Origin of the sequence: Pseudonocardia bannensis (assembly GCF_012911875.1) — a bacterium.
Taxonomy (GTDB): domain Bacteria; phylum Actinomycetota; class Actinomycetes; order Mycobacteriales; family Pseudonocardiaceae; genus Pseudonocardia; species Pseudonocardia bannensis.
Genome location: NZ_JAAXKZ010000009.1, coordinates 1 through 57,671, shown reverse-complemented (window position 1 = coordinate 57,671; position 57,671 = coordinate 1). Strand labels below are relative to the sequence as shown.

The 57,671-nt window shown below is 73.4% G+C and carries 50 protein-coding genes and 1 pseudogene; 16 read left to right on the top strand and 35 right to left on the bottom strand.

Annotated elements, in window-relative coordinates; all coding sequences use genetic code 11:
- The first annotated feature begins 127 nt into the window (after positions 1–127).
- Complete coding sequence (gene secD, locus HF519_RS04455; RefSeq protein WP_169410340.1) at positions 128–2,458, top strand: protein translocase subunit SecD; 2,331 nt, start codon at positions 128–130, stop codon at positions 2,456–2,458.
- Positions 2,459–2,551: 93 nt separating this feature from the next.
- On the opposite strand, the gene HF519_RS04450 is transcribed toward secD, so the two are convergent.
- Genes HF519_RS04450 through HF519_RS04435 form a run of 4 tightly spaced genes read right to left on the bottom strand, consistent with a single transcriptional unit; the run spans position 2,552 to position 7,303 of the window.
- Positions 2,552–3,628, bottom strand: coding sequence for a class I SAM-dependent methyltransferase (locus HF519_RS04450; RefSeq protein ID WP_169410339.1), 1,077 nt, complete (start codon positions 3,626–3,628; stop codon positions 2,552–2,554).
- Positions 3,628–5,196, bottom strand: coding sequence for an acetolactate synthase large subunit (locus HF519_RS04445; protein WP_169410338.1), 1,569 nt, complete (start codon positions 5,194–5,196; stop codon positions 3,628–3,630). The genes HF519_RS04450 and HF519_RS04445 overlap by 1 nt, the downstream gene beginning before the upstream one ends.
- A 50-nt stretch (positions 5,197–5,246) precedes the next feature.
- Positions 5,247–6,725, bottom strand: coding sequence for an FAD-binding oxidoreductase (locus HF519_RS04440; RefSeq protein WP_169410337.1), 1,479 nt, complete (start codon positions 6,723–6,725; stop codon positions 5,247–5,249).
- A 56-nt stretch (positions 6,726–6,781) separates the two neighbouring features.
- The gene (locus HF519_RS04435) at positions 6,782–7,303 is read right to left on the bottom strand and encodes an OsmC family protein (protein ID WP_169410336.1); all 522 of its coding nucleotides are present in this window, start codon (positions 7,301–7,303) and stop codon (positions 6,782–6,784) included.
- A 90-nt stretch (positions 7,304–7,393) separates the two neighbouring features.
- On the opposite strand from HF519_RS04435, the gene clsA reads away from it, so the two are divergent.
- From clsA to HF519_RS33500, 4 genes and pseudogenes are all read left to right on the top strand, one after another.
- Positions 7,394–8,035 (top strand): cardiolipin synthase ClsA, encoded by a 642-nt coding sequence (gene clsA, locus HF519_RS04430; RefSeq protein ID WP_312859894.1) that lies wholly within the window; start codon positions 7,394–7,396, stop codon positions 8,033–8,035.
- Between the two features lie 21 nt (positions 8,036–8,056).
- Entirely contained in the window at positions 8,057–8,446 is a 390-nt protein-coding gene (gene gcvH / locus HF519_RS04425; RefSeq protein WP_169410335.1) for a glycine cleavage system protein GcvH, read from the top strand.
- A 77-nt stretch (positions 8,447–8,523) separates the two neighbouring features.
- Positions 8,524–8,979 (top strand): glycogen accumulation regulator GarA, encoded by a 456-nt coding sequence (gene garA, locus HF519_RS04420; RefSeq protein ID WP_169410334.1) that lies wholly within the window; start codon positions 8,524–8,526, stop codon positions 8,977–8,979.
- Positions 8,980–9,163: 184 nt separating this feature from the next.
- Positions 9,164–9,343, top strand: a pseudogene (locus HF519_RS33500) (bifunctional nuclease family protein); the annotation flags it as partial.
- Between the two features lie 209 nt (positions 9,344–9,552).
- Here the strand turns inward: HF519_RS33500 and HF519_RS33495 are convergent.
- The 3 genes from HF519_RS33495 to HF519_RS04400 all read right to left on the bottom strand — a co-directional run bounded on the left by HF519_RS33495 (position 9,553) and on the right by HF519_RS04400 (position 11,731).
- Positions 9,553–9,798, bottom strand: coding sequence for a hypothetical protein (locus HF519_RS33495; protein WP_169410333.1), 246 nt, complete (start codon positions 9,796–9,798; stop codon positions 9,553–9,555).
- 1,116 nt (positions 9,799–10,914) lie between these two features.
- Positions 10,915–11,400 carry a bacterioferritin gene (bfr, locus tag HF519_RS04405; protein WP_169410332.1) on the bottom strand — a complete coding sequence of 162 codons (486 nt, stop codon included), beginning with the start codon at positions 11,398–11,400 and terminating at the stop codon, positions 10,915–10,917.
- A gap of 133 nt (positions 11,401–11,533) precedes the next feature.
- Entirely contained in the window at positions 11,534–11,731 is a 198-nt protein-coding gene (locus HF519_RS04400) for a (2Fe-2S)-binding protein (protein ID WP_169410382.1), read from the bottom strand.
- A 117-nt stretch (positions 11,732–11,848) separates the two neighbouring features.
- On the opposite strand from HF519_RS04400, the gene ligD reads away from it, so the two are divergent.
- From ligD to HF519_RS04380, 4 genes are all read left to right on the top strand, one after another.
- A complete protein-coding gene (gene ligD, locus HF519_RS32680) occupies positions 11,849–13,780 on the top strand; it encodes a non-homologous end-joining DNA ligase (protein ID WP_169410331.1) in 1,932 nt (643 codons plus the stop codon).
- 26 nt (positions 13,781–13,806) lie between these two features.
- Positions 13,807–14,616 carry a glycerophosphodiester phosphodiesterase family protein gene (locus tag HF519_RS04390; RefSeq protein ID WP_169410330.1) on the top strand — a complete coding sequence of 270 codons (810 nt, stop codon included), beginning with the start codon at positions 13,807–13,809 and terminating at the stop codon, positions 14,614–14,616.
- Between the two features lie 55 nt (positions 14,617–14,671).
- The gene (locus HF519_RS04385; protein ID WP_169410329.1) at positions 14,672–15,994 is read left to right on the top strand and encodes an MFS transporter; all 1,323 of its coding nucleotides are present in this window, start codon (positions 14,672–14,674) and stop codon (positions 15,992–15,994) included.
- Between the two features lie 325 nt (positions 15,995–16,319).
- Positions 16,320–16,661, top strand: coding sequence for an RNA polymerase-binding protein RbpA (locus tag HF519_RS04380; protein WP_169410328.1), 342 nt, complete (start codon positions 16,320–16,322; stop codon positions 16,659–16,661).
- Between the two features lie 93 nt (positions 16,662–16,754).
- Here the strand turns inward: HF519_RS04380 and HF519_RS04375 are convergent, their stop codons facing one another.
- From HF519_RS04375 to HF519_RS30930, 5 genes are all read right to left on the bottom strand, one after another.
- A complete protein-coding gene (locus HF519_RS04375) occupies positions 16,755–17,522 on the bottom strand; it encodes a polyprenol monophosphomannose synthase (RefSeq protein WP_169410327.1) in 768 nt (255 codons plus the stop codon).
- Positions 17,515–19,158, bottom strand: coding sequence for an apolipoprotein N-acyltransferase (lnt, locus tag HF519_RS04370; protein ID WP_169410326.1), 1,644 nt, complete (start codon positions 19,156–19,158; stop codon positions 17,515–17,517). Before lnt ends, HF519_RS04375 begins: the two co-directional genes overlap by 8 nt.
- Before the next feature lie 237 nt (positions 19,159–19,395).
- Positions 19,396–20,199 (bottom strand): PIG-L deacetylase family protein, encoded by an 804-nt coding sequence (locus HF519_RS04365; RefSeq protein ID WP_169410325.1) that lies wholly within the window; start codon positions 20,197–20,199, stop codon positions 19,396–19,398.
- Positions 20,200–20,562: 363 nt separating this feature from the next.
- Entirely contained in the window at positions 20,563–22,128 is a 1,566-nt protein-coding gene (locus HF519_RS04360; protein ID WP_169410324.1) for an amidohydrolase, read from the bottom strand.
- Between the two features lie 170 nt (positions 22,129–22,298).
- Positions 22,299–22,487 carry a PspC domain-containing protein gene (locus HF519_RS30930; protein ID WP_169410323.1) on the bottom strand — a complete coding sequence of 63 codons (189 nt, stop codon included), beginning with the start codon at positions 22,485–22,487 and terminating at the stop codon, positions 22,299–22,301.
- A 250-nt stretch (positions 22,488–22,737) separates the two neighbouring features.
- Between HF519_RS30930 and HF519_RS04350 the strand changes: the two genes are divergently transcribed.
- Positions 22,738–23,799, top strand: a complete 1,062-nt coding sequence (locus HF519_RS04350; protein WP_312859893.1) for a GDSL-type esterase/lipase family protein — start codon at positions 22,738–22,740, stop codon at positions 23,797–23,799.
- Between the two features lie 42 nt (positions 23,800–23,841).
- Here HF519_RS04350 and HF519_RS04345 read toward each other — a convergent pair whose 3' ends face one another.
- Positions 23,842–24,969 carry a M24 family metallopeptidase gene (locus HF519_RS04345; RefSeq protein WP_169410321.1) on the bottom strand — a complete coding sequence of 376 codons (1,128 nt, stop codon included), beginning with the start codon at positions 24,967–24,969 and terminating at the stop codon, positions 23,842–23,844.
- A 103-nt stretch (positions 24,970–25,072) separates the two neighbouring features.
- Between HF519_RS04345 and HF519_RS04340 the strand changes: the two genes are divergently transcribed.
- On the top strand, positions 25,073–26,044 hold the full coding sequence (locus tag HF519_RS04340; protein WP_169410381.1) for a 5'-3' exonuclease: 972 nt from the start codon (positions 25,073–25,075) through the stop codon (positions 26,042–26,044).
- Between the two features lie 10 nt (positions 26,045–26,054).
- Here HF519_RS04340 and HF519_RS04335 read toward each other — a convergent pair whose 3' ends face one another.
- The 8 genes from HF519_RS04335 to HF519_RS04300 form a co-directional block, all read right to left on the bottom strand.
- Complete coding sequence (locus HF519_RS04335; protein ID WP_169410320.1) at positions 26,055–27,287, bottom strand: GNAT family N-acetyltransferase; 1,233 nt, start codon at positions 27,285–27,287, stop codon at positions 26,055–26,057.
- Between the two features lie 55 nt (positions 27,288–27,342).
- A complete protein-coding gene (locus HF519_RS04330; RefSeq protein WP_169410319.1) occupies positions 27,343–28,008 on the bottom strand; it encodes a DUF4333 domain-containing protein in 666 nt (221 codons plus the stop codon).
- Positions 28,009–28,109: 101 nt separating this feature from the next.
- Entirely contained in the window at positions 28,110–30,875 is a 2,766-nt protein-coding gene (locus HF519_RS04325; RefSeq protein WP_169410318.1) for a DEAD/DEAH box helicase, read from the bottom strand.
- 170 nt (positions 30,876–31,045) lie between these two features.
- Positions 31,046–32,056, bottom strand: a complete 1,011-nt coding sequence (gene tatC / locus HF519_RS04320; RefSeq protein WP_438826379.1) for a twin-arginine translocase subunit TatC — start codon at positions 32,054–32,056, stop codon at positions 31,046–31,048.
- Positions 32,057–32,065: 9 nt separating this feature from the next.
- Positions 32,066–32,368: a Sec-independent protein translocase subunit TatA gene (gene tatA, locus HF519_RS04315; protein WP_169410317.1), complete on the bottom strand. Its 303-nt coding sequence runs from the start codon at positions 32,366–32,368 to the stop codon at positions 32,066–32,068.
- Positions 32,369–32,509: 141 nt separating this feature from the next.
- On the bottom strand, positions 32,510–32,692 hold the full coding sequence (locus HF519_RS04310; RefSeq protein ID WP_169410316.1) for a hypothetical protein: 183 nt from the start codon (positions 32,690–32,692) through the stop codon (positions 32,510–32,512).
- The gene (locus tag HF519_RS04305; protein ID WP_312859892.1) at positions 32,680–33,660 is read right to left on the bottom strand and encodes a helix-turn-helix transcriptional regulator; all 981 of its coding nucleotides are present in this window, start codon (positions 33,658–33,660) and stop codon (positions 32,680–32,682) included. The genes HF519_RS04310 and HF519_RS04305 overlap by 13 nt, the downstream gene beginning before the upstream one ends.
- A complete protein-coding gene (locus HF519_RS04300; RefSeq protein ID WP_169410315.1) occupies positions 33,657–34,652 on the bottom strand; it encodes a helix-turn-helix transcriptional regulator in 996 nt (331 codons plus the stop codon). The genes HF519_RS04305 and HF519_RS04300 overlap by 4 nt, the downstream gene beginning before the upstream one ends.
- A 158-nt stretch (positions 34,653–34,810) precedes the next feature.
- Here HF519_RS04300 and HF519_RS04295 point away from each other — a divergent pair, with 158 nt between their 5' ends.
- Positions 34,811–35,056, top strand: a complete 246-nt coding sequence (locus HF519_RS04295) for a hypothetical protein (protein ID WP_169410314.1) — start codon at positions 34,811–34,813, stop codon at positions 35,054–35,056.
- Positions 35,057–35,080: 24 nt separating this feature from the next.
- Here the strand turns inward: HF519_RS04295 and pafA are convergent, their stop codons facing one another.
- Complete coding sequence (gene pafA / locus HF519_RS04290) at positions 35,081–36,442, bottom strand: Pup--protein ligase (RefSeq protein WP_169410313.1); 1,362 nt, start codon at positions 36,440–36,442, stop codon at positions 35,081–35,083.
- Positions 36,443–36,595: 153 nt separating this feature from the next.
- Here pafA and HF519_RS04285 point away from each other — a divergent pair, with 153 nt between their 5' ends.
- Entirely contained in the window at positions 36,596–38,041 is a 1,446-nt protein-coding gene (locus tag HF519_RS04285; protein ID WP_169410312.1) for a bifunctional phosphatase PAP2/diacylglycerol kinase family protein, read from the top strand.
- 31 nt (positions 38,042–38,072) lie between these two features.
- On the opposite strand, the gene HF519_RS04280 is transcribed toward HF519_RS04285, so the two are convergent.
- From HF519_RS04280 to HF519_RS04255, 6 genes are all read right to left on the bottom strand, one after another.
- On the bottom strand, positions 38,073–40,001 hold the full coding sequence (locus HF519_RS04280; RefSeq protein WP_169410311.1) for a molybdopterin biosynthesis protein: 1,929 nt from the start codon (positions 39,999–40,001) through the stop codon (positions 38,073–38,075).
- A 119-nt stretch (positions 40,002–40,120) separates the two neighbouring features.
- The gene (locus HF519_RS04275; RefSeq protein ID WP_169410310.1) at positions 40,121–41,368 is read right to left on the bottom strand and encodes a molybdopterin molybdotransferase MoeA; all 1,248 of its coding nucleotides are present in this window, start codon (positions 41,366–41,368) and stop codon (positions 40,121–40,123) included.
- 28 nt (positions 41,369–41,396) lie between these two features.
- On the bottom strand, positions 41,397–43,160 hold the full coding sequence (locus tag HF519_RS04270) for an NAD(P)H-dependent oxidoreductase subunit E (protein ID WP_211169526.1): 1,764 nt from the start codon (positions 43,158–43,160) through the stop codon (positions 41,397–41,399).
- On the bottom strand, positions 43,157–46,108 hold the full coding sequence (fdhF, locus tag HF519_RS04265) for a formate dehydrogenase subunit alpha (protein WP_169410309.1): 2,952 nt from the start codon (positions 46,106–46,108) through the stop codon (positions 43,157–43,159). Before fdhF ends, HF519_RS04270 begins: the two co-directional genes overlap by 4 nt.
- Positions 46,109–46,192: 84 nt before the next feature.
- A complete protein-coding gene (locus HF519_RS04260; RefSeq protein WP_169410308.1) occupies positions 46,193–47,995 on the bottom strand; it encodes an aldehyde ferredoxin oxidoreductase family protein in 1,803 nt (600 codons plus the stop codon).
- Positions 47,996–48,225: 230 nt separating this feature from the next.
- Positions 48,226–49,092: an NTP transferase domain-containing protein gene (locus HF519_RS04255; protein WP_211169525.1), complete on the bottom strand. Its 867-nt coding sequence runs from the start codon at positions 49,090–49,092 to the stop codon at positions 48,226–48,228.
- 140 nt (positions 49,093–49,232) lie between these two features.
- Between HF519_RS04255 and fdhD the strand changes: the two genes are divergently transcribed.
- Complete coding sequence (gene fdhD / locus HF519_RS04250) at positions 49,233–50,054, top strand: formate dehydrogenase accessory sulfurtransferase FdhD (protein WP_169410306.1); 822 nt, start codon at positions 49,233–49,235, stop codon at positions 50,052–50,054.
- Here fdhD and HF519_RS04245 read toward each other — a convergent pair.
- A complete protein-coding gene (locus HF519_RS04245) occupies positions 50,047–50,691 on the bottom strand; it encodes an alpha/beta hydrolase (protein WP_169410305.1) in 645 nt (214 codons plus the stop codon). The two genes, fdhD and HF519_RS04245, sit on opposite strands and share 8 nt — an antisense overlap.
- Before the next feature lie 109 nt (positions 50,692–50,800).
- On the opposite strand from HF519_RS04245, the gene HF519_RS04240 reads away from it, so the two are divergent.
- A complete protein-coding gene (locus tag HF519_RS04240; protein WP_169410304.1) occupies positions 50,801–51,163 on the top strand; it encodes a VOC family protein in 363 nt (120 codons plus the stop codon).
- A gap of 36 nt (positions 51,164–51,199) precedes the next feature.
- Here the strand turns inward: HF519_RS04240 and HF519_RS04235 are convergent, their stop codons facing one another.
- The 6 genes from HF519_RS04235 to dop form a co-directional block, all read right to left on the bottom strand.
- Positions 51,200–51,577, bottom strand: a complete 378-nt coding sequence (locus HF519_RS04235) for a VOC family protein (protein ID WP_169410303.1) — start codon at positions 51,575–51,577, stop codon at positions 51,200–51,202.
- A gap of 43 nt (positions 51,578–51,620) precedes the next feature.
- A complete protein-coding gene (locus HF519_RS04230) occupies positions 51,621–53,144 on the bottom strand; it encodes an ABC1 kinase family protein (protein WP_169410302.1) in 1,524 nt (507 codons plus the stop codon).
- A 6-nt stretch (positions 53,145–53,150) separates the two neighbouring features.
- Positions 53,151–54,002, bottom strand: a complete 852-nt coding sequence (gene prcA, locus HF519_RS04225; RefSeq protein WP_169410301.1) for a proteasome subunit alpha — start codon at positions 54,000–54,002, stop codon at positions 53,151–53,153.
- A gap of 59 nt (positions 54,003–54,061) precedes the next feature.
- Positions 54,062–54,937 (bottom strand): proteasome subunit beta, encoded by an 876-nt coding sequence (prcB, locus tag HF519_RS04220; protein WP_169410300.1) that lies wholly within the window; start codon positions 54,935–54,937, stop codon positions 54,062–54,064.
- Positions 54,938–55,082: 145 nt separating this feature from the next.
- Positions 55,083–55,280 (bottom strand): ubiquitin-like protein Pup, encoded by a 198-nt coding sequence (locus HF519_RS04215; protein ID WP_169382842.1) that lies wholly within the window; start codon positions 55,278–55,280, stop codon positions 55,083–55,085.
- A 173-nt stretch (positions 55,281–55,453) separates the two neighbouring features.
- Entirely contained in the window at positions 55,454–56,953 is a 1,500-nt protein-coding gene (gene dop / locus HF519_RS04210; RefSeq protein WP_169410377.1) for a depupylase/deamidase Dop, read from the bottom strand.
- A gap of 186 nt (positions 56,954–57,139) precedes the next feature.
- Between dop and HF519_RS04205 the strand changes: the two genes are divergently transcribed.
- Positions 57,140–57,667, top strand: a complete 528-nt coding sequence (locus HF519_RS04205; protein WP_169410299.1) for an NUDIX domain-containing protein — start codon at positions 57,140–57,142, stop codon at positions 57,665–57,667.
- Positions 57,668–57,671: the final 4 nt, after the last annotated feature.

The window sequence follows — 57,671 nt, the reverse complement described above, 5'->3', positions numbered from 1 at the left end:
CACCCCGGTCGACTCCCTGACCGACGGTCGGTCCTCGTTCGATCGCCTTCTCCCAACACCGTGACGCCGGTCGCTCGCCGTTCGCCCGCTCCGAACCGGAGCCCCGCACCCCTCTGAGGAAACCCCTGTGTCACGCGAATCGCCGTGGCGTGCCGTCGCGTCCCGGGCACTGCTGTGCCTGCTCGTGCTCGGTGCCGCCGCCGCTGCCCTGTTCACCATCGACCCGCGCCTGGGTCTCGACCTCCGGGGCGGGACCCAGTTCACCCTGCAGGCCGGGGACGAGGCCAACCCGGCCACCGTCGAGGACACCGACGCGACGCTCGAGGTGCTGCGCGGACGGGTCGACAGCCTCGGTGTCGCCGAGCCGGTTCTGGTCCGCGCCGGCGACGACCGGATCGTCGTCGAGCTGCCCGGCGTCACCGATCCGGCCGAGGCGGCCGAGGTGCTCGGCCGCACCGCGCAGCTGACCATCCACCCCGTCCAGTCGGCGCGCCCGGACCCGGCGCTGATGCCGGGCTCGCCACCCCCGGCGGCGAACGAGCTGCCCGACGAGGCGGGGAACCTGCTGCAGCTCGCCCCGGCGGCGCTGACCGGCGCCGGCATCACCGACGCCACTCCGGGCCGGGACCCGATGGCCGGACCCGGCTCGTTCGTGGACATCACCTTCTCCTCCGATGCCGCGCCGACCTGGCAGCAGGTCACCGCGCAGGCCGCGTGTGCCGCGCCGGGGGACCCCGCCCGGCGGGTCGCGATCGTGCTGGACGGGACCGTCATCTCGTCCCCGGGGATGGTCGAGACGATCTCGTGCGGGGCCGGGATCCCGGGCGGCCGCACCCAGATCACCGGCCAGTTCTCCGCCGACGAGGCCCGTGAGCTGGCCATCCTGATCCGCGGCGGGTCGCTGCCGGTCCCGGTCGAGATCATCGAGCAGCGGACCGTCGGCCCGACGCTCGGCGCCGCCGCCATCGAGGCGAGCGTCCAGGCGGTCGCCCTCGGCGCGGCCGCCACCGGCGTGTTCCTGCTGATCATGTACAAGGCCGCCGGCGCGGTCGCGCTGCTCGCCCTGGCCGGCTACGGCCTGATCTCCGCGGCGGCGCTGCTCGGCCTCGGCGCCACCGTGACCCTGCCGGGCCTGGCGGGCTTCGTGCTGGCCGTCGGCATGGCGGTCGACGCGAACGTGCTCGTCTTCGAACGCGCCCGCGAGGACTGGGCCGCGCAACCGTCGACGAAGAAGGGCCGCGAGGGCCGGCTGCGCCGCGTCGTCGACGGCGGGTTCCGCGGGGCGTTCTCCGCGATCGCGGACGCGGGCGCCACCACCCTCATCGCCGCCGGGCTGCTGGTCTGGCTCGCCGCCGGACCGGTCCGCGGCTTCGGGGTCACACTGGCCGTCGGTGTCGTGGTGTCACTGTTCAGCGCCCTGGTGCTGACGGGCGTGCTGCTGCGCCTGCTGGTCACGTCGGGTCCGCTGTCGCGCCGTCCCCGCTGGTCGGGGCTCGACGGTCCGGGGCGGGTGCGGCGGGCGCTGAACGCGCGACCCGGGCTGCCGGACGCGCTGTACCGGCTGCCGGCCCGCTGGGTGGCGATCTCGGCGGCCGTGGCCGTGCTCGGCCTCGCCGGGCCGCTGGTGCGTGGACTGGACCTGGGCATCGAGTTCACCGGCGGGCGGCTGCTCTCCTACGAGCAGGTACCGGCCGATCTGGATCCGGAGCTCGTCCGCACGGCGCTGGCGGACGCGGGGGAGGACCGGGCCGTGGTCAGCCTGTCCGACGCGGGCCTCGACGTGCGCACACCACCGATCGACGAGGCCGAACGGGCCGGGATCGACGCGGCCGTGGCCGGGGTGCTGGGGGTCGCGGACATCACCGCGGTCCGCGACGAGCTGGTCGGGCCGAGCCTCGGCCGGGAACTGGCCCGGCAGGCTCTGCTCGCGCTGGCGCTGGCCATCGCGGCCCAGCTGGTCTACCTGGCCGTCCGGTTCGACTGGCGGCTCGGAGCCGCCACGGTGATGGCCCTGGTCGCGGACTCCGCGGTGCTGATCGGAGCCATGTCCTGGTTCGGCCGGCCGGTCGACGGGATCTTCCTGGCCGCCGCGCTGACCACGATCGGCTACTCGGTGAACGATTCGGTGGTGGTGTTCGACCGGGTCCGGGAGATGCGGGGGCAGCGGCGCACCGAACCGTTCGTCCGGGTCGCCGCAGCGGCGGTGATCCAGACGCTGCCGCGGACCGTCGCGACCGGTGCCGGTGTGGCGTTCGTGCTGGTCGCGCTGCTGCTCTTCGGTGGCGGGGCGCTGACCGACCTCGCCTTCGCGTTGCTCGTCGGCCTGATCGCCGGGACGCTGTCCACGATCACGCTGGCCGCGCCACTGGCCGTCCTGATCGACCGGCGGTGGCCCGGAGCCGGTCGGCCGAACCGCAAGCCGGCACGGGTGCGGGAGGGCAACGGCGCGGTGGTGTGACCGCCACACCGCGCCCACCGAGTCCGACCGGGCTGCTCGACGCCGGCTCGAGACCGGCTGATGTCGAACTCGGCGGTGGGCCGGTCGGACCGCTCAGGCCGGCTTGGCCGTCGTCAGCACGGTGAACCCCTCGCCCACGAGGCGACGGTCGACCGGCCCGGTCAGCCCGGCCCCGCGCAGCAGTTCCTCCTGCTCCTCGCGGGTCGGGAGCACGTTGCCCCAGAGCAGCTCCTCGAACCCGGTCATCAACGGGAACCGGTACTCCGGCTCGCGTGCCTGCTCCGGCGTCGAGGGGTAGGTCTCGTCCACGATCACGAGCCATCCGCCCGGGCGCAGCGCGGCCGCGGCCTCCGCCATCACCCCGGGGCGCAGGGCCGGGGCGATCTCGTGGAGCACCTCGACCAGCACCACGACGTCGACGCCGTCGGGCACGGCGTCGGCGACCCGGCCGGCGTGCACCGAGACCCGGTCGGCGTACCCCGCCGCGGCGACCTTCTCCGCGGCCGCGGCCAAGGAGTCGGAATCGATGTCCACCCCGACCAGGCGGGCCCCGGGGAACCGGCCGGCCATCGCGATGAGCAGGTTGCCGGTTCCGCAGCCGACCTCCAGCACGGTGCCACCGGCGTCGAGCACCTCGGCGACGCCCGGGAGCTTGGGCAGGATCCCGTGCGCGGTCATCGTCTGCAGTCCGCGGGTGGCCTCGGCGACCAGCCGCGCGAAACCGTCGCCGCGGCCCTGGAACGGCAGCACGGCGCCGGTCCGCATCGCGTCCGTGGTGGCCTCGAAGTCGCGGGTCGCGACCTCGGCGCCCAGCAGCACGTAGCCGGCGAGGTACCGCGGATCGGACGGGTCGGTGAGGATCGTGTCCAGGTGCGGCGCGAGCCGGTAGCCGGGAGCGCCGCCGCTCGGGCCGTCCGGCCGGTCGAGGTCGAGGACGGCGAACCCGTGCGCCGTGCGGCACCACGCCGCGGTGTAGGGCGGGTGCAGTGCGAGCCGGTCGGCCAGCTCCGCGGCCGTCAGCCCGGGGTGCGCGGCGAGGGTGTGCACGATCCCGCTGCGCAGCCCGATCGCCAGCAGCCAGGTGACGTCGAAACCCCGGCGCCAGCCGAAGATCCGGCCGACCTGCTGGTCGGCGCTGATCTCCGGGACGTGCTCGGCATGGTCGGTCATCAGGGCACCAGCGAGGGGACGATCGCCTCGATCAGGTGCGGACCCGGCTCGGCCTGGGCCCGGCGCAGCGCGTCCGCGAGTTCCTCGGCGGTGCTCGCCCGCACCGCCGGCACGCCCATGCCGGAGGCGATCTGCACGAAGTCGAGCCGGGGGCCGCCGAGGTCGAAGAGCGCCCGGGCCCGTTCGCCCGACTCGCTCGCCCCGACCTGCATCAGCTCCATCCGCAGGATCGCGTACGCGGAGTTGTTGTAGATCACCGTTGTGATGTCGAGCCCCTCGCGGGCGTGCGTCCACAGCGCGGAGATCGTGTACATCGCGCTGCCGTCGGCCTGCAGACACCACACCGGTCGGTCCGGGCAGGCGACGGCCGCGCCGGTGGCCGCGGGCAGCCCGTAGCCGATGGAGCCGCCCGTCAGGGTCAGCCAGTCGTGCCGCGGGGCTCCCGCGGTGGCACCGGGGAGACCGAGGCCGGAGGTGATCGCCTCGTCGACGACGATCGCGCCCTCGGGCAGCAGCGCCCCGACCACGGCGGCGGCGGTCTCCACGGTCAGCGGACCGGTGGGCAGCGCGGGCCGGGCGGCCGGTGCGAGCGGGGCCTCGGTGCCCGGTGCCACGAGGTCGGCGAGGGCCTCGAGCGCGGCGAGAGCAGCGCCCTCGCGAGCCGCCACCGGGTACACCTGGCAGCCCTCGGGCACCAGGTCGCTGGGCTTGTTCGGGTAGCCGAAGAACGTCACCGGCGGTCTCGCACCGGCCAGGACCAGGTGCTTGATCCCGCTGAGCTGGTGGATCGCCATGTCCGCCAGGTAGCCGAGCCGGTCCACCGCGGGGACCCCGGCGCCGCGTTCGAAGCGGGTCGGGAACGTCTCGGCCAGCAGCTTCGCCCCGGTCGCCGCGGCGATCCGGGCGGCGGCGACCAGGCCCGGCTCACGAGTGGCCTCCCCGCCGACGAGGACCAGGCAGGGCTCGCCGGACCCGAGAGCCTTCGCGGCGGCCTCGAGGGTGTCGGCGTCGAGGGTGCCGCGGCCGAGGGGATGCGGGGGCTCCGGGCACTCACCGGGCGCCGCGTCCCGCTCGGACCAGGAGACGTCGGCCGGCAGGATCAGGGTCGCGACCTGCCCGGGCGGGCCGGACGCGGCGGCAATCGCGGCGGCTGCGTCCGGGCCGACGTCGGCGGCGCTCGTACTGCGCCGCACCCAGCCGGACACGGCGCCGGCGATCGCGTCGATGTCGGATTCGAGCGGCGCGTCGTACTGCTTGTGGAACGTGGCGTGGTCACCCACGACGTTGACGACCGGCACCCCCGCCCGGCGGGCGTTGTGCAGATTGGCCAGGCCGTTGCCCAACCCCGGGCCGAGGTGCAGCAGGGTCGCGGCGGGCCGGCCGGCCATCCGCGCGTACCCGTCGGCCGCGCCCGTGGCCACCCCCTCGAACAGGGTCAGGACGCCGCGCATCCGTGGCACCGCGTCGAGCGCGGCCACGAAGTGCATCTCCGAGGTACCCGGGTTGGCGAAGCAGATGTCCACCCCGCCGCCGGTGAGCGTGCGGATCAGCGCCTGGGCTCCGTTCATGCTGCACTCCTTCGTCGTGCTCGTGAGTGGACGATGCCGTCAGAACGGCGTCATCCACTCACGGGGTCGAGCAGGACGCCGGGGTTGAGGATCCCGGCCGGGTCGAACGCCTGCTTGATGCGGCGCATCAGGTCGAGGGTCACCGGGTCGGTGAGCTCGGTGAAGTACCGCTTCTTGGTCCGGCCCACGCCGTGTTCGCCGGAGATCAGCCCGCCGAGCTTCATGCCCGCCTCGAACAGCTCGCGCAGCAGCCGGTAGCGCACGTCCGGGTCGGTCTCGAAGACCGACAGGTGCACGTTGCCGTCCCCGGCGTGCCCGCAACCGGCCACGAACGAGCCGTGCCGCTCGGCGATCTCCCGGGCCCGGCGCAGGAACTCCGGGATCGCCGCTCGCGGCACCACGACGTCGACGATGTCCTGGGCGCCGATCGCCTTCGCGGTCCAGAACGCCTTCTCCCGGGCGTCGACGAGACGGCGGGCGGCCGGCCCGGGCAGCACGTACGTGTCGACGGCGCCCAGCGACACCAGGTGCTCCCCGAGCCGCTCGGTGTCCTCCTCGAGCCGGTCGGGGGTGGCGTTCTCCAGCATCACCAGCAGGTAGGCCTGGGCGGACTCGCGGACCTGGTCCGGGACGCCCAGGTCGAGGTCCTGCGCGTGGGTGATCGCGCCCATGGTCAGCGCGTCGATGTACTCGAGGATCAGCGGGCCGATGCCGGAGGCGACGATCCGGGGCACGGCGGCCGCGACCTCGTCGACGCCGGTGAACGGGGCCAGCACGGTCGCCTGGTGCGGGTGGCGGGGGTAGAGCCGCAGGGTGGCCTCGGTGACGAGCGCGAGCGTGCCCTCGGAGCCGACGATCAACTGGGTGAGGTCGTAACCGGTGCTGGCCTTGGCGAGCTTGCCGCCGGTGCGCAGCACCTCGCCGGAGGGCAGCACGGCCTCCAGGCCCTGGACCTGCTGGCGGGTCACGCCGTAGCGGACCGCGCGCATCCCGCCCGCGTTGGTGGCGACGTTGCCGCCGAGGCTCGCGCCGTACTCCCCGGGGTAGACGGGATAGCTCAGGCCGTGCGCGGCCGTCGCCTCGTCGAGATCGGCCAGCGTGACGCCGGGCTGGACGACGGCGACGTGGTTCTCGGTGTCGATCTCGAGGATCCGGTTCATCCGCTCGAACGACACCACCAGACCGTCGGGACGAGGGATCGACGCGCCGGAGAGACCGGTCCCGGTGCCGCGTGCGGTGACGGGGAGTCGGTGCTCGGCGGCCAGCCGCAGGATCGCCGCCACCTCGGCGGTGCTGCCCGGGCGGACCACCGCGGCGGGGGGCTGGGCCGCGATGGACAGCGCCTCGTCGTGGGCGTAGTCCTCGGCGACGCTCGCGCCCGCCGCCACGTGGTCCGCCCCCACCACCGCGGCGAGCGCGTCGAGCACCGACGGATCGGTGGCCCGGCCGGCGGTGGAGCCGACCGCGGACCCGGCGGCTGATCCGACAGCGGACCCGGCGACCTCGGAACCAGCGGCTTCGCTCCCCATGCCGGGAACCTACCGTCGCCGGCGGCTCGGCGGGGACACCCGTGACGCGGGGCGGGTCAGGCCGGCGCTCCGCCGGACACATGGACCGCGACCGCCGTCGACGGCGAGGACCGGATCGTCTGCAGCACGACGCAGTACCGCTCGGTGAGCTTGACCAGGGTCGCGACCTGCTCGGCGTCGGCCGAGGTCTGCAGGTCGAAGCTCAGCCGGATGTCGCGGAACCCGACCGGGGCCTCCTTGTCGACGCCGAGGGTGCCGCGGAAGTCGAGATCCCCCTCGGCGTGGACGGTGCCGGCCACCTCCAGTCCGAGCGCGGCCGCCACGGCCCGCAGCGTCACCCCGGCGCAGGCCACGAGCGCCTCGAGCAGCATGTCGCCCGAGCACAGCTGGGTGCCGTCACCCCCGGTGGCCGGGTGCAGTCCGGCCTCGGCCAGCGCGGTCGCGGTACGCACGCGGCAGGCCACCCCGGTGCCGTCGAGCTCGCCGTCCGCGGTCAGGGTGACCAGCGCCGACCCCGGATCCTCCCGGTAGCGCGCCTTGAGCGGAGCCTGCAGATCCTTGAGCGCCGAAGCATCCATGGCCGACATCGTGCCGTCCCGACCGCCCGCCCGCACCCGGTCGGTGGTCGCCCGCGAGGCCCCGTCGGGGGGCGCCGTAGGCTGCTCCGCGTGGCCCAGGCGCCGACACCGCAGGCCGGAACCGACCGGGTGCTGACGATCCCCAACCTGCTCAGCGTGCTCCGGCTGGCGGGCGTACCGCTGGTCCTCTACCTGCTGCTCGGGCCGCGCGCGGACGGCTGGGCGATCGCGGTGCTGATGGTCGGCGGGCTCACCGACTGGCTGGACGGCAAACTGGCCCGCCTGCTCGGCCAGTACAGCCGGCTCGGCGCGCTGCTCGACCCCGCTGCGGACCGGCTCTACATCCTGGCCGCGCTGGTCGCGCTGGGCGTCCGGGAGATCGTCCCGTGGTGGGTGGTGTCCGTGCTCGTCGCCCGTGACCTGGTGCTCGCCCTGTGCCTGCCGCTGCTGCGCCGCCGCGGCTTCGGCCCGTTCGTCGTGACCTACATGGGCAAGGCCGCCACCTTCCAGCTGCTCTACGCGTTCCCGCTGCTGCTGCTGGGCCAGGGCCAGGGATGGTTCGCGGAGCTGGCGCGGCCGTTCGGCTACGCGTTCGCCGCGTGGGGGGTCACGCTGTACCTGTGGTCCGGGGCGCTCTACCTGGTGCAGTTCGTGCTGGCCATGCGGACCCCGGTCGCACCACCCCTGCCGCGCGACCGCTCCGAGGCGCAGCCCCGCCGCGACGCCCGGTGAGATCGGGCTAGGCTCCCCGCCGTGATCCCAGACGACCTCCGATACACCGAAGCGCACGAATGGGTGCGGGAACTGGGCGACGGTGTCGTCCGGATCGGCATCACCGATCACGCCCAGGAACAACTGGGCGACGTCGTCTTCGTCCAGCTTCCGGCCGTCGGCGCTCGTTTCGCCGCCGGTGACGCCTTCGGCGAGGTCGAGTCCACCAAGTCCGTCTCGGACATCTACGCCCCGCTGAGCGGCGAGGTCGTGGCCGTCAACGAAGCGCTCGAGAGCAGCCCCGAGCTGATCAATTCGGGCGCGTACGACGCCGGTTGGATCGTGGAGCTGCGGCTCAGCGACGACGCGTCAGCCCAGGTCGGCGACCTGCTCGACGCGGCGGCATACCGTGAGCTGACCGATCAGTCCTGATCTCGCGCCGCACGGTAGGTTGAGCGGCGGTTCGCAGACCGGGCCAGCATCCCCACACCGCAGGAGGAGACCCCGAGGTGACCACGAACGACGGGCCCGGCGTTCCGCCGGAGCGTAGTCCGGAGACCACGTCGGTCTTCCGGGCTGATTTCCTCGCCGATGCCGAGCAGCCGGTGCAGGAGCAGCCGGTCTCCGGTGTCGACGCGCTGCCCCCCGGCTCGGCGCTGCTGGTGGTCAAGCGCGGGCCCAACGCAGGCTCCCGCTTCCTGCTCGACCGCTCCACCACGAGCGCCGGGCGCCACCCCGACAGCGACATCTTCCTCGACGACGTGACGGTCTCTCGCCGGCACGCCGAGTTCCGGCGGGACTCCGGCGAGTTCGTCGTCGTCGACGTGGGCAGCCTGAACGGCACCTACGTCAACCGTGAGCCGGTGGACACCGCGGTCCTGGCCAACGGTGACGAGGTCCAGATCGGCAAGTTCCGGCTGGTCTTCCTGACCGGACCGCGCGAGCCCGGTGCGGGCCGCGGCTGACCGCGTCCACGATTCGGCCGCGAACTGCCCGTCCGGAGGCGCGCGCGGTCGAGATGGCCCGTGTAGCGTCGGGGGGGTCAGACGCCGCCTGGGGCCAGCGACGATCAGATCAGCCCGGATCGAGTTCGAGACGAGCCCCGGAACGAGCGGAGTGCGGACGGCAGATGGGTGAGGAGGCGGGCGCATGAGTGAGATGCGCGTCGTGGGTGTCAGGGTCGAGTTGCCCGCGAACCAGCCCATCCTCCTGTTGAGGGAGACCAGTGGGGATCGTTACCTGCCGATCTGGATCGGCTCGGTGGAAGCCACCGCGATCGCTCTCGAGCAGCAGGGTGTGAAGCCTGCCCGGCCCCAGGCCCACGCTCTGCGCACTCCCGGCCCGGCCCGGCCACGAGCCGGATTCGTCCGGCGTTCCGTCCGGGCGGGCGGATCCGCGTCGAGATCGTCGGGCCTGTGCTGGTCTGCACCACTTCTCCTCGCTCAACTCGGAGAGCCCGTCGCTCTCGCGAGCTCGACCCACCAGCGCGATCGCCGGTGGAGCAGCCGGCGGCGCATTCGTGATGTTCCCGGGGGCCGTCAGGCGGCACCGCTGATCTCCGCGTTCAGCTCCAACCACATCCGGCGATCGAGCAGCAGATCGATCTCGGTCCAGTACTCCTCGACGAGGTCCGGGAACCTCGTGCCGGCGCGCTCGATCCGCGTGTACAGACCGGCGATGTGGTGGTCCACGGTGGGGATGTTCGGGCACGCGTACGGCGTGCCGCGGATCCCGATGACGGTGGTCAGTGGGTCGACATCCAGGGGCGTGTTCACTCGGCCCATCTCGCGATCCTTCCTTGCGACGAGGACGGCTCCATGTGCATCGATGTTCCGCACGGGCTGCGCAGCTAAGCCGACTTCCCGGAGCCAATTCCGTCGGGCCGGTCCATCCCCCCAGGCCAGCCCGATATCTCTGCGGCGTCGACCTCCGAGCACCAGCGCCGTCCGGCCGTTCCGACCCGCCAGGACGACCAGACCGCACAACTGGTCCCAGAACGGTCTCGGCGACGCCCGCGGCCTCGCGCCCGGGTTCGGCCCGGGACCGGAGTGCGCTCTCGGATGCGTTCGCCGGGACGGGTTCGCGGCAGCCATCGCAGACGAGGAAGCGGGATGCCCGTGCGGCCGGCGGGCTGCCGCCTGCACGCGATGCCGTGTCGACCTCGGTCAGTCCTCAGGACACCTGCAGCAATCAGGCGCGCGGGCAGTCCGAGCCCGTGGGCGGGGGATCGATAACTGTCATAACATCGATTATCGGCTCGGCAGAATCATCCGCCGAGCGGGGCTCAGCCACCGCGGCCGGCGCGCTCCTGCAATGCTTCGATCAGTGTGGACACCTCAGCCATGGTCAGGCGCTCCAGGTCGTCGGTATCAGCCGGGCCGGCACTGTTCGGGTCGGTGATGGCTCGAACCCATCTTCGAACGCCGCCCTCTGCCTCCCGAGGCAACCCGGGCACCCGACGCACTCGTTATGACAAGCCCGTCACCCCCGCCGGCCATGCGAGGGGGACGCAGAGTTGCGGAGGCGAACGGCGATCCGGCAGATGACAGGCTGCCACGGGTCACCAGAGCGCCGTTGGTCGAACCGTCTGAGGCCCGTCCCGGCGCGGCCCCGCACCGGGGTCCCTCGCACCGCGCGACCAGTCCGCCGGCTCGCTCGGGTCGAGGCTCCATCACCTACGCCTGGAGGCTCACCAGGGTGGCCACGGCCCCGCGCCGCCGGGGCGCCGCGACCGGGCAGCTCGCCCGGGAGGCCCGGACGCCGCTGGGTATCGACCGGCGGGGCGCTCCCCCTGGCGTTCGGCGCCCCAGCCGGCATTCGTTATGACAGGATCGCTGATGGCCCAAAGCCCACCCTGATCCCTAGCTATGCGGTCCCGGAGGCCGACCGGAGAAGCCCGCTCAGCCCGGCTTCGGCGGCTGGTCCACCAGCTGCGCGAGGTAGAGCTGCTCGCCGAGACGGTCGATCAGCTCGAGGTTCGTCTCGAGGTAGTCGATGTGGTGTTCCTCGTCGGCGAGGATCTCCTCGAGGAGGTTGGCCGTGGTGATGTCGCGCTTCTCGCGGCACATCGTGATCCCGGGCCGCAGCCGCTCGACCACCTCGAGCTCGACGGCCAGGTCGGCCTGCAGCTGCTCACGGACGGTCTGCCCGATGCGCAGCTGGAACAGCCGCTGGTAGTTCGGCAGGCCTTCGAGGAACAGGATCCTGTCGGTGATCCTCTCCGCGTGCCGCATCTCGTCCATCGACTCGTCGCGCGTGTGGGACGCGAGCTTCGTATAGCCCCAGTTGGCCTGCATCTTGGCGTGCAGGAAGTACTGGTTGATCGCGGTGAGCTCGCTGGTGAGCTGCTCGTTGAGCAGCTCGATGACCTCGGGATCGCCCTGCATGCTGACCCTCGCCTTGTCGAACGGTCCGATGGGGAAACACAGACCGTAGCGGCGACGGCAGGGAGGCCAATAGGAAGGACGGACTCTGGAAAGGCTAGGCGGGCCTCAGGCGTTGATCTACGCGCCGGTCGGATCAGGCGCTGAGCGGCAGTCCGGCCAGGTCCGATGGGCTGTTCGCCGCAGCCAGGAACACGTCGACACTGTTCATGCAGCCACCGCAGCCGGTGCCGGCGCCGCAGGCATCGCCGACCTCCTCGACCGTCCGAGCGCCCCCGTCGATACAGGATCGGAGCTGGGACTCTGTCACGGCCGCGCAGATGCACACGTACATCAAGGTCACCCTTCATCGTGCTTAGGTGAGGCTATGCTGCCAGCCGATCGGGGTTCACACAAGAGTGCGAACCCGGCTCCTCCGACCCTCCGCCCCGCCGGGCCTTAACCTGGCCGAGTGCCCCTCGAGGAGTACCGCCGCAAACGCGATCCGCGGCGCACACCCGAGCCCGTCCCGGACGGCGATCCGTCACCCAGCGTGGCCGGTGACCATCGATTCGTGATTCAGGAGCACCACGCGCGGCGGCTGCACTGGGACGTCCGCCTCGAGCGTGGCGGCGTCCTCGTCTCCTGGGCGGTGCCCAAGGGGTTGCCCACCGAACCCGGCACGGTCCGGCTCGCGGTCCGCACCGAGGACCATCCGCTGGAGTACCTGGAGTTCTCCGGCGAGATCCCCGCCGGCGAGTACGGCGGCGGCACGATGACGATCTGGGACCACGGCGACTACGACGTCGAGAAATGGTCCGACCGCGAGGTCGCGGTCGTGCTGCACGGTGAGCGGGCGGACGGCCGCTACGTCTTCATCCGCACCGACGGTGACCGCCGGGACGGTTGGCTGGTGCGCCGATCCGATCCGAGGCCGGATCGGGCCCCGCTCCCCCGCGACGCCGCCCCAATGCTGCCCGCCGGGGGCCGGTTGCCGGCCGGGGACGGCTGGTGGCTGCAGATCGGTTTCGGCGGTGAACGGGTGATCGTCCGGGTCGAGGGCGGCCGGGCTCGGGTGACCGACGCCGACGGCGCGGACCTCACCCCCGAGCTCCCCCAGCTCCGGGAGCTGGGCCCGTCGCTGGGGGCGACGCAGGTGCTGCTCGACGGCGAGCTCGCCGACGACCCGCCACGATCGGCGAAGCTGTGGATCGGCGACATCCTGCATCTCGACGGCCGCGACTGTTCCGAGCTGCCCTTCCGGGAGCGCCGCGCGCTGCTCGAGGAACTGCCGCTGAAGGGCCCGCACTGGCGGCTCGCGCCGGTCTACCCCGGCGGCGGCCGGGAGGTCCTCACCGCCGCGGCCGAGCAGGGCCTGCCGGCGGTGATCGCCAAACGCGGCGACTCGCCCTACACCCCCGGGCGCACCAAGGAGTGGGTCGAGATCCCGACCGGTGCCCCGCCTGCTCCGCGCGAGCCCCGCCCGCAGCAGGCCGAGCGGGCCACCGGGGGCGTCGGGCGGGCGAAGCTGACCAACCCGGGCAAGGTGCTGTACCCGCTGACCGGCACCACCAAGGCGGACGTGCTGGAGCACTACTGGACCGTCGCCGACGTCATCCTGCCCCACCTGCGGGACCGTCCGGTGACCATGGTGCGCTGGCCCGACGGCGTGGAGAAGTCGTCGTTCTTCGAGAAGGACGTCTCCCGTCATGCCCCCGACTGGATCCGCACGGCGCGGGTCGGGACCCCCGGCGGGCGGTCGGAGACCGCCGACTTCCCCCTCATCGACGACGTCGAGGGCCTCGCCTGGGCTGCCAACCTGGCCGCGCTGGAGCTGCACGTCCCACAGTGGACGGTCGGTCCGCGCGGCGGGCGGCACACGCCCGACCTGGTGGTCTTCGACCTCGACCCCGGGGAGGGGGCGACGATCGTCGACTGCTGCCGGGTGGCCGAGCGCATCGCCGAGCTGGTGGCCGAGGACGACCTCGAGGCCTATCCGCGGACCAGCGGCGGCAAGGGGATGCAGCTCTACCTGCCCGTGCAGGTCTCGCGCGCCGAGCAGACCTCCGAGTTCGCCCGGGATGTCGCCGAACGGCTGGAAGCGGAGTGGCCGCAGAAGGTCACCGCGGTGATGGCCAGGGCACGCCGGCGCGGAAAGGTGTTCGTCGACTGGAGCCAGAACAACCCGGCGAAGACCACGATCGCCAGCTACTCGCTGCGTGGGCGGGCCCGCCCGACCGTGGCCACGCCCCTGACCTGGGACGAGGTGCGCGGCTGCCGGCGCCCCGACGATCTCGTCTTCACGATCCCGGACATCCCCGCCCGGCTGGCCGAGCACGGCGACCTGCTCGCCCCGCTGTTCACCGATCCGTCTGCTCGATCCCACCTCCCCCGTCGCCCCTGATCGACCGGGGCTGGCACGCTGCTCGGGTGCAACCTGTGCACCCGTACTTCGACGGCCCCTACCCGCGGGCCTACGCCCACCGCGGCTGGCACATCGACGAGCTCGCCGGCTGCGAGAACACGCTCGCAGCGTTCCGCCGGGCCGTCGACGAGGGGTTCTCCTACCTCGAGCTCGACGTGCACGCCAGCGCCGACGGGGTCGCGATGGTGCACCACGACCGCACCCTCGACCGCGCCACCGACGGCCGGGGCGCACTCGCCCGGATGCCCGCCACGGAGATCGAACGGGCCCGGGTCAGCGGGCGCGAGCCGATCCCACGGCTCGAACAGGTGCTCACCGAGCTGCCCGACACCCGCATCACGATCGAGCTGAAGTCCGACGCGGTCGTGCTCCCGACGCTCGCGGTGCTGGAGCGCACCAACGCCTGGGACCGGGTCTGCATCGGCGGCTACAACGAACGCTGGCTGCGCCGGGCCCGCGCCGGCGGCGGCGACCGGTTGCTCACCTCCATGGCCCAGACCTCGGCGTTCGGCCTGCGCAGCCGGGCCTGGCTCGAGGCGCTGCCCGGCCCGCTGGGCGCACTGTCGGGGTTGCCGGTGCTGCCCCCGGTGCACGGCGGGCTCGCCCAGCTACCGCACCACTTCGGGGCGTTGCGTGTCGTCGACTCCGACCTGTTACGCGTCGCGCACGCCTCGGCCCGTGAGGTCCACGTGTGGACCGTGAACGACCGGGCGGAGATGGGCCAGCTGCTCGACCTCGGCGCCGACGGACTGATCTCCGATCGTCCCGATCTGCTCCGCGACCTGCTCCACGACCGCGGCGAGTGGGCGGCCTGAGGTCCGCCGCGGCGTGAGGGCCCGGGACCGCCGGTCCCGCCGCTACAGTCGCGCCGTGAGCACCGCTGCTGCGTCGACCGGGGACACCGTCGACGCGCCTGCCACCCGCGGGCAGGTTCTGGCCTGGGGGGTGTGGGACTGGGGATCGGCCGCGTTCAACGCCGTCATCCTCACCTTCGTCTTCTCCGTGTACCTCACCGACTCGGTCGGCGCGGACCTGCCCGGTGGCATCAGCGCGAACAGCTGGCTCGGCTGGTCGCTCGGCATCGCCGGGCTGTTCATCGCGCTGCTCGCCCCGGTGATCGGTCAGCGCGCCGACGGGGGCAGGCGGCGTCGCTCGGTCGGGGTGTGGACGGCGCTGGTCGTCGTCGCGATGGCCGGGCTGTTCGCCGTCCGCGACGAGTACACCTACCTGTGGCTGGGTCTGGTGCTGCTGGCGCTGGGCTCGATCTTCTTCGAGCTCGCGTCGGTGTCCTACAACGCGCTGCTGCGTCAGGTCTCCACCCCGCACACCATCGGCCGGGTCTCCGGGTTCGGCTGGGCGATGGGCTACTTCGGCGGCATCGTGGCGCTGCTCGCGGTCTACGTCGGCCTCATCGCCGGCGAGGGCCCGACTCGCGGCCTGCTCGGGGTGAGCACGGAGGGCGGGCTCAACATCCGGCTGGTCGCGCTGGTCGCCGCCGCCTGGTTCGCGCTGTTCGCGCTGCCGCTGCTGTTCGCGGTCCCGGAGTCGCCGCCGCGGCCCGACCGGGCTGCCCGGCTCGGTCTGGCCGCCTCCTACCGGCGGCTGTTCACCGATCTACGGGAGCTCTACCGGGCGAACCCGCACACCGTGTACTTCCTGGCTGCGAGCGCGCTGTTCCGCGACGGGCTGGCCGCGATCTTCACCTTCGGCGCGGTGCTGGCGGTGACCGTCTACGGGATCGCTGCGGGCGACGTCCTGGTCTTCGGGGTGGTGGCGAACGTCGTCTCGGCCATCGGCGCCCTGCTCGCCGGCCGGATCGACGACCGGGCCGGGCCGAAGGCGGTCGTCGTCGGCTCGCTGGTCGGCATGCTGGTCTGCGGTGTCGTGTTGCTGTTCCTGTCCGGCCCGACCGCGTTCTGGATCTTCGGTCTCGGCCTGTGCCTGTTCGTCGGACCGGCGCAGTCCTCCTCGCGCACCTACCTCGCCCGGCTGACCCCGCCCGGACAGGAGGGCCAGATGTTCGGCCTGTACGCGACCACCGGACGCGCGGTGTCGTTCCTCGCGCCGACCCTGGTCGGGCTGTTCACCTTCCTGTTCGGCTCGGACCGCGCCGGCATCGTCGGCATCCTGATCGTGCTCGCCGCCGGGCTGGTCGCGCTGTGGCCCGTCCGGCCCCCGGCACCCGACTCGTGACCGCTCGTCCGGATCGCGCCCTATGACCGGGAGCCCGGCCGGGGCGGCTCGGTTACGCGCATTCGGCGCTCATGTAAACAGCTCGCGCGCGAGTGGTGACCTAACTCACATCTGGCTGACACGTCACATGCGCGTGTGCGAGGGGGCTAGATGGGGGACACTCACCAGTCGGGGCGGCCACGAACCCGGTGTCGACTGCGAAGCCGACACCGTCAGTGGTCAACCCTTCGGCGGGAATGACGGCTGCTCCGCAGACGTTACACCCCGTACTGATGTTGTGACGTCGAGGGAGGCTCCCTCGGCATTGTGAACGGGAGGATGACGCATGGCCGACCGCGTGCTCCGTGGCAGCCGGCTCGGGGCTGTCAGCTACGAGACCGACCGCAACCACGACCTCGCGCCGCGGCAGATCGTCCGCTATGTGTCACCGAACGGCCATGAGTTCGAGGTGCCTTTCGCCAACGACGCCGAGGCGCCGGCCACGTGGGAGTCGCCGCAAGGTGGCATGGGTAAGCGGATCGACGGCGTTGAGCCCGAGGAGAAGAAGGCCAAGCCGCCGCGCACGCACTGGGACATGCTCCTGGAGCGCCGCTCGGTGGCCGAGCTGGAGGAGCTGCTCTCCGAGCGTCTCGAGCTCCTGCGCGAGCGCCGCGCGGAGATCGCCTGATCTCCTGACACACCGAACGTCGAAGAAGCCGGGCCACCTCCCGTGGGGCCCGGCTTCTTCGTCGTGTCCTGACCGTGTCCGGCCGACGCGCCGTCAGGCGCCGGCCCGGTCCTCGGTGACCGGCTGGTCGCGCCGGAGACGGCGGAACCGGTGCGCGAACCCCCAGCGGGTCACCTGCCACAGCGCCTCGCCCACGATCGCGCCGCTCATCTTCGACGTCCCGCGCTCGCGCTCCACGAAGGTGATCGGCACCTCGCGCACCCGGAACCCGGCCTGCACGGCACGCCACGCCATGTCGACCTGGAAGCAGTAGCCCTGCGAGGCGACCTCACCGAGATCGAGCTCCTCGAGGACCTGCCGCCGGAACGCCCGGTAACCGCCGGTGATGTCGCGGATGCCGACCCCCAGCGCGAGGCGCGAGTACAGGTTCCCGCCGCGGGAGAGCCACTGCCGGTGCGCCGGCCAGTTGCGCACCTCGCCGCCCTCGACGTACCGGGAGCCGAGGACGAGGTCCGCGTCGGACAGGGCCGCCAGCAGGGCGGGCAGGTCCTCGGGGGCGTGCGACCCGTCGGCGTCCATCTCGACGACGACCTGGTGCTCGCCCTGCAGCGCGACGCCGAATCCGGCCAGATAGGCGGCGCCGAGCCCGGCCTTCTCGGTCCGGTGCAGGACCCGGATCCGGGGATCGGCGGCGGCCATCTCGTCGGCCAGCTCACCGGTGCCGTCGGGGCTGGCGTCGTCCACGACGAGGACATCGGCGGTGGGGACCGCGGCATGCAACCGCCCCACGATCGGACCGAGGTTGTCCCGCTCGTTGTAGGTCGGGATCACCACCAGCACTGGCCCCATGGGCTCAGCCATCCTCGTTCTCTCCTGCCTGGTCCCGTCGGGCCGCGGGCGCCGAACCGGGCCTCCCGCGGCCGCGCCGGGCCCCGAGGCCCGCAACACCGACCGCCGCCACCCCTAATGCGGCCAGCACCCACTCGGGCACCGACCGCAACCGGGTTGCCAGCGTAGTGGTGCTGCGCAAGACGGTCGGACCGACCAGGGTTCCGGGCACGAACTGCCCCGTGCCGGCTGTGACCGTTCCATCGGGCGTGATCGTCGCGCTCACCCCACTGGTGGTCGCCACGATCACCGAGCGGTCGTGTTCGACGGCCCGAACCCGGGACATCGCAAGCTGCTGGTAGGTCATCTCGGACAGGCCGAACGTGGCGTTGTTGCTCGGCACGGCGAGCACCGTGGCCCCGGCCGCGACGCTCTCGGCGACCAGGTCGTCGAACGCGACCTCCCAGCAGATGGCCACCCCCACCGGCACGCCGGCCATCGAGACGACCCCCGGCCCGGGCCCGGGTACGAAGTAGCCGGCCCGGTCGGCGTAGCTGGAGAACAGCGAGAAGAACGACCGCCACGGCAGGTACTCCCCGAACGGCTGGACCCGGCGCTTGTCGTTGCGCTCGACGGGACCGGCCCCGGCCGCCCACACGAGCGCGGAGTTGCTCGTGGTCCGGCCGTCGGGGTTGAGCAGGACCGTGCCCACCAGAACGGGCGCCCCGACGGCGGCGGCGGCCCGGTCGATCTGCGCGGCCGCGTCGCCGTTGCGCAACGGGTCGATGTCGCTGGAGTTCTCCGGCCAGATCACCAGATCGGGGCGCGGGGCGCGGCCCGCGGCGACGTCGGCGGCGAGCCGCTCGGTCTCGCGGACGTGGTTGTCGAGCACGGCCCGGCGCTGCGCGTTGAAGTCCAGGCCCAGGCGGGGAACGTTGCCCTGGACCGCCGCAATGGTGACGGCCCGGTCCGGGCCGGTGCGGGTGGCCGGTACCAGCGCCGCCAGCGGGCCGGCGAGCAGGGCGGCGATCACCAGCCCGGCGGGCAGCACCGCGGCGCGTCGTGGTGTGCCTGGCTCCGGGCGGACGAGCCGGCGGACCGTCTCGGCGAGCGCGAGCCCGGCCAGCACCGTGACGAAGGACAGCAGCGGGACGCCACCCACGGCGGCGACCGGTAGCAACGGGCCGTCGGGCTGGCCGAACCCGGCCCGGCCCCACGGGAGACCGCCGAACGGCACCCGGCCGCGGACGGCCTCGCCGACGACCCACACCGCGGCGGCCCAGAGCGGCGCTACGGGCAGCCGCGAGACCACGGCCATCCCGGCACCGGCGACGCCGAGGAACAGCGCCTCGAACGCCGCCAGCACCAGCCAGGGCAGCGGGCCGACGTACCCGCCGGTCCAGCTCAGCAGCGGGACGAGGAACCCGAGCCCGAACAGCACCCCGTAGCCGAGACCGGCGCGGGCGCGCGCACCCCGGAGGACGGTGCCGAGCAGGGCGAACGCGAGGGGCGCCAGCCACCACAGGGTGCGTGGCGGGAAGCTGAGGTAGAGCAGTCCGCCCGCGGTGGCCGCGGCCAGCAGGCGCGCGGTGAACGAGAGCCGGCTGCGTGCGGACGGGCGGGCGGCCGGTGTGGGCTCCGCGGCGGGGTCGACGGTGGGTGCGGCCACTCCCGCAGCCTACGGTCGCCTACCGGGGCCCATCGCGGCCGCCGGACATCCCCCCGGGACGGGCCTCACCCTGCGCCACCGGACACCGCTCGCGTTGAGCGGGCCCGGGCGGCCGCGAGATCCTGGACCGAGCCTGCCGCTACTGGATCTCGCTGTTCGAGACCGGTGCGGACCGGGTTCGGCAGCCGCCCACGCGGGCTCGAAGCCGTGCCGGCCCGGCTCGTCGCGGCGCGCCGATCAGGCCGTCGCCGCACCGGCCAGCAGGTGCGCGTTGCCGAGCAGGTCGAGCACCCCCGGCCCGCCCTCGCGCACGAACCACTCGTAGCCGTAGGCCGCGGCGAACTCCCCGACCGGGACCTGACCGGGGTCGACCTGGCTGGCGTGCGCGGTGATCGCGGCCCGCTTGGCGGCCAGGTGCGCGCTGTCGCCCTCGATCGCGAGCGTGATCTCGGCGGTGACCCGGCCGTACCCGACGGCGGCGGCGTCGGCCGCACCGTGCACCAGGTGGGCCCCGCGGGCGCTCACGTGCAGGTGCTCGCGGTCGACGGTGATGCGGTAGCTCGTCGCGCCGGTCAGCTCGGCGGCGATCGCGCCGATGCGGCCCGCGGCGCGGTGGTCGGGATGGCCGTAGATGCCGGGCTCGTCGTCGTGGATCACGGTGCCCGCGCCCTCGGCGGCGACCAGTTCCGCGAGCCGGCTGGCCAGGGCCAGCGGGTCGGCGGCGGCCAGCGCCCGGGCGTGCGACGCGCTGGGCCGGCCCGGCAGGCCGGAGTCGCGGTGCCCGAGCAACACCAGCCGGGACACCCCGAGCAGCGCGGCGGAGCGCTCGAGCTCGGCGATGCGCCGGCGGGTGACGGTCTCGCCGGGCGCCAGCGGCACCCGGGACTCCCCCAGCTCACCGCCGGTGGCGAGAACCAGGACGATCCGGGCCCCGGCGTCGGCGAGCCGGCGCAGCGTGATGCCGGTGAAGATCGCCTCGTCGTCGGGGTGGGCGTGCAGGGCGAGAACGGTGTGACCACGGAGGTCGGGCGCACTGATCATGAGGTGATCGCAGACGGTGTGGGCCGCCGGGGCGGCAGGATGGACGGGTCCGGGGTGGTCAGCTGTGACAGCGACAGCTGCGACGACACCCCGGACAGCAGCACCCGGCGAGCGGGCGGCGGCTGGTCCGGTCGATCACGAGGGCAATGGTGCCACAGGTCGGGCCGGTCCCGGGGTACCGGTGGCCCCCGGACCGGGTGGGGCAGACCCCCGAAGGCGGCGCCGGCCGCGGTCGCCGGCCTCCGCGACGGGAGCCACCGGTCGGGCCGGGCCGTGCGCACCGGGCGCCGACGCCCCGGCGAGACGATCAGCGCTCGAGACGCCGGAACCGCGGTGGCCCGGTTGCCGGCGCCCGGACCTCGATCAGGCGGGCCGGACGCTCGGCCGGTCCGTCGCCGCCTCGAACAGCACCCGGCCCCGGTGCACGGTGCGCAGGCACCTCGGGCTCGCGGCGACCCCGTCCAGCGGGCCGGCACCGTCCCACACCGTGTAGCTCGCCGGCGCGCCCACCACCAGCCGCCCGGCCACCGGGTCGTCGACCCCGGCCGCGCGGTACCCGCCGGCCGTGTGGGCACCCAGGGCGACGTCAGCGCCGACCGCCGACGCGGGACGGGTGTGCCCGGTCGCGGCGCGCACCGTGCCCCACGGGTCGACCGGGGTGACCGGTGAGTCGGAGCCGAACGCCAGGCTCACCCCCGCGGCGTGCAGCGTCGCGAAGGGGTTCATCGCCGCCGCCCGCGCCGGGCCCAACCGGGCGGCGTACATCCCGGTGGGCCCGCCCCACGCCGCGTCGAAGGCGGGCTGCACGCTCGCGACCACGCCGAGCGCGGCCAGCCGCGCCGCCTGATCGGGATCGACCATCTCCAGGTGTTCGAGCCGGTGCCGTGCGGCCCGCACGGTCGCCGGGGAGACGATGCGGGCCGCCTCGGCGAGCCCGTCGAGGACGAGGTCGGCGGCGGCGTCGCCGATCACGTGGAAGCCGGCCTGCACCCCGGCCGCGGAGCACGCGGCGAGGTGGATGCCGATGGCCGCGGCGTCGAGGTAGCGGTTGCCGGTGCATCCGGGGGCGTCGGCGTACGGGGCGCGCAGCGCGGCGGTGCGGGACCCGAGCGAACCGTCGACGAACAGGTCCCCGGCCAGGCCGCGGGCGCCGGTCGCCGCCAGCAGCTCCCGGGCCTGCGCGGCGGTCGCGACGGGTTCGCCCCAGTACCCGACCACGTCGACGCCGGTGTCGAGCACGAGCAGGCCGGCCAGGTCCTCGTGGCCGGAGATGTCCGGCCCGGCACATTCGTGGACGACCGCAACACCGCGCGCGGCCACGTCGGTGAGGAACGCCCGCTGCGCGGCGCGGCGCTGGGTGGGGTCGATGGCGGCGAGGGCGGCCCGCCGCACGTGGTGGTGGGCGTCGGCGGACAGCGGACCGTCGGCCGACCAGCCGGGCGCACCGACCGCCGCCGCGGCCCGGTCCAGCAGCGCGGAGGACACCAGCGCGGAGTGCACGTCGATGCGGCTGAGGTAGACCGGGACACCACCGGCCGCCCGGTCGAGCTCGGTGCGGGTCGGTGGCCGGGCCGGGGACCAGCGGTTGTCCTCCCAGCCGTGGCCCCAGATCACCGTGCCGGGCCGGGTCGCGGCCCGGGCCGCGACCGCGTCGAGGACGTCGTGCGGCGAGCGGGCGCACGTGAGATCGAGCCCGTCGACGAGCAGTCCGGACGCGGTGGTGTGGACGTGCGCGTCGACGAACGCCGGCGCGACGACGGCCCCGTCGTAGGTGTGAACCTCGACGGGGTCGCCGGAGCGGGCCCGCTCACGGGCATCGGCAGCCGAGCCGATCCAGCTGATCCGCCCGTCGACCGTCTCGCACGCGGAGGTCGCGGGGCCGGCGGCCGGGTCGAGCACCCGGACGCCGATCAGCAGGGTACGGGTCACCGCTCAGGTCTACCGCACTGCGCGTTCCGGTGGCCCGCCCTGTCCGGCCCGCCCGCGCGTGGTCAGCAGAATCGGGACACCTGCTGCACCGGTGCCTCGGATATCCCGGAACCGATGATCATGCGGTGGCCGCGGCGAGCGGGCCTCGTCGAGCACCCGACGGACGCCGGTCAGTAGGGCCGCTTGGGCATGAGCACCCACAGCACGATGTAGAGGATGAACTGCGGGCCGGGCAGCAGGCAGGACAGCAGGAACGCCAGCCGGACCATGTTGGGGTTCCAGCCGAAACGCTCCGCCAGACCGGCGCAGACGCCGGCGATGACCTTCCCGTGCCGGGGACGGGTGAGGGTCGATGCCACCGATGGCTCCTTCCTGAGCGGCGGATCTCGCCGCTGAACTCCACTCTCCCGTGTCCGGGAGGGCCTGTCCTCGGTGAACGTCCGGAGACGATCTCGGGGTTCCCCGGAGCCGATCGTTCGGCCGGACGGATGATCTCCGGTGGCGCACGGTGATGTCGGGTTGCTCCCGGAGGTGGGGCGCGCCGGAGTTGTCCCCAGGACACGGTGAGTGTCCTGTTCAGCCGCGTGGGAGGTGGTTAGCGTCAGCCCCGTGCCCGCAGCCCGTCGTGTCCTCGCCGTACTCGCCGTGCTCGCCGCCGGCCTCGCGGCCGGGTTGCTGAGCGCCGTCCCGGCCGCCGCCCGACCGGCCGCGGATCCGCGGCCCACCGCCGTCGTCGCGCTGGGCGACAGCACCGCGTCCGGGGAGGGCGCCGAGGACTACGAGCCGGGCACCCGCGGCGAGAACGGCAACTGGTGCCACCGCTCGCCCGCCGCATACGTGCACCACACCGGCCTGGCCGACGCATCGGTGAACCTCGCCTGTTCCGGGGCCGACACCACGCAGGTGCGGTTCGGCACGTCGACCCAGCACACCGAGGGCTCGCAGGCGGAGCGGCTCGTCGAGGTCGCCACCCGCCACCGGGTCACGGCGGTGACGCTGCAGATCGGCGCGAACGACGACGTCGCGCTGACCGCCACCGCGGTCGCCTGCATCCGCACGTTCGTCGACCCGACCGTCGGGCCCTGCCGCAACACGATCGGGCCGCGCCTGGCGGAGCGGATGGCCGCGCTCGCGCCGAAGGTCGAGGCAGCGGTGGCCGACGTGCGCGCGGCGATGCGCCGGGCCGGATACGCCGACGCGGCGTACGCCTTCGTGCTCGCCTCCTACGCCTCCCCCATCACCGAGAAGATGGGCCCGCTGCACGGGGTCGAGGGCTGCCCGTACAGCCGGGCCGACGCCGAGTGGGGCCGCACGGCCCTGTTCCCCGAGCTGTCCGCGACGCTGGCCGCGGTCGCCGACCGCGCCGGCGTCCGGTTCCTCGACCTGTCCCGTGCCACCGAGGGCTACGAGGCGTGCAGCCGGCCCACGCGGGACGCGGAGTGGCAGCGGCGGATCACGGTGGATCCGCGGGCCCTGGTGTACGGCAGGCTCGACGCGATCGGCCTGCACCTGTTCCAGGAGTCGTTCCATCCCAGCGCGACGGGGCACGCGCAGATCGGTGGCTGCCTGGGCGAGTTCGTCCGCGGCGGAGACCGGCGTGCGGCCTGCCTGGTGGGCCCGGACGGCCGCCTGCACGCCGAGACGGCCGCCCCGGCCCCGGCCGCCGCCTGACCGCTCCCGTCCCGCGTTCGGTGTCGCGGGCCGGTGGCCGGGCTAGAGGACGGTGAGGTCTCGGGGACGGTTGTTCAGGCGCTCGTGGCCGGTCTCGGTCACCACGACGATGTCCTCGATCCGGGCACCCCACCGGCCGTCGAGGTAGATGCCCGGTTCCACGCTGAACGCCATGCCCGGCTCCAGCGGCAGCGCGTTGCCGCCGACGACATAGGGCTCCTCGTGGACGTCGAGCCCGATGCCGTGGCCCGTGCGGTGCACGAACTGCGGGCCGAACCCGGCCTCGGTGATCGGCTCCCGGGCCGCGGCGTCGATGTCCTGCGCCGTCACCCCCGGCCGCACGGCCTGCACCGCGCGCTCCTGGGCAGCCTGCAGCACGGAGTAGGTCTCGCGCACCGCGGCGGACGGCTCGGCCCCCACCGCGTAGGTGCGGGTGGAGTCGGAGTAGTAGCCGCCGGGCAGCGGGCCGCCGATGTCGACCACGACGACGTCGCCGCGCTCGATCACCCGGTCCGAGACGTCGTGGTGCGGGCTCGCGCCGTTCGGCCCGGAGCCGACGATCACGAACGCGGCGCAGGTGTGGCCCTCGGCGACGATGGCCGCGCTGATGTCGGCGCCGGCCTCGGCCTCGGTCCGTCCCGGCCGCAGGAACTCGCCCATGCGCGCGTGCACCCGGTCGATCGCCGCACCCGCCTCGCGCAGCTGCGCCACCTCCGCGGCGTCCTTGCGCATCCGCAGCTCGCGGATCACCGGTCCGGCCAGCGTCTGCGCCACGTCCGGGAACGCGTCGCGCAGGCCGAAGACGTGACGCGCCGGCATCGAGTCGGCCACCGCCATCCGGACCGGTCCGCCGGCGAGGTCGCTGACCAGCAGGTACGGGTCCTCGCCGTCGGTCCAGGTGACGACCTCGACGCCGAGGTCGTCGAGCGGCAGCCCGGCCAGACCCGGTGCCTCCAGCCGCGGTACCACCAGAGCGGGCGGCGCACGGTGCCCGGCGGCCGGCACGATCAGGCAGGTGAGCCGCTCGTGCGACTCGCCGTCGGCGTCGATCAGGTACCGCAGGTCGGTTCCCGGAGTGACCAGCAGCAGGTCGACGCCCTGGTCGGCGGCGACCTCACCGGCCCGGCGGAGGCGGTCGGCGAGCAGCGCGGTGGGGACGGCCGAAGTCATACCGGCAGGGTATTCGGGCTCGGGAGGAGCGATCCTGCGGGTCGCCGGGGGGCGCGAGCACCTGGCAAGCTGTGCGGCCGTGACCCTGCCACCCGCGTCGCTGATGCTGCTGGACGCCGCGAGCCTGTACTTCCGCGCCTACTACGGGGTACCGGAGTCGGTGACCGCCCCGGACGGCACTCCGGTCAACGCCGTTCGCGGGTTCTGCGACATGGTCGCCCGCCTCGTCACCGAACGGCGTCCCACCCGGCTGGTGGCCTGCCTGGACCTCGACTGGCGCCCGGCGTTCCGGGTCGAGGCGCTGCCGTCGTACAAGGCGCACCGCGTGGCGGGCAACGACGGCGGCAATGGCGGCGGCAATGGCGGTTCGGCCCTGGCCGGCGCGCCCGCCGGCATCCCGGAGGAGGTCCCCGACACCCTCGCCCCGCAGGTCCCGGTGCTGCTCGAGGTGCTCGACGCGGTCGGGATCGCCACCGGCGGCGCCGAGGGCTACGAGGCCGACGACGTGATCGGGACGCTCGCCGCCACCGAGCGCGACGACGCCGTGCAGGTGGTCAGCGGCGACCGCGACCTGATGCAGGTCGTCCGGGACTCCCCGACCCCGGTCCGGCTGATCTACGTGGGCCGCGGGCTGGCCAAGGCGGAGACGCTGGGCCCGGTGGAGGTCGCGGAGAAGTACGGGGTCCCGGTGAGCCGGGCCGGTGAGGCCTACGCCGAGCTCGCGATGCTGCGCGGCGACCCCTCCGACGGCCTGCCCGGCGTTCCCGGGGTCGGCGCCAAGACCGCGGCCACCCTGGTCTCGCGGTTCGACTCGTGGGCCGACCTGCAGGCCGGTGTCCTGGACCGCACCGACTCCCGGCTCAGCGCCCCGGTGCGCACGAAGCTGGCCGCCGCGGCCGGCTACCTGGCCGTCGTGGAACCGGTGGTCCGGGTGGCGCAGGACGCCCCGGTGCGGCTGGACCGTCCCGACGCGCTGCCCGCCGAGCCCGCCGACCCGGAGCGGCTGGCGTCGCTGGCGGAGCGGTGGGGGCTGGGCACCTCGGTGGGCCGGCTGACCGCCGCGCTGCGCCGCTGACCCGCCCGCTTCAGAAGAACGTGCCGCACCACGGGGTCGCGGTGGTCCGGAACAGCACGTCCGCGCGGTTCAGGGCGGCCGCGTCGTGCACCCGCCACCACCCGCTCCCGGCCAGCTCCGACGGCGTCCGGTCACCGAGGTAGGCCATGGACAGCGCCGCCACGTCGCATTCCAGCTGCGGCTCCAGGTGCAGCCTGGTCTCGCCGTCGAGCCGCGTGACGCCGCCGGGGCCGATCCGGTAGATCCCGGCGTTGCGCGGCAGCACCGCGTCGTGCACGGCGAGCAGCACGGGATCCGCCGGGCTCCAGGCGCGGGCGTCCAGCGCGGCCGTGACGTCGACCAGCCGCAGCCAGGTCTCGTCGGCGACCGCGGTGGTCGTGCAGTCCCGCGGGTCGGCGAGCAGCAGTTCCAGCGGCTCGTCGAGCGGGCGTAGCCAACCCTCGACGTCGACGAGCAGGTCGAGCCCGAGCAGGAACCGCCACAGCCCGGCGACCGCCCCGGCGTCGGCCGCGTGCAGGTCCTCGAGCCGGGCCGTGTTCTCCCCGAACCCGGCGCCGGACTCCCGGATCGTCCACACGGCGAATCCGTCGTCGCCGTCCGCTCCGGCGTGCACGGCGACCTGCACGGGCTCTCGGTCGGCGAGGCGCCGCCCGTACTGGACCGACCACCAGCCGTCCGGGCGCGTCATCGCGCCGGGGCGGCGCAGGGTCAGCCGGTCGTGCAGCGCGGCGAGCGTGCAGACGACCTCGTCGGGGTCCAGCAGCCGCACCGTCCCGCCCGCCGGGGCACCGGCGCGCCAGCCGGCGCCCCGGGCCCGTACCCGTACGGTGCGGCCCCGGCTGGCCACCCCGTAGCCGAAGCGGCCGTAGATGCGGGTCTCGCTGGCCCGCAGGGTCGCCAGCACCTCCCCGCGCTCGGCGGCGTCGGCGAGCTGGTGACGCATCATGGCCGAGAGCAGCCCGCGCCGGGTGTGGTCGGCCCGCACCCCGACCCTGGTCACGGCCGCGGTGGGCAGCGCGGCGCCGCCCGGCACCGCGGTCCGGGTCGGGAACGAGGTCGCGGTGCCGGCAAGCGCACCGCCGACGTGCACGCCGACGGTGCGCTCGGGAACGTAGGAACGCTCCGTCCACGACCACCCGTCGTCGGTCACCGGCCGGCGGTGCAGGGCCCTGGCGAACAGGGTGTGCGCGGCGCGCAGCTCGTCGGCGGGAAGGGTGGCTACGGCGATCGGGTCGAGGGGCACGGTCGGGATTCTCGACCACGCCCCCGGGTGCGTGCCGCCCGATCGCGGACCGGTGTCAGACCCGGCCGACCTCGTAGTCGCCGCCGTCGCTGGTGACCCGGACCGGCACCTTCAACCGCTCGCCGTCGACGGTCGCGTCGCAGGTGAAGGTGGTGCCGGTGGCCACCTCGATGTTCGCCGCGCAGCTCACGCCGGAGACCTCGTGCCCGTAGTCACGGGTGAGGATCAGCTCGACGCCGCTCTGCAGCGCCGCCTGGTCGAACACCCGATCGACGAAGTAGCCGGGCTTCCAGAACCCGACCACGCCGACGACACCGAGCACCACGACGACCGCGGCGAGCACGATCCACGGCAGCGGGCTCTTCCCGCCCCCGGCGGGGGCCTGCTGGGTGCCCTGGCCCCAGCCCGGTTGGCCCCACTGCTGCTCGGCGGCCGGCTGCTGACCCCAGCCCTGCGGCTGCTGACCCCACGCCGGCTGGCCCCAGTTCTGCTGCGTGGCCGCCTGCTGGTCGCCCCAGCCCGGCTGGCCCCACACGGTCGTCTGCTGGGGGTCCCGGCTCTGCTGACCGGCGGGATCGGCGCCCGGCTGCCCCCAGCCGCCGGGCGGCTGCTGACCCCACGTGGGCTGGTCGGTGGGCCGGTCCACCGAGCCCGACGGGCCGGTGGCGCCCTGCTCGGACGGGTTGCCGTGCGGGGGGTTCGGGCCCTGGGGGGTGCTCATCGCCGACCTTCCTCGTGCCTGCTGGTCCGGCGATCAAAGCACAGCGGTGACACCGGGGGCAGTGGTACCGGCACGTCGATCACCCATGAGGACCGGGGACGTCACACCGCGCCGACCGCGACCACTCCGCGCCGGATCGCCGCTACCGCCTGCGTCGCCGACCGCCCGACCGGGGTCCTCCGGCCGGCGACCCCGGCGATCTGGTCGAGGAGGTCGAGAACCTGCCGGCACCAGCGCACGAAGTCGCCGGCCGAGAGCTCGTGACCGTTCTGGCTCGCCGCGGCCAGCACCTGCGACAGCGACTCGCCACGGGCCCACCGCTGCATCGGCCAGGCGAACCCGAGATCGGGCTCGCGGGTCCGGTCCACCTTGTGGCGCCGCTCGTCGGCCTCCAGATCCGACCAGATCCGCATCGTGTCGGCGAGCGCCTCGGACACCGGCCCGGAGGGCACCCGCGGCATCGGTCCGTCGTCCCGGCGCGACTCGTAGACCAACGCGGACACCACCGCGGCCAGCTCGGCGGGCTCCAGGCCTTCCCAGACGCCGTTGCGCAGGCACTCGGCGGCCAGCAGGTCGGACTCGCCCCACAACCGGGCCAGCCGTTCACCGTGCTCGGTGATCTCCTCACCGTCCGGGCCGCCGATGTACCCACGCTCGCTCAGCAGCGCCCGGATCCGGTCGAACGCGCGGGCCAGCGAGTGCGTCGTGGCCCGCACCTTCTGGCGCAGCTGCTCGGTCTCGCGCTCCAGCCGGTTGTAGCGCTCACCCCAGCGCGCGTGCGCCTCGCGGTCGGTGCAGCCGTGGCAGGGGTGGGCACGCAGCGCCCGGCGCAGCGTGGCCAGCTCGGGGTCGTCGACGGCCGCGCCCCGGGCGCGCCGGCGCTGCTGCGTCGGCGCCTGGATGCCGGTGTTGCGCAGCGTCGAGGCCAGGTCCCGGCGGGCCTGCGGCGAGCGGTGGTCGACGTGCCGGGGCAGCCGCATCCGGCCCAGCGGCTCGACCGGCGTCGGGAAGTCCGCCGCCGAGAGCCGCCCGGACCAGCGGTCCTCCGACAGCACCAGGGGGCGCGGCTCGTCGTTGCCGTTGACGCCGGGGTCGAGCACCACCGCGAGCCCCGAACGCCGGCCGCCGGGCACCGCGATGACGTCCCCGGGGCGCAGCGCGCGCAGCGAGTCCGCCGCCGCCTCCCGGCGTTCGGACACCCCCTGACGGCTCAGCGTCTTCTCCCGGTCCGACACCCTCCGCCGCAGCGCGGCGTACTCGGCGAAGTCGCCGAGGTGGCAGCTCATCGACTCGGCGTATCCGGCCAGGGCCTCGTTGTTGCGCTCGATGCGCCGGGCGAGCCCGACGACCGAGCGGTCGGCCTGGAACTGCCCGAACGAGGACTCCAGCAGCTGCCTGGCGGCCTCGACGCCGAGCTGCCCGACCAGGTTGACGGCCATGTTGTAGCCGGGCCGGAACGAGCTGCGCAGCGGGTAGGTGCGGGTCGAGGCGAGACCGGCGACCTTCACCGGGTCGACGCCGGGCTGCCAGATGACGACGGCGTGGCCCTCGACGTCGATGCCGCGGCGCCCGGCCCGGCCGGTGAGCTGGGTGTACTCCCCGGGGGTCAGTTCGACGTGCGACTCGCCGTTGTACTTGACCAGCTTCTCCAGCACGACGGTGCGGGCCGGCATGTTGATGCCCAGGGCGAGGGTCTCGGTGGCGAACACGCAGCGCACCAGGCCCCTGACGAACAGCTCCTCGACGGTCTCCTTGAACGCCGGCAGCAGGCCGGCGTGGTGCGCGGCGATGCCCCGTTCGAGCGCCTCGCGCCACTCCCAGTAGCCGAGCACACCGAGGTCGGCCTGCGGCAGGTCGCCGGTGTGCTTCTCCACGATGCGCCGGATCTCGGCGACCTCGGCGTCGGTGGTCAGTCGCAGCCCGGACCGGACGCACTGCCCCACGGCGGCGTCGCAGCCGGCGCGGCTGAACACGAAGAAGATCGCGGGTAGCAGCCCCTCCCGGTCCAGCCGGTCGATCACCGTGATCCGCGAGGGCGGCCGGTACCCGACGTTGCGCCGCGGCGGGCCGGAGCGGCCGCGGCGGGACCCGCGGTCCCACACCGCCATCGAGCTCTGCCGGTCGAGCTCCTGGGTGTGCCGGACCAGGTCGGGGTCGACCTGCAGCTCACCGGCGGCGTCCTCGCCGGCGAACAGGTCGAGCATCCGGTTGCCGACCATCATGTGCTGCCACAGCGGGACCGGCCGATGTTCGTCGACGACGACGGCGGTGTCGCCGCGCACGGTGACGAGCCAGTCGCCGAACTCCTCGGCGTTGCTCACCGTCGCCGACAGGCTGACCAGTTGCACGTGCTCGGGCAGCTGGAGGATGACCTCCTCCCACACCGCACCGCGGAACCGGTCGGCCAGGTAGTGCACCTCGTCCATCACGACGTAGCCGAGGTGCTCCAGCGCCGGCGAACCGGCGTAGATCATGTTGCGGAGCACCTCGGTGGTCATCACGACCACCTGGGCGTCGCCGTTCACGCTGGTGTCGCCGGTGAGCAGGCCGACCGCGTCACTGCCGTAGCGCTCGACCAGGTCGGCGTACTTCTGGTTCGACAACGCCTTGATCGGCGTGGTGTAGAAACACTTGAGCCCCTGGGAGAGGGCGAGGTGCACGGCGAATTCGCCGACGACGGTCTTTCCCGCGCCGGTCGGTGCGCACACCAGGACCCCGTGTCCGCCTTCGAGAGCGTCGCAGGCGGCACGCTGGAAACCGTCGAGTTCGAATGGCAGGCCCGCGACGAACTCGGTCAGTCGCGGACGAGCGACGCGAGATTTCGCAGCGGCGTAGGCCTGCGCGGGAGCCGGAGAGCTGCTGGCCACACCTCCAGGCTTCCACACCCTGGACGCCGCCACCTGTCGTACCCGTCACGTTGTCGGTGCGGGCGCCGCCCCCGGGCCCCTCGGGTACGACCCGGCGATCATCCTCGCCGGAACGACCGGCCGGCGGCCCGGCGAGCGGTGCGGCGACGGCCGTAGCGCGTCGGGTGTCGTCAGGTGACGTCGTCGAAGCGCCGCAGGGTGTCCTCCGGGCGACCGGGGTCGACCGGCGAGGGGCTCGGCGACGGCAAGATGTCGATCTTCGAGGGCGAGGTGTCCAGCACGCTGGGCGAGGTGTCGATCGGTGACGGCTGGTCCGGATCCCAGTCGTCCCAGCCCTCCGCAGCGCGCCGCTTGGCCTTGCGCCGGTCGTGCAGCCGGGCCAGCTGGATCGCGAACTCGAACAGGATCGTCAACGCGACCGCCAGCGCGATCATCGAGATCGGGTCCTGGCCCGGCGTCGCGATCGCCGCGAACACGAACAGGCCGAAGATCAACCCACGACGGGACGTGCGCAGGCGCTCGTAGGACACCACCCCGACGCGGTTGAGCATCACCACCAGCAGCGGTAGCTCGAAACTCACCCCGAAGATCAGCAGCAGCGCGATGACGAACCCGAAGTAGGCCTCACCGCTCAGCGCGGTGGTCTGCACCTCGCTGCCGATCGTCAGCAGGAAGGACAGGCCCTGTGCCACCACGAAGTACGCCAGCACGGCGCCGGCCACGAACAGGACGGCCGCGACCGAGACGAAGGTCAGCGCGAAGCGGCGCTCCTTGGCGTAGAGGCCCGGGGTGATGAACGCCCAGAGCTGGTACAGCCAGATCGGGCAGGCCAGGACGACACCCGCCGTCGCGCCGACCTTGAGGCGCAGCGCGAACTGGTCGAACGGCCCGGTGCCGAGCAGCGTGCAGGAACCGTCCGCGGTGAACACCGCACGCGAGGACGGGGGCAGTGAGCAGTAGGGGTCCTTGAGCAGCGCACCCAGGCTCGGCACGCCGAACAGTGCGACCTCGAACCAGATGTAGCCGAAGACCGTCGTCACGACGATCGCGATCAGGGAGATCCCGAGCCGGTTGCGCAGCTCGTAGAGATGCTCGATGAGCGTCATCGTCCCGTCGGGGGACTTCGTCCGGCGGGACTTGCGGCGGCCCGGAAGCAACCGGCCCAGTGCAGAGGTGGCCACCGCGGGAGGCTACTGCGGCCGCTCGGCCTGGCCCGGCTGCGGCGTCCGAGTGGGCTCCTGCGAGGTCTGCTGGCCGGTCGGGAGCGCCGACGGCGGGGTCGGCGTCGCCGCGTCCGCGGGCTTGTCCGTCGTCTCGGGCTTGTCCGTCTTGTCGTTCTTGTGGGCCTCGTCGTCGGCCTTCAGGCCCTTCATCTCACCCTTGAAAACGCGGGCCGACTGGCCCACCGAACGCGCCATCTCCGGCAGTCGCTTAGCCCCGAAGAGCAGGAGCAGGACACCTACGATGATGAGCCATTCCCAACCACCTGGCATGTTTCCGTCCTCCCTCGTCGTCATTCGCCCCGCAGTGTACGGGGACGGGTGAAAGGCATCACCCGACCGGCGGTGTCCACCGATCCGAGGACCGAATCGTGATACGCGATTCGCCCTGCACCCGGGGAACGATTCAGGACCTCACGAGTGACGGCGGCGCGGTACCGCCTGCTCGAGCGCCGCCACGCGCCTGTCCCAGTCCGACTGCAGCGACGCGGCCTGACCGGCCAGTCGCCGCACCGGCCGCAGGACCGTCACCGCCACGAGTACCGCCAGCGCCACCAGGCCGAAACCGGCGACGACCAGCGCGATCACGAGTCCCACGTCTGCTCCTGTTCCGCGTTCACGTCCCCGGCGGCGAGCGCCTCCCGGGCTCGGCGGCCGACGGCTTCGGCCAGTTCGGGCGGGTCGATTACCCGGGCCCCGCCGCCGAGCCCGAGCACGAGCCGGATCAGCCAGGCCGGGTCGGCGTAGCGCATCGACACCCGGGCCCGGCCACCGTCGAACTCCACCACCTCGTCGACGGGGTAGTACTCGGCGATCCAGCGGGCTTCGGGCTCGAGCGCCAGCACCGCGGTGCGGTGCTCCGCGGACGGGCGGAACAGCCCCGCCGACAGATCGGTGGGCTCGGCGTCCGGCGGTGGGGCGGCCGGCTCGTCGAGCTGCTCGACGGCCTCGACGCGGTCGAGCCGGAACAGCCGCACGCCCTCCGCCCGCCGGCACCACGCCTCGAGGTATCCGCGGCCCTCGACCAGCAGCAGCCGCATCGGGTCGATGGTGCGTTGCGAGACGGCGTCGCGGCCCGCGGTGTAGTACCGGATCCGCAGCGCCCGCCGTTGCTCCAGCGCGGTGCGGACGGCTGCGGTGGTGGCCTCCTCCTCGCGGGTCAGGTCGACCGCGACGCCCGCGAGCCCGGCGTCGCCGACCGCCCGCTCGATCTTGGCGGTGGCCCGCTGCACCGACGCCGTGTCGACCATCCCCGGCAGGCCGCCCAGGGTGCGCAGCGCGACCAGCAGCGCGGTGGCCTCGGCCGTGGTCAACCGCAGCGGGCGGCGCATCCCGGCGTCCTCGGTGACGGTCACGGTGTCCCCGGAGAAAGACAGGTCGACCAGGTCACCGGGGCCGTAGCCGGGCAGCCCGCACATCCACAGCAGCTCCAGGTCCCGGCGCAGCTGCTTCTCCGAGATGCCGAAGTCGGCCGCGGCCTCGGCGACCGGCACCCCGGGGCGGGCGAGGAAGTAGGGCACCAGCGACAGCAGTCGCGGGAGCCGGTCGGCCACGCCGGCGCTCACGGCGCGCTCCCGGGTGGCCCCTCGTGGGCCTTCGCGGCGGCCTCCCAGTTGAGCCGGACCGCCTCGACGAGTTCCGGCGGGTCGAGCACCACGACGTCCGGGCCGTGGCCGCTCAGCCAGCGTGCCACCAGGTGCACACTGCGCAGGTCGATCTCCAGCTCGTCGCCGGCGCGGCCGCGGTGCGTCCGCGGCCCGAGGACCCGGCCGAGCCGGCGCAGCCCGTAGGCCCGCCCCTGCGGGACCCACACCCGGGCGGCGCCGATGACCGGGGGCGGATCGAAGTTGTGCTTGATGTAGCCCATCAGGTCGATGTCCGGAGGCACCGTCACGGCACCGGCCGGTCCGATCGGGGTCACCGGCTCCGCGATCCTGGAGAGCCGGAACGAACGCACGTCCTCGCGGTCCCGGTCGTGACCGACCAGGTACCAACGGCCCCGCCAGGACACCACGCCCCACGGTTCGACGGTCCGGCGGACGATCTCGCCGGTGGGGCCACCCCGGCGGTGGTCGAAGGTGACCGCCCGTCCCGCCTGCACCGCGGCGAGCAACGGCGCGAACGCCGGCTCCGCGGCCCGCACCCGCGGCTGCACCGGCCCCCGGGTCTCGTCGACCTCGACACCGGCCGCTCGCAGCTTCACCAGCGCGCCGTGCGCCGCCCCGGCCAGCTGCGGGGTGTCCCACAGCCGGGCGGCCAGCGCGACGGCAGCGGCCTCGTCGGCCTCCAGGTCGATCTCACCGAGCTCGTAGTCCTGCCGCGCGATCCGGTAGCCGTCGGCCGTGTCGAACGACGACCGGCGGCCCGTCTCCAAGGGGATGCCCAGCTCGCGCAGCTCGTTCTTGTCCCGCTCGAACATCCGGAAGAACGCTTCGTCGCTCGGCGCGTCGGCGTAGCCCGGGACGGTCGCGCGGATCCGCTCGGCAGACAGGAACTGCCGGGTGGCGAGCAGGCAGAGGACCAGGTTCACCAGTCGCTCGGCGCGGGCGGAGGACACGAGCCGCATCGTACGGCCGCCGCGGCGCGCGTACCGCCGAACCGGGTCGACCGGTCACGATCATCGGCGGGCGTCTCATCCTGCGACGCCGTGGCGTCTTGACGCCACCGGACCCGGCGAGAACGCTCGGTGCGAGGCCGGACACGGAGAGGTAAGCCATGGGCGAGGTAGGCACACCCGAGACCTTCAACCCCTGGAGCGTCGTCAACCTGGTGTTCCATCACCTGGCCGAGCGAGGACTGCACCCGGTGCTGGGCGAGACCGGGGATCCCGCGGCCGCGGCGCGGGATCTGCTGAACGCACTCGGCATCCAGTCCGCACCCGACCACGCCGGACCGGCCGCTCCCGGCGTCCAGGACACCCTGGCGGAGCTGCGCCGAAAGATGATGCCGGGCATCGAGTGACGGCTGTGTGATCGTGAGGGGCGTCTAGAGCGACGCGATGAGCCGGTCCACCCGCTCGTCGACGGCCCGGAACGGGTCCTTGCACAGCACGGTGCGCTGCGCCTGGTCGTTGAGCTTCAGGTGCACCCAGTCGACGGTGAAGTCGCGGCCCGCGGCCTGCGCGGCGGCGATGAAGTCACCGCGCAGCTTGGCTCGCGTCGTCTGCGGCGGGGTGTCCTTGGCGGCCTCGATCTCGCCGTCGTCGGTGACCCGGTCGACCATGCCCTTGCGCTGCAACATGTCGAACAGGCCCCGGCCACGCCGGATGTCGTGGTAGGCCAGGTCGAGCTGGGCGATCCGGGCGTTGGCCAGGTCGAGGTCGTTGCGGTCGCGGTAGCGCTCGACGAGCCGGTGCTTGATGGCCCAGTCGATCTCGCGGTCGATCAGCGAGAGGTCCTGGGTCTCCACCGCGTCCAGGGTGCGACCCCACAGCTCGAGGACCCGCTCGGTGGTCTTGTCCGCGCTCCCCCGGGCCTGCACGTGCTCGACGGCGCGGGCGTAGTACTCCCGCTGGATGTCCAGCGCGCTGGCCTCACGTCCGCCCGCGAGCCGGACCGTGCGCCGGCCGGTGAGGTCGTGGCTGATCTCGCGGATCGCCCGGATCGGGTTGTCCAGGGTGAAGTCGCGGAACTGGACGCCCGCCTCGATCATCTCGAGCACCAGCGTCGCGGAGCCGACCTTGAGCAGGGTGGTCACCTCGGACATGTTCGAGTCGCCCACGATGACGTGCAGCCGGCGGTAACGCTCGGCGTCGGCGTGCGGCTCGTCGCGGGTGTTGATGATCGGCCGGGACCGGGTGGTGGCGCTGGAGACGCCCTCCCAGATGTGCTCCGCCCGCTGCGACAGGCAGTAGACCGCCCCGCGGGGAGTCTGCAGAACCTTGCCGGCACCACAGATGAGCTGCCGGGTCACCAGGAACGGCAACAGCACGTCGGCGATCCGGGAGAACTCGCCGGCCCGGGCCACGAGGTAGTTCTCGTGGCAGCCGTAGGAGTTGCCGGCCGAGTCGGTGTTGTTCTTGAACAGGTAGATGTCGCCGCCGATGCCCTCGTCGACCAGCCGCCGCTCGGCGTCGACGAGCAGATCCTCGAGAATCCGCTCCCCCGCCTTGTCGTGGGCGACGAGCTGGGTCAGCGAGTCGCACTCGGCGGTCGCGTACTCGGGGTGGGACCCGACGTCCAGGTACAGCCGGGCGCCGTTGCGCAGGAAGACGTTCGACGACCGACCCCAGGAGACCACGCGGCGGAAGAGGTATCGCGCCACTTCGTCGGGGGACAGCCGACGCTGACCGTGGAAGGTGCAGGTGACCCCGAATTCGGTCTCGACACCGTAGATCCGACGCTGCATGCCCTTCAGCGTAGGCGGAGAACCGCCCGTACTGTCACGCCTGTGATCGAGTGGTTCCGGCGTGTCAGCCGCGTTGCCGACAACGTGAACGACGCCGATCGGGTCATATCGCGCCGAATCGCCCAGCGGCCACCGAGCCGGCTGGACCCGGCGATGAAAACGCTGTCCACGGCCGCCAACCACAGCCTGCTGTGGTTCGGGGTCGCGGCACTGCTCGCCACCCGCAAGGGCGCGAGCCGCAAGGCCGCGATGCGCGGCGTGGTGGCCATCGCCGGCGCGAGCGGGAGCGCCAACGCGATCCTCAAACCGATGCTGCCGCGCCGCCGCCCGGCCGCGGCCGAGCTGCCCGCCTACCAGACCCTCGCGGACCCGCCGACGTCGTCGTCGTTCCCGTCCGGGCACGCCGCGTCGGCGGCCGCGTTCGCCGCGGCGGTGGCACTCGAGAGCCCGCGGCTCGGCCTCGTCGTCGCCCCGCTGGCGGGCGCCGTGGCGTACTCCCGGGTGCACGTCGGTGTCCACTGGGCCTCGGACGTGGTCGCCGGCGCCGCGCTGGGCAGCGGCGTCGCGCTGGCCACCCGCCGCTGGTGGCCGGTCCGGCGCACCGACGAGGCCCGGGCCCGCCCGCTGGACGCCGTGCCGGCCCTCCCGGAGGGCGAAGGCCTGGTGATGGTCGCCAACCCCTACTCCGGGGACCCGAACGTCGATCCGGCCGACGACGTCGCCGAGGCGCTGCCCCGCGCCACGGTGCTGCGCGTCCAGGAGGGCGTGGACATCGGCGAGCAACTCGAGGACGCGCTCGCCCGCAACGGCAGCCGGACGCGGGCGATCGGGGTGGCCGGTGGCGACGGGACGGTCGCGGCGGCGGCCGCCGTGGCCAACCGGAACGGGTTGCCGCTGGTGGTCGTCCCGGCCGGCACCCTCAACCACTTCGCTCGCGACGTCGGCGTCTACGACCTGCAGGAGGCCGTCGACGCCACCCAGGCCGGTGAGGCGGTGGCGGTGGATCTCGGGCTGGTCGAGGCGCACCCGGGCGCCGGCGCAGACCCCATGAGCGAGGAGGTCATCCGGACCCGGTACTTCCTCAACACCGCGAGCATCGGCTCCTACCCGGAGCTGGTGCAGTTGCGGGAGCGGTGGCAGCCGCGCTGGGGCAAGTGGCCGGCGTTCGCGGCAGCGCTGATCTCGGTGCTGCGCAAGTCCGAGCGCGTCGATGTCAAGATCGAGGGCGAGTGGCACACGGTCTGGTTCCTGTTCGTGGGCAACGGGCCGTACCACCCGCGCGGAATGGTGCCGGCCTGGCGGCCCACGCTCGACTCGGGCCTGCTCGACGTCCGGTGGATCCGCGCCGACGTGCGCTTCTCCCGGGCCCGGGCGTTCCTCGCACTCATCCTCGGCGCGCTCGGGCACAGCCGGGTCTACGCGCAGCGCGAGGTGCCCGAACTCGACGTCGAGCTCAGGAGACCCGCCATGCTCGCCACCGACGGCGAGGTGGTCGAGGAGTCCGGCCGCTACACCTTCCGGGTCGCGAAGGACCCGATCCCGGTCTACCGCCGCGACGAGCGGAAGTGGACGGGGCAGGACCGGCCGTACCTGGGGTGAGCGACCGGTCGGGCCGGTCGCGCACCGCCGGTCAGCGGATCCGCCGCCCGGTCTCGGCGCACGAGTACCCGCCCAGGGCCTCCACGCTCGCCCGGAACTCCGGGCGCTCGAGCAGCGCCCACAGCGGCGCGAGGAGGTCGTCGGCCACCGTCGAGGTCCGCAGCACCAGGTCGTAGGGCTCCCGGGCGACGGGGACGAAGTCCAGCCCGAAGGCCCGGGCGGCGGCCAGGATGCCCATCCCGGTGTCGGCGCGTCCCGCGGCCACGGCGGCGGCCACCCCGAGGTGGGTGTGTTCCTCGCGGGAGTATCCCGACACCTCCGCGAAGTCGATCCCACGGCGGGCCAGCTCATGGTCGAGCAGGGCGCGGGTCCCGGCCCCACGCTGCCGGTTGACATAACGCAGTCCGGCCCGGGTCAGGTCCTCGACACCGGAGAGCCCCAACGGGTTGCCGGGCGCGACGATCAGTCCCTGGTCCCGGTGCACCAGCCGGACCACGGCCACGTCGGGGCCCGCCCCGAGCAGCTTGTCCACATAGGGCAGCGTGTACTCCCCGGTCGCCGGGTCCAGCAGGTGCGAGCCGGCGATGTGACACAGCCCGTCCCGCAGGGCCACCAGCCCGCCGAGCGACCCGACGTTCGACGAGGCCAGCGTGACCAGCGGGTCGGTGGCGCGCAGCGCGGAGGCCGCCAGGTCCAGCACCAGGTCGTGCGAGCCGATCGCGACGATCGTGTGCCCGATCTCGCCGAGCCCGCGCAGCAGTTCCACCCGGACCTGCTCGCCGGCGTGGTGGCCCTCCAGCCCGGCGGGCACCACGAGCAGGCCGTCGGCGCGCACCAGCGAGGTGAGCACGCCGGCGCCGCGGGGCAGCGGCGTGGCGACCACCTCGCCCTGCACGCGCCCCAGCCGGACCCGCACCCAGTCGTCCATCCCGATCGCGGAGGGGAGCTTGCGGGCCAGCCGCGCGGTTGCCGACGGTCGTTCCCGGGGAGCTGCCCCTTCCAGGTCGGCGAGCAGCGGTGCGGCGAAGATGTCGAAGGTGAGCGCGGCCGAGACCGGGTAACCCGGCGCGCCGAGCACCGGGGTCGCGGGAGTACCGGCGACGACGCCGAGGACGACCGGGTGTCCGGGCCGCACGGCGACGCCGTGCACCGCGAGCGTTCCGGCACCGGCGACGACGCGGGCGGTGTAGTCGTCGCGACCCGCGCTGGACCCGGCGACGAGGATGACCAGGTCGGCGTCGACCGCGGCTGCGCGCAGGGCCGCGCTGATCGCGTCCGGGTCGTCGACGACGATCTCGGTCACGCGCGCGTCGCAGCCCACCTCGCGGGCCTGCGCGGCGAGCATCAGCGAGTTCGTGTCCAGGATCTCCCCGGGGGCGGGCTCGGTGCCGATCGGCCGGATCTCGTCGCCGGTCGGGACGATGACGACGAGCGGCGGGCGCCGGACGACGAGCTCGGTGGCCCCGGCCGCGGCGCACGCGGCGACATCGACCGGCCGGAGCCGGTGGCCCTCCGGGAGCAGCAGCTCGGTGGCGCTGATGTCCTCGCCGATCGAGCGGACGTGCTGGTAGGGCGGGACGGCGGCGCGCAGCTCGGCCGCCCCGTCGCCCGTCCGGTGCACCTGCTCGCGCATCACGACGGCGTCGTAGCCGGCCGGGAGCGGATCCCCGGTGTCGACCACCTCGAACTCGCCCACGGCGAGCAGCACCGGGGTGGTCTCGGCCGCGCCGACGGTGTCGGCCGCCCGGACCGCGATCCCGTCCATCCCGGCGGAGTCGAACGCGGGCGAGGACCGCCGCGCCCACACCGGCTCGGCCGTCACCCGGCCCACCGCGGCGCCGACGGGAACCCGGATCGCATCGACCCGGGCCGGGCAGCCCGCCGCGGCACGTGCCTCCCGCCAGGCGTCGAGGGCCGCGGCGGCCGGGACGTCGGAGACGAACGGGCTCTCGGCGCTCACCCGCCGACCGTATCGACCCGGCGGGCGGATGGCCCACCCCGGCGCCGCACCACGCACACACCATGTCCGCGCGCACACACCGTGTCCACGCGCGCGGTCCCGTCACGCGGCGGTGGGCGTCACCGGTAGCGGGTGACCTCGACCTCGGAGCCGGCGTCCAGGCCGGTGGCGGGCTCGGGGACGACCAGGTACCCGTCGGCCCGGGTCAGCACGGACAACAGCGCAGACGGCCCGAACAGCGGCTCGGCGACCCCGTCGCGGATCGTCACCTGCACCACGTCGAGCCTGCCCGCGGCCGAGGCCAGGTCACGGGACAGCCGGGCCCGGGTGCCCGGCTCCGGCGGCGGGACCTCGCACCCCGCGAGCCGCCACACCAACGGCACCCCGATCAACCGGAACACCACCAGCGCGGACAGCGGGTTGCCGGGCAGCCCGACCACCGGGACGTCGGCGCCGCTCCCGCCCGGGCACTCGGCGAGCAGGGTCGGCTTGCCGGGCTTGATCGCGAGCCCGTGGCACCAGATCCGGCCCAGTGCGGCGACCGCCCCCGCGGTCTCGTCGCGCGCGCCCACCGAGGAACCCGCCGAGACGATCACCATGTCGGCGTCCGGGAGGACGCCGCGCAACGTCGTCTCCAGCGCTCCCGGGTCGTCCGGCACGATCCCGGCAAGCACCGGTTCCCCACCGGCGTCGGTGACCAGACCGGCCAGCGCCGACGCGGTGGCGTCCCGCACCTGGCCCGCGGCCAGCTCCGCCGTGCACGGCGGCACCACCTCGTCCCCGGTCGAAATGATCACCACCCGGGGCCGGGCGTGCACGGGCACCGCGGTCACCCCGGCCGCGGCGAGGAGCCCGAGATCCGGTGCCCGCAGCGGCCGCCCGGCGGGAACCAGCGCGGCACCCGCGGCGACGTCCTCGTCGGCCCGCACCAGGCCTCCGCCGGGTGCGACGGGCCGGGTCACCTCGATCGTGCCGGGCATCGTCTCGGCGGTGTACTCGACCATCACCACCGCGTCGGCCCCCGCGGGCAGCACACCGCCGGTGGGCATCGCGACGCAGCCACCGGGTGGCACCGCGACGCTCGGCTCCGCACCCATCCGCACCGCACCGACCAGATCGAGGTAGGACGGCAGGCCGTCGGACGCGCCGTAGGTGTCGGCCGCCCGGACCGCGAAGCCGTCGACCGTGGACCGGACGAACCCCGGCAGCGGGCCCGGTGCGGGCACCTCGGCGGCGGGTACCCGGTGCAGCGCCTCGGCCAACGGCACGGTCTCCACCTCGGTGCGCCGGACGGGCCGGAACCCGGCGAGGGTCTGCGACACGGTACGGGCGGTGAAGAACTCCCGCCCGGTCACGCGCTCGGTCATGTGATCGATCGTGCCCTCGCCCGCTCGGTCACCGGGCCGGCTGTTCCGCCGCGCCGTCGGGCTTGGGCTGCTCGCGCGCCGCAGCGCCGCCCTTCTCCAGGCCGAGCACGCTGACCACCGGCCCCAGCGCGACCTGGCCGAGCCCGCAGATCGACGTCTTGCGCATGGCCTCCTCGAGCCGCAGGACCCGCCCACGCTGCGCCTCGTCGAGCGACGACGATCCCGACGCCAGCACCCCGCGCAGCAACTCGTGCGCCTTGGTCGACCCGACCCGGCACGGCACGCACTTGCCGCACGACTCGTTGCGGAAGAAGCGCAGCACGTTGGTGGCGGCGGCCAGCAGGTCGGTGCCCTCCGCGATCACCACCAGCGCCCCGGAACCGAGCATCGTGCCGGCCTCCGCCAGCGGTCCGAAGTCCAGCGGCAGGTCGAGATCGTCGGGGCCGATGAAGTTCGACGACGCCCCACCGGGCTGCACCGCGGCGAGCGCGGCACCGCCGCGGACGCCGCCCGCGAGGTCGATCAACGACCGGACCGTCGTGCCCATCGGGACGCAGTAGACGCCCGGGTTCTCCACGTGCCCGGAGACGGCGAAGAACTTCCAGCCGACCGACTGGCCTTCGCCCTGGTCCGCCCACCACTGCGCGCCGCGCTGCAGGATCACCGGGACATCGGCGAAGGTCTCCACGGAGTTCATCAGGGTCGGCCGGCCGTGCAGCCCGTAGTTGCCGGGGAACGGGGGCTTGTTGCGCGGCTCGCCGCGGTGGCCCTCCATGCACTCCAGCAGCGCGGTCTCCTCCCCGAGGATGTAGCCGCCCGGGGAGACGAACACGTCGAGCTCCAGGCGGCGGCCGCTGCCGCAGGCGTCCGCCCCGATCACCCCGGCCTCGCGCAGCGCCGTGATCTCCGCGCGCAGCACCTGCTCCTCGGGCCCGTACTCGTGCCGGATGAACACCCAGCCCTGCTCGGCGCCGACCACGGCCATCCCGAGCAGCAGCCCCTCCAGAACCAGGTGCGGCTGGTCGGCCATGATCTGGCGGTCCTTGAACGTGCCCGGCTCGGACTCGTCGGCGTTGCAGACCGCGTACTTGATGCTCCCCGGCTCGGCCGCGCGGACGAGCTCCCATTTCTTCCCGGTGGGAAACCCGGCGCCGCCCATCCCGCGCAGCCCGGATTCGGAGAGCACGGCCACGACGTCGTCGGCGTTCAGCGATCCGGACAGCAGAGCCCGCAGGGTCGCGTACCGCTCGGCGACCCCGGAGCCCGCCGGGTACGGGTCGTTGGGCCAGGGCTCGGTACGACCCGACGGGGTCGCGTCCGCCTCGCCCACCCCGGCGCCCCGGGCCGCGGCGACGAGCGTGTCCGCCTCCGACACGGGCGCGGGGTGCTCGTTGACGGCCACCGCGGGCGCGATGTCGCACCGTCCCAGGCACGAGACCTCGACCAGCTCGACGTCGGCGTCATCGCCGTACCGGCCGCGCAGCTCGGCGATCCGGTCGTCGCCCGAGCGCAGCCAGCACGACAGGTCGTGGCAGACGTTCAGCGCGACCTTCGCCGGCGGCGACGTGCGGAAGTGCGGGTAGAACGAGATCAGGCCCTCGATCTCGTAACGCGGGCGGCGGGTGTCGCGGGCCAGTTCCTCCAGCTCCTCGCGGGGCAGCCACCCCACCCGGGCCTGGATCGCGTTGAGCGCCGGGATCAGCGAGGGCCCGGGGAACTTCCCGGCCCGCGCCTCCACCCCGGGCACCCGGCGGGCCCGGACCTCGGCCGCACGGTCCGACAGTTCGGTCACGCTCGCACTCCCTGTACCGGTGCGCCGAGGGCCTCGACCTGCACGGCGCAGAACTTGAACTCGGGGATCTTCCCGAACGGGTCGACCTCGTCGATCGTCAGCAGGTTCGCCGCCGCCTCCCGGAAGTGGAACGGGATGAAGCAGTTGCCCAGCTGTTCGCGGTGCGACACCCGCAGCTGCAGCTCGATCGTGCCGCGCCGGGACCGCACCCGGACCCGTTCGCCGTGCGCGAGCCCACGGTCGGCGGCGTCCTTGGGATGCATGTACACCTCGGCGACCGGGGAGATCGTGTCCAGGGCGTAGGACCGCCGGGTCATCGAGCCGGTGTGCCAGTGCTCCAGCAGCCGGCCGGTGTTGAGCACCAGCGGGTACTCCGCGTCGGGCAGTTCCTTGGCCGGCAGCCACTCGGCGGGCACCAGGTGGGCCAGCCCGTCGTCGGTGTTGAACCGCTCGTCGAACATCACGACGAGCCCGTCGGAGTGCTCCGGGTCGGCGTTGGGGTAGAGCTTCCCGGTCAGGCCGAGGTTGTCGTAGGACAGGTTCGCGTACGACGGCATCAGCTCGACCATCTCGTCGAAGATCTCGCTCGGCCCGGTGTAGTCCCAGTCCAGCCCGACCCGCCGCGCGATGTCCTGCACGATCTCCCAGTCCACCCGCGCCTGGCCGGGCGGGTCCATCACCTTGCGGCCGAGCTGCACCCGGCGGTCGGTGTTGGTGTAGCTGCCGTCCTTCTCCAGGTACGACGACGCCGGCAGGATCACGTCGGCGAACTCGGCGGTCTCGGTCAGGAAGATGTCCTGCACGACCAGGAAGTCCAGCGCGGACAGCGCCTTGCGCACCTTGTTGATGTTCGGGTCGGACAGGAACGGGTTCTCGCCCAGCATGTACATACCGCGCACACCACCGGGTTCCAGCGCCGACTTGATGATCTCGGTGACGGTCAGCCCGCGGTTCGGGTCGAGTTGGGTGCCCCAGGCGTCCTCGAACCGGCGCTGGGTCGCTTCCCGGTCGACGCCCTGGTAGTCCGGGTAGAACATCGGGATCAGCCCGGCGTCGCTGGCGCCCTGCACGTTGTTCTGCCCGCGCAGCGGGTGCAGACCGGTGCCCGGACGCCCCACGTTGCCGGTGATCGAGCACAGCGCGATCAGGCAGCGGGCGTTGTCGGTGCCGGTGGTGTGCTGGGAGATCCCCATGCCCCAGTAGATGACCCCGGCCTTGGCCTCGCCCCAGATCCGGGCCACCTGTCGGATGGTGTCGGCGTCGACGCCGCAGATCGTCGCGGAGCGCTCCGGTGGGTAGTCCGCCACGGTGCGGGCGAGCGCGTCGTAGTTCGACGTGCGGGTGGCGATGAACTCCCGGTCGATCAGCCCGAGCCGGATCAGCTCGTGCATGATCGCGTTGTAGAACGCGACGTCGGTGCCGGGCTTGATCTGGCAGTGGATGTCGGCGTGGTCGGACACGGTCCCGGCCCGCGGGTCCACGTAGACGATCGTCGTTCCCTGCCTGCGGGCCTGCTTGAAGAACGAGGACGCGACGGGGTGGTTGGCCGTCGCGTTGCTGCCGGTGATGATCGCGACGTCGGAGTTGACCACGTCGCCGTAGGTCGTGGACACCGCGCCCGACCCGATGCCCTCGAACAGCGCCGCCACCGACGACGCGTGGCACAGCCGGGTGCAGTGGTCGACGTTGTTCGTCCCGAAGCCGGCCCGGATCAGCTTCTGGAACAGGTACGCCTCCTCGTTGGAGCACTTCGCCGAGCCGAACCCGGCGATCGCACCCGGGCCGCCGCTCGCGTGGATCTCCTTCAGCCGGGTGGCGACGAGGTCGAGTGCCTCCTCCCAGGTGGCCTCCCGGAAGTGCGGCAGCACCTCGTCGTAGTCGACGAGCCCGCCGGGCTTGCGGCCCTTCCCCTTGCCGTTCCCCTTGCCGTTCCTGCTGCCGTTCCGGCCTCCGCCGGACCGCTCCCCGCCACTGCCTGCGCGGCCGCGGTCGTTCTCGACGTCCCCGCGGACGTCGGCCGAGAGCGGGCCCTTCGGGTAGGACGACTCGCGGCGGATCAGCGGCACGGTGAGCCGCTGCGGCGAGGCCGCGTAGTCCCAGCCGTAGCGACCCTTGACGCACAGCCTGCTCTGCGACCCGGGCTGGTCACGGCCCTCGGCGAACACGATGGCGTCGCGCGACCGGTCCACGTAGTAGGTGAGCGCGCAGCCGACCCCGCAGTACGGGCAGACGCTGTCGACGGCGTCGAGCTCGGAACGGGGGCGGATCGGGACGCCGCCGATCGGCTTGTTGGTCAGCGCCCCGGTGGGGCAGGCCTGCACGCACTCGCCGCAGGTCACACACGAGCTCGAGCCCATGGGGTCGTTCAGGTCGAACGCGATCCGGGTCGAGTAGCCCTTGCCGGAGCGGCCGATCACGTCGTTGCCCTGGATGTCGTCGCACGCCCGGACGCAGCGGTCGCACAGGATGCAGGCGTCGTGGTCGACGTCGATCACCGGGTTGGAGCCGTCCGTGCCCCGGCCGGAGCCACAGGGCAGCTCGGTGGTCTCGCGGGCGACGTCGAACCGGTCGGCCAGCTCGAGCAGCAGGTTGTCGCCGGTCGTGGTCTGCTTCGGGTCCTCGGCGCGGGGCGGCTGATCGGAGAGCAGCAGCTCGGTCAGCGTGGCCCGGTTGCGCTCCAGCTCGGGGGTGGTCGTCTTCACCTCCATGCCGTCCTCGCACGGGCGCACGCAGGCTGCGGCGAACACCCGGCCGCCGGTGTCGACCACACACATCCGGCAGACGCCCACCGGGTCGTACCGCTCGTCGTGGCAGAGCACCGGGATATCGATCCCGAGCTGCTTCGCGGCGTCGTAGATGGTGGTTCCTTCGGGCACCGTCACGGTGCGGCCGTCGATCTCGGCCGTGACGGTGCGGACCGACGTGACAGGCTCCTGCACAGCCGTCATCTCGACCCCCGTTGCTCGAGCAGTGTGACTCGGACGACCCTAGTTCACCGCCGCCGAGATGGCGGCGTCATCCTGCGCCGAACCTCACCCGTCGATCAGCAGGCCGGCCAGGTCCGCCGGGCGGGGCCGCCCGGCCGCGTCCAGCCCGCGCGCCGCGTAGTAGCCGTCGACCATGGACTGCAGCCGTTCAGCGGTGAGCGCCGCGACCCGGCCCGAGCCCAGTGCCAGCGGGGTGCTCAGCATCCGGGCGGGCAGCCGGTCGTCCGCCGCGGTGGCACCCTCGCGCAGGTTGAACACCCGCTTGGCCAGCACGATCCGCCGGGCGACGGCCCGCAGCTCGGCGGCGTCGACGTCCCACCCGGTGACGGCGGCGAGCAGGGCCGCCCACTCGTCGAAGGGCTCGGTGAAGACACCGCGCAGGAACTTGCACAGGATCATCGAGTCCATCACCGCGGCGCGGTCCTCGGTGCCGATCGCGGCGGCGACGTGTGCGGCGCCGCCGGCGAGGCGATCCAGCTCCCCGGACAGGTCGGCCTCGTAGGCCCCGGACCGGTTGTGGTCCGCACCGCGGGAGTTCACCGCCAGCCCGAGCGCCATCGCCTGCAAACTCCGCGGCTCGTACCCGGGCAGCTCCAGGCCCTTGACCTGGGGAGCGAAATCGATCGAGTCGTGACCGACGACCGCGGCGGCGTGCCGTGACCCCTGGGCGAGCAGCTCCCCGAGGCCCGGTTCGCGGGCGCCGATCGCGTCCAATGCCCGCAGCAGTGCCGCGCCGTCGCCGAAGCGCAGCCACGGCGCGTCGATCAGGCCGCGCTCGACGCATTCCATCGCCCACGCGATCGTGCCGCCGGCGGAGATGGTGTCGATCCCCAGCTCGTCGCAGCGGGCACTCGCGGCGAACACGTCGTCCGGGTCGGACACCCCGCACAACGGACCGAGCGCGAACACGTTCTCGTACTCCATCCGCTGGCTGCCGCCACCCTTGCGGGAGTAGATGTGCTCGCAGCCGATGGAGCAGGACGCACAGCTGTTGCGGGCCACCCCGCGCATCTCGTGCAGCTCCTCGGCGGCCAGCCGGGGCGCGGCCTCGAAGGTGGCGGCGGTGAAGTTGCGGGTGGGCAGCGTGCTCACCGCGTTGAACGCGAGCAGGTTCGCCAGCGTGCCGAGCTCCCGGTACTTGGCGGTGGCCGGCCCGAAGCTGCGTCCCCGCAGGTCGCGCGCGGCAGCCAGCACGCCCGCCTGGTCGGCGACGGCGACCTTCGTCCCTGCCCGCACCAGGACGGCCTTGATGTTCTTCGCCCCCAGCACGGCACCGAGCCCGCCGCGGCCCGCGTGCCGGCCGTCGTGACTGATCGTCGCGTAGCGGACCTGCCGCTCGCCCGCCGGACCGATCGCGGCGGTACGCCAGCCACGGCCGAAGCGCTCGCGGGCGGTGGTCTCCGCCTCGGCCGCCGGCAGGCCGGCCAGCTCGGGAGCCGGTTCGAGCCGCACTCCGTCGCTGTCCACGAGCACGACCGACAGCTCGTCCGCGCGGCCGCGGATCACGATCGCGTCGTGCCCGGTGAGCTTGCCGGAGATGGCGAACTGGCTGGACGCGAGCGCGTCGGTGAGCAGCCCGGTCAGCGGCGACTTGGCCACCACGGCGAACTTCGCGCTCGTGGTCAGCGGTGTCCCGACGAGCGGGGAGAACACGAACGCGAGCGGCGCCGCGGGGGCCAGCGGATCCGCGCCGGCGGGAGCCAGCCGGTGCAGCAGCCAGGTGCCGAGCCCGACCCCGCCGAGGTAGGCCCGCCGCACCCGCTCGTCGAGGTCCAGCGGTGTCCCGGTCGCCGCCCGGCCCGTCACGTCGACGATCAGCGCACGTCCGAAGTACCCGCCCGCCGTCATACCGCGACTGTAGGCCGGTCGGCCGAACGCGGGGGTATTCCTGCGGGGCCGAACGAGCGTCGCGGGGCGTTCGTCGGCTCTGCTGGACTCCTTCCGTGGTCGACACGTAGCTGATCACCTTCGCCGGCCACGCCGCCGTTGCTCGGCCTCGGCGGCGCGCAGTTCCTGGCCGAGGGGAAGGCGTGGTCGGTGCTGTGGGGCGGACGGCTGCTGCCCGTGATCTGAGCAGCTCAGCCCCCGGCATCTGCGGACAGGAACGCGACCACATCGCCGGCCACCAGCGGCAGCGCCGGGTCCCGGCTGATCTGGTCGCCGTTGAGCGCGGCCACCACGTGCCGGTCCAGCACCAGGCCGGTGGCGGCAGCGGCGGCGGCGAGGGTCCCGGCGCGGACGGCCTGCGGGCCGTGGTGGCCACCGCTCGCCAGCGCGCCGTAGCGCTGCACGGTGATCTGCGGGGCGGGGCGTCGCCGGGCCGCGGCGTAGTCCTCCGGGGCGTTGACGTTGACCAGGGAGTCCAGGTCGGGGTCGAGCCGGGCCAGCGGCGCGTCGGTGAGCAGTTCGGCGTCGTCGGGCCGGGCCACGCGGCACTGCTTGAAGAGCATCGCCGGGCGCAGTTGTCCGTCGGCGACGAGCTTGGCGACCAGCTCGGCCAGCGCGGTCCGGTATCCGGCGGCCAGCGGCTGCGGGAACCCGCGCGCGACCGGGAGCACCACGTCGACCGCGGGGTCGAGATCGGCGAGAACCCGCAGCACCCGCTGGACGAAGGCAGGGTGCAGGAACGGCATGTCGGTGGAACACACGAACGCGATCGGGGCGCGGGCCGCGACCGTGGCCAGACCGGTGGCGATGCCCTGCATCGGGCCCAGCCCCTCGACCGGGTCCTCGACCACCTCCACCCCGGCCGGCAGTGCGGGCAGTTCCTGCCCGGGGGCCCGGACCACCACGACGGGGCCGTCGACCGTCCGGCCCAGCAGCGCCGCGGTGCGGTGCAGCAGCGTCGAGCCGTGCCACTCGAGTGCGGCCTTGGGCTCACCCATCCGCGAGGACCGCCCGCCCGCCAGCACGATGCCGGCCGCGGCGCCGTCGCTGATGCTCACGCGAGCCATCGTAGGCCCGACCGGCCGCCGGGCCGCGCCGGAGCGGATCGTGGCCCACCGTCAGCGAGCCGGCGCGGGCGCTCCTACCCTGAACCCCGGTCGATCACGGCCGTGTGACGGGGCGACTGAGGAGCGAAGCGATGGGCCGCTTGACCATCCGCCGGCCGGTGCTGCGGCTCGGGCCCGACGGTGCGCGCCGCCGCCCGGACAGCCTGGCCGCCGAGGAACCGCTGGAGATCCGGGTCGGCGGGAAACCGCTGTCGGTCACGATGCGCACGCCCGGCCACGACGTCGAGCTCGCCCACGGCTTCCTGCTCACCGAGGGGGTCCTGGGCTCGTCCGAGGACGTCGCCGTCGCCCGCTACTGCGACTCCGTCGACGCGGACGGCCGCAACACCTACAACGTCCTCGACGTGGCGCTGGCCCCCGGCGTCGAACCCCCGGACACCTCGGTCGAGCGGAACTTCTACACCACCTCCTCGTGCGGGGTGTGCGGGAAGGCCTCGCTCGACGCGGTCCGCCTCAAGACCCGCTTCTCCCCCGCGGCGGATCAGGTCTCGGTGTCCTACCGGACCCTCGTGACGCTGCCGGACACGCTGCGCGAGGCCCAGCGGGTCTTCGACTCCACCGGCGGGCTGCACGCCGCGGGGCTGTTCACCGGCGACGGGCGACTGCTGGTCGCGCGGGAGGACGTGGGGCGGCACAACGCCGTCGACAAGGTGCTCGGCTGGGCGCTGCTGAACGGGCACGTCCCCGCCACGGGGACGGTGCTCATGGTGTCCGGGCGAGCGTCGTTCGAGCTCGTCCAGAAGGCCGTGATGGCCGGGGTGCCGATGCTGGCCGCGGTGTCCGCGCCGTCGTCGCTGGCGGTGGAGCTCGCCGACGAGGCGGGCGTGACCCTGGTCGGGTTCCTGCGCGGCGAGTCGATGAACGTCTACACCCACCCCGACCGCATCAGCTGATGTCCCGCGACCAGCGGGCGAGGCGGTCGGCGAAGGCCGCCCCGAGGTCGACGAGCCGGCCGGTGTGGCCCAGGAAGAAGTGCGACGCGCCCGGGACGATTTCGATCTCGGTGTGCGTCCAGTCCCGGGCCACGCGTGCCACCTCGGCGGGCGGGCGCACCTCGTCGCGCTCGGCGAGAGCCAGCAGTTTCGGGCGCGGGTCGGTGGCGAGCCGGTCGAGGTCCCGGGCGAACCGCAGTGGTGGGGCGATCGCGTACCAGCCCCCGAGGCGCGGATGCCGCACCGACAGCGCCATGTCCGCGCCGAACGACCACCCGGCGAGGACGAGCGGCACCTCGGCGGGGAGGCGCTCGTCGAGCGCGGTCACCGCCGCCTCGACGTCGAGCCGCTCGCCGGTGCCGTCGTCGAAGCCGCCGTCGCTGCCCTCCACACCGCGGAAATTGAACCGCAGGCAGGCCACGCCGTGGGCCGGCAGCGCGCCGAACAACGCGTCGATGACGACCGTGCGCATGCTGCCGCCGTACTGCGGGTGCGGGTGGCACAACACCATCGCGGCGCGGGGTTCGCCGCCGGGCGATGCGACCTCGGCCTCCAGCCCCAGACCGTCGGCGGTGCGCAGGCGCAGCGATTCGATCATCGGTCGAGCCTACGGCGCACCGGGCCGTTCCCGGTGGAAGCGGCTCGGCCCGTGCTGGAGGCACCGCGAGCCACTTCCGCTCGGCGGACCGCGCTGGTACGCACGTGGCATGCGGGTCGTCGCGCTGGACCACATCGTGCTCGTCACACCGGAGCCCGAGAGGCTCATCGCCTGGTACCGGGAGACCCTCGGCCTCGAGCCCGAGCGGCTGGACGCCTGGCGCAACGGTGAGGTGCCGTTCGCGTCGCTGCGCGTCTGCGAGTCCACGATCATCGATGTGCTCTCCGGCGAGCGGACGGGCGCGAACATGGAGCACGTCGCGCTCGTCGTCGACGACGTGGACCTCGACGCGCTCGCCGCCGAGCACGGCGTGGCGGCGCCGAAGGACCTGTTCGGCGCCCGCGGCCAGGGGCGGGGCATCTACCTGCGCGATCCCGACGGCAACGGGGTGGAACTGCGCAGCTACGCCTGACGCCCGCCGCACGCGTACGCCGCACGGCCACCGGGCTCAGCCCCCGCTGCCGTAGGGCCGGGTGATCACCTCCAGGTTGTGTCCCTCCGGCGAGTCGAAGTACATGCCCCGGCCCCCGTCGTGGGTGTTGAACCCGACCGTCCGGTGGCCGGGGTCGGCATAGGTGGTGATCCCCCGGTCGTGGAGCCGCTTGTCGACCGCGTCGAACTCGTCCTCGGTGATCAGGAACGCGTAGTGCTGGGGCGTCACGTCGTCGCTGGTCATGAAGTCCAGGCTGGCCCCGTGGGCGACCGTGACCACGTCGAATGGGCCGAACCGGGTCGGTTCGGGCAGTCCGAGAACGTCGGCCAGGAACCGCGCCCCGGCCTGCTGATCGCGGGTGAAGACGATGGTGTGGTTGAACTCGACGGCCATGGCCCCACCTTGCAACCTGCACCCGGGTGCAGGTCAAGGCTGCTCAGCGCAGCCGCCGCCGGTGGTCGAGCCAGAGTGCGACCGCGCCGAGCCCGACCAGGCTGTGGCGCAGCTTCGCCGCCCGCGCGTCGGCCCGGTCCTCCCGGCGCGAGCGGCGGTGCTCGATCTGCGAGGTCTGCACGGTCAGCCCGCGGCTCACCGCGTCGTCGGCGATGCTGCGCCAGTTCCGCACGATCCCCCCGCCGAGCAGGGTCTCCAGCGCCACCGCGGCCAACTGCTCCTCGTTGACCTCCTCGGACAGCATCTGCTGCATGATCCGGCGCAGGTTCTGCCCCATCACGTCGGTGAGCGAGATCTGCGGCGCGAACAGCCGGACCGAGCCCTCCAGGTTCGCGTAGGACTTGCCGAGCACCGAGACCATCGGGTTGGTCGAGATGCCGCGCTTGGTCGCGAACCCGAGCGCCGAGGTGAGAACGGTTCCGAAGTCGATGTCGCCCAGCGAGCGGCCGGCCAGCTTGGGCACCAGCCTGCTCATGTCCCCGACGAACCCGGCGACGTCACCGCGCGGGGTGACCCGGCCCAGCTCGATCCACGCCCGGGCCGCGCCCGAACCGTCGTTGCGCAGGATGGAGATGAGCAGCAGCAGCAGCGACATGCTCATCCGCCGGTCCATCCGCCCGACCATGCCCCAGTCGATGATCGTCGCGACGCCGTCGGCGGAGAGGAAGATGTTGCCCGGGTGCGGGTCGGCGTGGAAGACGCGCTCGCTGAAGTACGACTGGCACATGAAGCCGAAGACGTCGTGACCCGCGGCCATCAGCTGCTCGGCGTCGTCCGGACCGGGCTGCACGTCGCGCACCGGGCGACCGGCGGCCATGCCCTGCACGAGGACCCGCGGCGTCGCGGCGACGACGTCGGGCACCGCGACCAGGTCGAACTTCGCCGCCACCTGCCGGGCCGCGTCCATGTTCTCGGCCTCACGGGTGAAGTCGAGTTCCGGCTCCATGGTGTCGAAGATCATGTCGAGCATGGCCTCGACGTCGATGACCTCGGTGAAGTCCGGGGTGCGCTTCCCGACCACGCGGGCGATGCGCCGCATCAGCCACATGTCGTCGCGCATCAGCGCCGCGATCCCCGGTCGCTGGATCTTCACCACGCCGGGGCGGCCGTCGTCGAGCTCGACGCGGTAGACCTGCGCCAGGGACGCCGCACCCAGCGGCTTGTCCACGTCGATCGAGCGGAACCGGCCGCGCCAGTCCGCCCCCAGCTCGGTCTCGAGCACCGGCTCCAGGTCGGAAAACGGCAGCGGCGAGACCTGGTCGTGCAGTTGCTCGAACTCGGAGATCATGGTCGCGGAGACCATGTCGGGCCGGGTGGCGAGCATCTGCCCGAGCTTCACGTAGAACGGGCCCAGCTCCTCGAGGGCGTGCCGGACCGCGCGGGCGCGCTCCCGGCCGGGATCGGCGTCCGGGGGCCGGTTGCGACGACCGGCCAGCGCCCGTACCTCGCGCGCGGTGAGCCCGCCGAGCACCCGGGCCACCGCCCGCGCTCGGGCCGGTGCGGCCATCGGCTGCTACGCGCCGTTCAACGGGGTGCCGGCCGTGCCGTCGGGCGAGGACCCGTTGCTCCCGTTGTCGGTGGCCGCGCTGGCGGCCGCGATCTCGTCCCCGCCGACCTCGGGCTCCTCCTCCACGGCACCGCGGTTCTCCGGGGGCAGCAGGCCACGCAGCACGTTGCCGGTGATCCGGCGGAACGCGCGCCGCGGGCGGGCCCGGTCGAGCACCGCCACCTCCAGCGCGCTCACCCCGAGGATCCGGCTCGTCTGGCCGGCGCCCCCGCTCGATCCGGGCGCGGTGCCCGCCACCTGCAGAGCCTGGACGGCGACGGAGACGGCGTCGTCGAGCTTGAGGCCCGGCTGGTAGGACTCCTGCAGCTTCGCGCTGATCGGCTCGGTCTGGCCGCCCATCACCACGTAGCGCGGCTCGTCGGTGATCGAGCCGTCGTAGGTGATCCGGTAGAGCTGGTCGCCCTCGGGCGCCTCACCGACCTCGGCGACGCACAGCTCCACCTCGAAGGGCTTCTGCTGCTCGACGAAGGAGTTGCCCAGGGCCTGCGCGTAGGCGTTGGCCAGCCAGCGGCCGGTCACGTCGCGACGGTCGTAGGAGTAGCCGCGCACGTCCGCGAGCCGGATGCCGCCGGTGCGCAGATTCTCGAACTCGTTGTAGCGGCCGACCGCGGCGAAGCCGATCCGGTCGTAGATCTCGGACACCTTGTGCAGCGCGGTCGAGTGGTTCTCCGCGACGAACAGCACGCCGCCGGCATAGGCCAGCACCACGACGCTGCGCCCGCGGGCGATGCCCTTGCGGGCCAGCTCGGAGCGGTCGCGCAGCAGCTGGTCGACCGAGGAGTAGAACGGCATCGTCACGGGCGGAACTCCTGACTCAGCGAGATCGGTTCAAGCACGAAGAGGGCGGCAACGCGGGGTCAGCCGCCCGGGCGGACGGCCCGGGCGGCTAGCACCTGGGCCGTGATCTCCTCGATCTCCGAATCGGGCCGCCGGACCGCGCCCTCCGCGCCGCTGATGCTGACGACGACCGGGTAGATCTTGCGGATCATGTCCGGGCCACCGGTGGCGGTGTCGTCGTCGGCGGCGTCGTAGAGGGCCTCGATCGCGGTCCGGATCGCCTTGGACTCGTCGGCCGCCGGGTCGTGCAGCTTCTTCAGCGACGACTTCGCGAACACCGACCCGGACCCCACGGCGTGGTAGCCGAGCCACTCGTCGTAGCGGCCGCCGGTGGGGTCGTAGGTGACGATCCGAGCAGCCTTGGACGGCTCGGTGGCCTCGGTGTCGTAGCCGACGAACAGCGGGACGACCACGAAGCCCTGCAGGGCCGCGCCCAGGTTCTGCCGCAGCATCCCGGCCAGCTTGTTGGCCTTGCCGTCCAGCGACAGCGGGACGCCCTCGATCTTCTCGTAGTGCTCGAGGTCCACGCTGAACAGCCGGATCATCTCCAGCGCGATCCCCGCGGAGCCGGCGATGCCGACCGCGGAGTACGAGTCGGTGATGAACACCTTCTCGATGTCGCGCTGAGCGATCACATTGCCCGCGGTGGCCCGCCGGTCACCGGCGATGACGACACCCTCGGAGAAGGTCAGGGCGACGATCGTGGTGCCGTGCGGCGCCTCGAACCCGGCCCCCGCGCGCGGGCCCGCGGCGGTGAGGCCCTCCGGCACCCGGCCGGGCAGCAGGTGCGGCGCCGTGGCGGCGACGAAGTCGGTGAACGACGGCGAACCGGGCGCGAAATAGGCGCCCAGGTGATCGGCGAAGATCCCGTTGTTGACCGGCGGCCGGGGGTCCATGGTCAGGTGGGTGCCTCTCCTCGTGCGGACATCGCGTGCGGTGTGCGGAATGACGGTGCGAGCGGATGTGAGAGTACTGCGCCGGGGTACCGGACCCGGTGACCGGCCGACCCACAGGTGCGGGCCGGCCGATACCGGAGAGCGGTTACTCGCCGCCCTTCTGGACGTAGGCGCGGACGAAGTCCTCGGCGTTCTCCTCGAGGACGTCGTCGATCTCGTCGAGGATCGTGTCCACGTCCTCACCGAGCTTCTCACGACGCTCCTGGCCGGACGCTTCCGCGCCGCTGCCGTCCTCGTCGTCTCCGCCGCCACCGCCCTGACGCTTGGTCTGTTCCTGCGACATGACGTCTCCTCCTCGCGCCTGGGTCCCGCCCGACGTGCCGTGCGAGCACGCCGAACCGGGGTCCGGTAATGCAAACCCTACCTAGCGGACACGCGACACGCCCGCGGTTGCCGCTGGGCCGCTGGGCGCGTCGTGCACCCGCCGCACCCGGGAACGGCCCGGCAGAGCGGCCCTCACCCCTTGGTCAGGGCCTCGACGAGCTCCTCGGCGGTGCGGGAGTTGTCGAGCAGGTCCCCGACGTGGCGGCGGGTGCCGCGCAGCGGTTCCAGGGTGGGGATGCGCACCAGCGACTCGCGGCCCAGGTCGAAGATCACCGAGTCCCAGGACGCGGCGGCCACCTCGGACGGGTAGCGCTCCAGGCAGCGCCCACGGAAGTAGGCGCGGGTGTCCTCCGGCGGGTTGTGCATCGCCTCGGTCACGTCGTCCTCGTTGACCAGCCGCTTCATCGACCCGCGGGCGACGAGCCGGTTGTAGAGGCCCTTGGCCATCCGCACGTCGGTGTACTGCAAGTCGACCAGGTGCAGGCGCGGGGAGCTCCAGGCGAGCCCGTCGCGCTCGCGGTAGCCCTCGAGCAGCCGGAGCTTCGCCGACCAGTCGAGCCGGTCCGCGGTGCTCATCGGGTCGCGCGCGAGGTCGTCGAGCACCTCGCCCCACAGCCGCAGCACCTCGGCCGTGGCGTCGTCGACGTCCGCGCCCTGGGTGTTCTCGACGTGCTTGCTGGCCTTCTCGAAGTAGGCCCGCTGGATGTCGAGGCCGGTGAACTTGCGGCCGTCGGTCAGCTCGACGGTGGTCTTCAGCGTCGGGTCGTGGCTGATCGCGTGCACCGAGCGCACCGGCTCGGCGAGGCGCAGCTCGTCGAAGCGGACGCCGTTCTCGATCATGTCGAGGACCAGCGCCGCGGTACCCACCTTGAGCAGCGTCGAGTACTCCGACATGTTCGCGTCGCCGATGATGACGTGCAGCCGGCGGTACTTGTCGGCGTCGGCGTGCGGCTCGTCGCGGGTGTTGATGATGCCCCGCTTCAGCGTCGTCTCCAGGCCGACCTCGACCTCGATGTAGTCGGCGCGCTGGGAGAGCTGGTAGCCGGCCTCGTCGCCGGACGGGCCGATGCCGACCCGGCCCGCGCCGCTGATGACCTGGCGGGACACGAAGAACGGGGTGAGGCCGCTCACGATCGACGGGAACGTCGTGGATCGGGCCATCAGGTAGTTCTCGTGGGAGCCGTAGCTGGCGCCCTTGCCGTCGACGTTGTTCTTGTAGAGCTGGATCCGGGGTGCCCCGGGCACGGTGGCCGACCGCATCGCGGCCTCCTCCATGACCCGCTCCCCGGCCTTGTCCCAGATCACGACGTCGCGTGGGGTGGTGACCTCGGGAGTGGAGAACTCCGGGTGCGCGTGGTCGACGTAGAGCCGGGCGCCGTTGGTGAGGATCACGTTCGCCGCGCCCAGGTCGTCGAGCTCGGAGTCGCCGGGCGTGGACAGCGTCGGCGCCGACAGGTCGAAACCACGGGCGTCCCGCAGCGGCGACTCCACCTCGTAGTCCCATCGGGCGCGCCGCGAGCGTGGGATCTCGGCGGCGGCGGCGTAGGCCAGGACGACCTGGGTGGAGGTGATGACCGGGTTGGCGGTCGGATCGCCGGGCACGGAGATCCCGTACTCGACCTCGGTGCCCATGATCCGGCGGGCGGTCAAGGCCGGACCTCAACGGTAGAGCGCATGGGCCGAGACTAGCTTGCGATCCGCGCATGGACGGACAGAAACGTGGCGCCGCCCCCACCCGCCGCCGCGGCGACCGCCGCCGGGCCGCCCGAGCGGCGGCCTGGGCACTGCCCCGGCGGCACGCCTGCAAGGATTCGGTGCGTGCAGGCAGGGCATCCCGCGGACGAGCTCGTGGCGGTCTACGACGCCGCCGGTGCTGTCATCGGGGTCGCGGCACGCGGCGAGGTCTACGCCCGCTCGCTGTGGCACGGCAGTGCCGGGGTGCTGCTGCGCAGCGGTGACGGCGAGCGGGTCTACGTGCACCGGCGCTCACCGCAGAAGCTGGTCATGGCCGGGCTGCACGACTGCTGGGCCGGCGGGGTGGTGGGGCCCGGCGAGTCCCCCGAGCAGACGGCCGCCCGTGAGCTGGCCGAGGAGCTCGGCGTCATCGGGGTCCCGCTGCGGCCGCTGTTCGCGCTGGCCTGGGACCAGGGCCGGGGCGGGCTGCGCTGTCATCTGTTCGCCTACGAGGCGAGCTGGGACGGACCGGTGGTCCACCAGCCCTCGGAGATCGCCTCGGGCGGGTGGATGGACCTCGACGAGCTGCGGGCGCGGCTGGCGGACCCGGACTGGCCGTTCGTGCCCGATGGGCGGGCGCTGATCGAGCGGTGGTTCAGCGAGCGCCCCTGAGCGG

What these genes read in the sequence shown, in the direction of transcription:
- pafA (WP_169410313.1), bottom strand. Translation starts at nt 36,442, where the DNA reads ATGCAGCGTCGGATCTACGGTGTCGAGACCGAATTCGGGGTCACCTGC.
- HF519_RS33495 (WP_169410333.1), bottom strand. Translation starts at nt 9,798, where the DNA reads ATGGGCCGAGTGAACACGCCCCTGGATGTCGACCCACTGACCACCGTC.
- HF519_RS04235 (WP_169410303.1), bottom strand. Translation starts at nt 51,577, where the DNA reads ATGGCCGTCGAGTTCAACCACACCATCGTCTTCACCCGCGATCAGCAG.
- fdhD (WP_169410306.1), top strand. Translation starts at nt 49,233, where the DNA reads ATGGGCCGCTTGACCATCCGCCGGCCGGTGCTGCGGCTCGGGCCCGAC.
- HF519_RS04445 (WP_169410338.1), bottom strand. Translation starts at nt 5,196, where the DNA reads ATGAACGGAGCCCAGGCGCTGATCCGCACGCTCACCGGCGGCGGGGTG.
- tatA (WP_169410317.1), bottom strand. Translation starts at nt 32,368, where the DNA reads ATGCCAGGTGGTTGGGAATGGCTCATCATCGTAGGTGTCCTGCTCCTG.
- HF519_RS04450 (WP_169410339.1), bottom strand. Translation starts at nt 3,628, where the DNA reads ATGACCGACCATGCCGAGCACGTCCCGGAGATCAGCGCCGACCAGCAG.
- HF519_RS04295 (WP_169410314.1), top strand. Translation starts at nt 34,811, where the DNA reads ATGGGCGAGGTAGGCACACCCGAGACCTTCAACCCCTGGAGCGTCGTC.
- HF519_RS04240 (WP_169410304.1), top strand. Translation starts at nt 50,801, where the DNA reads ATGCGGGTCGTCGCGCTGGACCACATCGTGCTCGTCACACCGGAGCCC.
- HF519_RS04275 (WP_169410310.1), bottom strand. Translation starts at nt 41,368, where the DNA reads ATGACCGAGCGCGTGACCGGGCGGGAGTTCTTCACCGCCCGTACCGTG.
- fdhF (WP_169410309.1), bottom strand. Translation starts at nt 46,108, where the DNA reads ATGACGGCTGTGCAGGAGCCTGTCACGTCGGTCCGCACCGTCACGGCC.
- HF519_RS04380 (WP_169410328.1), top strand. Translation starts at nt 16,320, where the DNA reads ATGGCCGACCGCGTGCTCCGTGGCAGCCGGCTCGGGGCTGTCAGCTAC.
- HF519_RS04260 (WP_169410308.1), bottom strand. Translation starts at nt 47,995, where the DNA reads ATGACGGCGGGCGGGTACTTCGGACGTGCGCTGATCGTCGACGTGACG.
- HF519_RS04375 (WP_169410327.1), bottom strand. Translation starts at nt 17,522, where the DNA reads ATGGCTGAGCCCATGGGGCCAGTGCTGGTGGTGATCCCGACCTACAAC.
- HF519_RS04340 (WP_169410381.1), top strand. Translation starts at nt 25,073, where the DNA reads ATGCTGCTGGACGCCGCGAGCCTGTACTTCCGCGCCTACTACGGGGTA.
- bfr (WP_169410332.1), bottom strand. Translation starts at nt 11,400, where the DNA reads ATGCAGGGCGATCCCGAGGTCATCGAGCTGCTCAACGAGCAGCTCACC.
- HF519_RS04435 (WP_169410336.1), bottom strand. Translation starts at nt 7,303, where the DNA reads ATGGATGCTTCGGCGCTCAAGGATCTGCAGGCTCCGCTCAAGGCGCGC.
- HF519_RS04215 (WP_169382842.1), bottom strand. Translation starts at nt 55,280, where the DNA reads ATGTCGCAGGAACAGACCAAGCGTCAGGGCGGTGGCGGCGGAGACGAC.
- HF519_RS04365 (WP_169410325.1), bottom strand. Translation starts at nt 20,199, where the DNA reads ATGATCAGTGCGCCCGACCTCCGTGGTCACACCGTTCTCGCCCTGCAC.
- HF519_RS04230 (WP_169410302.1), bottom strand. Translation starts at nt 53,144, where the DNA reads ATGGCCGCACCGGCCCGAGCGCGGGCGGTGGCCCGGGTGCTCGGCGGG.
- HF519_RS04400 (WP_169410382.1), bottom strand. Translation starts at nt 11,731, where the DNA reads ATGTACGTGTGCATCTGCGCGGCCGTGACAGAGTCCCAGCTCCGATCC.
- HF519_RS04330 (WP_169410319.1), bottom strand. Translation starts at nt 28,008, where the DNA reads ATGAGCACCCCCCAGGGCCCGAACCCCCCGCACGGCAACCCGTCCGAG.
- HF519_RS04345 (WP_169410321.1), bottom strand. Translation starts at nt 24,969, where the DNA reads ATGACTTCGGCCGTCCCCACCGCGCTGCTCGCCGACCGCCTCCGCCGG.
- prcB (WP_169410300.1), bottom strand. Translation starts at nt 54,937, where the DNA reads ATGGACCCCCGGCCGCCGGTCAACAACGGGATCTTCGCCGATCACCTG.
- HF519_RS04245 (WP_169410305.1), bottom strand. Translation starts at nt 50,691, where the DNA reads ATGATCGAATCGCTGCGCCTGCGCACCGCCGACGGTCTGGGGCTGGAG.
- HF519_RS04440 (WP_169410337.1), bottom strand. Translation starts at nt 6,725, where the DNA reads ATGGGGAGCGAAGCCGCTGGTTCCGAGGTCGCCGGGTCCGCTGTCGGA.
- HF519_RS04285 (WP_169410312.1), top strand. Translation starts at nt 36,596, where the DNA reads ATGAAAACGCTGTCCACGGCCGCCAACCACAGCCTGCTGTGGTTCGGG.
- dop (WP_169410377.1), bottom strand. Translation starts at nt 56,953, where the DNA reads ATGGGCACCGAGGTCGAGTACGGGATCTCCGTGCCCGGCGATCCGACC.